The organism is Paenibacillus sp. OK076, from assembly GCF_900110055.1.
In the GTDB taxonomy this organism is placed as follows: domain Bacteria; phylum Bacillota; class Bacilli; order Paenibacillales; family Paenibacillaceae; genus Paenibacillus.
This window is the reverse complement of the sequence record NZ_FOCH01000001.1, coordinates 519,044-576,714: the sequence shown is the minus strand read 5'-3', so window position 1 is coordinate 576,714 and position 57,671 is coordinate 519,044. Positions and strand designations below refer to the sequence as shown.

Genomic DNA, 57,671 nt, shown 5'->3' with positions numbered 1-57,671 from the left:
TGCGACAATTGACCGAGCGTGGACAAGTCTATCAGGCCCGGATTACGGACAGCGATCTGGAAAGTATTTATTTTGCCATTAGGGAGGCACACCATCATGAATAACAGACAAGCCATACGTGCACTTGTTCTCAAAGATATTCGAGCCATCACAGCCAGCGTGCAGCTCTGGCTGCCTATGTTGATCGTTCCGCTGGTTATCGGGATCATTATGCCAGGGATACTCATTTGGACAGCTTCAAGGATGGAACTTTCTTCCTTCGGCAATATGAGCTTCCTGCTTGATACGCTGGATAACCTCACCCATGCCGGGCGGATTCCACAGCTTGCTTCGATGCCTACGGATAACCACCGTATTGTTTATTACCTCGCCTTGTACATGTTTGCGCCCCTGTTTCTCATCATTCCGGTGATGGCATCCAGCATTCTAACGGCCAACAGTTTTGCAGGCGAGAAGGAGCGCAAGACTCTGGAAGGTCTTCTGTTTACTCCGATGAGTATGGATACGTTGTTTAAAGGCAAGGTGTTAGCCGCCCTTATTCCTTCCCTGCTGTTATCCTGGATTACCTTCATGATCTACGGCATCATTGCCAATATCCTGATGTATCCCATGTTCGGGGCATGGATGTTTCCCAATCTGAACTGGATCATTCTCGTTCTGTGGGTTGTTCCGGCGTGCAGTCTTGTGGTCATTCTGTTGAATGTACTAATCTCGGCGAAGGTGCGTGGATTTCAGGAGGCCTATCAACTCGGAGGACTGGTCGTTCTTCCATTGCTTGCCCTGATCGCCGGTCAGGCGAGCGGCATGCTGCTTATCAGTCCTCTTATGTTACTTCTGGTCGGAGCGGTGCTTCTGCTCATCAGTTTTGCTTTGCTTCGTCTGGTCACCTTGTGGAACAGTCGCCAGCAGCTGGCTGAAAGTCAGATTTAAGATGGCATCCCGCTCATATTGCTTCTGGAATGCTTTTGAGCGGGATTGGCAGCAGCATACGCAGATGTATTTAAGAGAGCTATTTTAATGAAATTCAATTTCATATCTGTCCATTTTATCCGACTGAGATGTGTAACATATTTTCCATAGTTTACCGATATAACGTAAGGTGATAATGTGTTACTTACATACATAAACAGAAGGGTGACGATTGATTTATGAACAAATGGTCTACACGCATGCAACGCACGGTCTGCTCCTTGCTGCTGTTCACACTGATCGCGGCAGCCATGCTTGGAGGCGGAGCCAATGCTCATGCAGCTTCCCTCGGCCAAACTACGGTATATTATGAGTCCGATGGTGTATTGTACAAAGTATCCGGTGACGGAAGCGGAACCACAGAGGTATTGCTTGATTTTGAAGGAGAGGGTCTATCTGCGGCGGGAACCTATCTCTATTACACCCGTTCCGAGTCTTCCACAACGCTGCTTCGCGTTCCTAATGACGGTTCAAGTGATTCTGCTGAAACCTATGCGACAGATGTATTGAGCTACTTTACGGATAATGGGTTCATCTATTATATGGATTCCAAAGGAACGATCTATCGTGCAAATGGCAATAGCGAAGCTTCCGCTGCCACCAAAATTGCAGACAAAGCAGATACGGATTTCCCGCTGCTCGCCGTAACGAAAGGCCGTGTATACTATAATGGGCTCGTTAATGGAAACCCATGGATCGTTTCCAAGGCATCCAATGGCAGCGGAGCCGTGCAACGGATTGCTGCTGGCGCAGTAGAAAGTCGTTATTTTATGAACGAGGCCAAAAACGAACTGCAATTGATGGTAAACACTGACCCATACGAGCAGTACTACTCGACCAACGCCATTATCATGTACAAGGTAAACTACACTACAGGCAAAGGTACAGCTGTTAATCCCAAAGCAAAGCTGGATGTGAACGCTGTTTATGCCGGCGGCTGGGGCAACAATCTGTATGTGTATAACAAAGGCATCAAGCTGGACAGCAACAAGGATTATGATTATTCAACAGGCAAAGCCTTTGCATTGACCACTTCTGGCAAAACGCTTCAGATTCATAGTAAGAGCATCCGGGAGGTAAGTCCGCTAGGTACGGATAAGGTTGTCGTTGTGGATGCAGACAAAAAGGCATATGCCAAAACCATCGCTGGAAACAAGGTATCCAAGTCTGCCAACCTGAATTTGAACAGTGTCACTTTCGTAACTGCTCAGCTGACCAACGGAACACCAACTATTGCGTATCTATCCGGTACAAATGGTCTTTATTCCGTGAGCACAGCCCTCAAAGTAGCCAAGCTTGCTGGAGAGGAATGGGCAACGTTCCAGCTTCATGACGATGTTCCGGGCATGTTCTACATCAACGCTAATGATGTCTATCGTCTGTATCATGTGCAAGCCAATGGCTCAGGCAAAAAGGTGCTAAGCGACGTTTTCCTGGATGATATCCTTCTGGTCGTGCCAAACTAAGCCACACATGTGGGAATAGTTATTATAGAGTCTTATAGCTAACTCAACATTGTTGTTTCAAATAAAGAGGATAACCCTAAAGCCATCACGGCTCTGGGTATCCTCTTTTTTCATGTCCAAAACTATTTTTGAAAAACATCTTCCATATGAGAATGATAATTGTTATCATTAAGAAAATAAGACAAAAGGATGGTCCGTATGACTGAACAGCTTCCCTTCATTTCTGAAACCTCATCTCTACCGCTCCTCTCTTCCATGTGCCGTGTACGGCGCGGGGAGCATTTACGTGTGCAAGGCAAGACGGTGTCCCGGCCCATGCTCTGTCTTATTTTACAAGGAGACGGTGTCCTGGTCCTGAACGATACGGTCTATACCGCCGAAGCCCATCAACTGTATGTTCTGAAGCCAGGAACAACGATTGAGGCGGCTGCCCGCTCGGCTATTACGGAGTTTATAATACTTAGCATGGATACGGTATGTTTGCAGCAAGTGCGCGGCCAATGGAAAATGTCCTCCTCCTCTGGTTTCCCGCTGGATTGGGAGACAGGCAGACTGATGGTTCGTCACGACCAACAAGCCAGAGCACGATTTGAACAATTATATGAAGCCTATCGCGGCGTTCACCGTGATCACTTTATCAGTATACATAGCCAGCTGCACGAGCTTTTGCAGTATCTCTCGGAGAACCGGCTTGAAGAAAATTATGAGAAGGTCGATCCGGCGCTTGAACGCAGCATTATGTATATGAGACGGTTCATGAGTGAAGGTATCAGCATGGATCAACTGGCCAAAATTGCCGGATTGACGCCTAGCTCCTATTCTCGCAGTTTCAAAAAAACCAAAGGCATGTCACCTACCGATTATCTGAATTGCTTACGGATTGACGAGGCCAAAAAACGCCTCAAGCAGGAGTCATGTGTACTCAGAGACGTCGCCGTATCTGTTGGCTATGGCAATGAATACTATTTTAGCCGCAAATTCAAACAAACCTTGGGGATCGCACCCAGCCTATATATGAAAAAAGACCACATTCGCGTGGCTACCGCGTCCAGGATTGAACTTCATGAGAATCTCTCTTCGCTCGGATTACAACCCGTAGCTGCTATGGACGGATGCCATGATCGGGAGCTTGATGAAGTCGAGCAGCAGCAGCGGCTGGCTACGCAATTGGAGAAATTACGTCAGGCCAAGCCAGACCTGATTATCGGTGATTTTTATCATAAACCCTTCTACGATCAGCTCAAAAGTATTGCACCTACGGTTATCCTGGATCAGGCCGATGACTGGAAAGAAAATCACTTACGCTTGGCTGAACTGGTCGGACGGGAGCAGCAGGCCCTGCAAAATTTCAAACAGCTAGAGCTTCGCAACCTTGATGTTGGGCTGCGTTTGAAGCATCATTTCGGGCAAGAACGTATTATGCTTATGCAGGTTACGAATCAGTCTATCCGGCTCCAGGAAACTATCGAGCATCCATTGAATCGCCTTATCTACGGTGAACTCGGACTAAAACCTGCACAGATCATGTCTACAGATTTAATGACAGATGAGTACGCGGCAGATAGCATCCCCATGCTGGACACGGATCATCTGTTCATGAATCGCGTCACCAATTCGCCTGCCAGTGAGAAACTGCTTCGGCGTATGAAACAAACTACAGCCTGGAATCGCTCTCCGGCCGTGTTGAAAGGTAACGTACATGATATATCCGATTGGTCTGTACTATCCTGGACCCCAAGCGGACGCCATCAGATCATGGACGAACTGGAACAGATCGTTCAGCAGCTTGTCACCTTATCACGTGTAGGATTAATCGGACAATGGTAAAGCATGTGTTTTTCTTCATTATAAATGTACAAGTGAATCATTCATCAACCAAGACAAAGAGCCCTCTCCAATTCGGAAAGGGCCCTTTGCGTTGCTGTTATTAATGTTCCTTGATCTCTTCCTTCGGAACCAATTTGTATATTTCTTCATCTTCCATGGTATCAATCAAGCGATCCAGCCATTTGTAATAGGCCTCTGCTTGAAGCACCTTATGCTTGTCTTCCTTAAGAATGCGAAGAAGTTCAGCATCTGCTTGCTCATCCAGGTCAGCAATCAAACGATTCATTTCATCAACGGATTTGCGCAGTACCTGAAGGTTACTCTCCACGGCTTTTCTCCATTTAATCACAAAATAATCCGTAAACGTCTGATGCCAGTCATACTCCACTTCATATAGGTCTTTCCGGGAGCCTTTGCTCCATACTTTATTCACCATTTTTAGATCCAGCAGTGTACGTACGCCGGTACTCATGCTCGTTTTGCTCATTTCCATTTCCCGGCCCATATCGTCAAGGGTCATAGGTTTGTCTGCAAAAAAAAGCAATCCATATAAGTGTCCCGTGGACAGCGTAACGCCGTAGAGATCCATATTACGCCCAATGGCTTCAATGACGCGTTTACGGATTCTAAGAACGGTTGCCTGCTGTTCCTCTTGTAAATGGTCCAAGCTCATGCTTGCAACCTCCATTCTGAACATTCCCAGTCTCGGCAAAATAATTGCAACGGTTTAAGATCCGGCTTACATGGGAAAGTATCCGGCAGGACATCCTATATGCCAACAGGCTTTAGGTTACCCCATGTATTTCATGGGAGCTTTACCAAGTTGCAAACGCCTACGACTATTTTTTAACCAAAAAAAACAGCTTAGATTCAGCACATTTTCTATTGTAGGAAAAGCGATATCAAATGTAAAGGTGTCTTATTAGCCAGAATAAGGAGAATGACGGAGCATATGGACGGAAAACTTTGTACAGTTTTTACTGTACAAACATTATGTACTGTTTATTCGGTTGCTATACGGGTTAAGTATTGTTAGAATACAAAACGTTACCCAGAAAGACGGGAAGCGAAGCAACGATTACCGGATTTCGTGGCTGGGCGCACAAGTGTATGGGCTTGTGGATGCTGAAAGCCGTTCGAAGTGCACAACACATCAGAAGGGGTGAAAACATGACCATACTTGAAGTAAAGAATGTAAGTAAACTGTTTGGCCCCCAAACCGAGCAAGGTCTGCAATTACTGGAGCAAGGTTGGGGTAAAGAAAAGTTGGCCAAAGAAAAACAGATAACGGTTGGTGTCAACCGGGTCAACATGGAAATTCAGGAAGGTGAAATTTTCGTCATCATGGGACTGTCCGGAAGTGGTAAGTCTACACTTGTTCGAATGTTCAATCGTCTGATTGAACCGACATCGGGAGAGATTCTTGTCCATGGTAAAGATCTACGTAAGATGAACAAAGAACAATTGCGCGAAGTGCGTCGGAAAACGATCAGCATGGTATTCCAGAAGTTTGCGTTATTCCCGCACCGTACCGTTCTTGATAATGTGGAGTATGGACTCGAAGTTCAAAAGGTTGATAAAGATGAACGTCGGGAGAAAGCAAAAACGTCGCTTGAACTGGTTGGCCTTAAAGGCTGGGAAGACAAAATGCCAGATGAGCTGAGTGGCGGGATGCAGCAACGTGTAGGTTTGGCCCGTGCGCTGGCGAATGACCCGGAAGTACTGCTAATGGATGAGGCATTCAGTGCACTTGATCCATTGATTCGTCGTGATATGCAGGATGAGCTGATTGAGCTTCAGGATAAAATGAAAAAAACCATCATTTTCATTACCCATGACTTGGACGAAGCGCTGCGCATCGGCGATCGTATTGCCCTCATGAAAGACGGCGCAGTCGTGCAGATCGGTACTCCGGAAGAAATCATGATTCAACCGGCCAACTCATATGTGGCCCGCTTCGTCGAAGACGTGGACTTGTCCAAGGTCCTCACCGCATCTCATGTTATGCGACGTCCGGAAACGATTACGCTTGACCGTGGTCCTCGTGTTGCCCTCGAATTAATGCGCGAACGTGGTATTTCCAACCTGTTTGTCATTGACCGTTCGAAAAAGCTGCTTGGTGTTATTACAGCAGAAGATGCAACCCGCGCGATGCGCGAAAACAAAGTGTTGAACGACATTCTGATCACGGATGGGCCGACTGTGTCGCCCGAAACCCTGATTCATGAATTGTTCGAAATTGTAAGTTCAGCCCATGTGCCGCTCGCTGTTGTTGGCGAAACTGGCCGTCTGCAAGGTGTTATCGTCCGCGGTGCCCTGCTTGGAGCACTAAGCGGTGAAGTTGCAGTAAAGGAGGAACTTGCGAATGATTCCCAAAATACCACTAGCATCGTGGATTGAAGCGATTGTTGACTGGATGAGCTCCTCGCTCTCCGGATTATTTAAAGTCATTTCTGTTGTTATTCAGGAGGTTGTCGGATTTTTCTCCGGGCTGTTCATGCTCCCCCATCCGCTCCTCTTTATTGTAATCCTTGGTGTATTGGCATATCTTGTTGGCCGAATACCACTGACCCTGTTTACAGTTATCGGTTTCTTGCTTGTAGATAACCTCGGATATTGGTCCCAATCGATGGATACTTTGGGCCTCGTTATTACATCAGGATTAATCTCCATTCTGCTTGGTGTTCCCATCGGTATCTGGCTCGCATACAGCAAAACTGCAGCCCGGATTATTACACCATTGCTTGACTTTATGCAGACCATGCCTGCATTTGTCTACTTGCTGCCAGCAGTAACCTTCTTCAGCCTTGGTGTGGTTCCCGGTGTTATCGCGTCCGTTATATTCGCGATTCCACCAACGATTCGCCTGACTCACCTCGGAATTAAGCAGGTATCTGGCGAACTGGTCGAAGCAGCGGATGCTTTTGGTTCTACGTCCATGCAAAAGTTGTTCAAAGTGCAGCTTCCACTCGCATTGCCTACCGTAATGTCAGGGATTAACCAAACCATCATGCTGTCGCTGTCCATGGTTGTTATTGCTTCCATGATCGGTGCACAGGGTATTGGTGCGGAAGTCTATCGTGCGGTAACACAGCTGCAGATTGGTAAAGGTTTTGAAGCAGGTCTAGCTGTCGTGGTCCTTGCGATCGTACTTGACCGTTTCACTCAAAATCTGTTTATGCCAGGCCGCAAGAAAAGCTCACGCTTCTCAGCGAAACAAAAAGCCTGGATTACTGCTGCAGCAACATTCGTTGTGCTCGTAGCTGGTTTCTCACAATACTTTGTTGGCGGCAACAGTACTTCTGCCGGCGGTAACAACACTCCAGCGAATGCTGTAGGTGAAGAAGTTAATTATCAGATCATTGGTATTGATCCGGGTGCGGGCATTATGAAGTCCGCTGCCAAAGCCATCGAAGATTATCATCTGACGGACTGGACCCTGATTGAAGGATCTGGTGCAGCGATGACTGCCACGCTGGACAAAGCCATTAAAGCTGAACAACCGATCATTATTACAGGCTGGACTCCACACTGGATGTTCAACAAATATGATCTAAAATATCTGGATGATCCCGAAAAATCTTTCGGTGATGCAGAAGAAATTCACACCATCGCACGTAAAGGCTTAAAAGAGGATCACCCGGTTGCTTATGAATTCCTGTCCCGTTTCCAATGGACATCAGATGAAATGGGCGAAATGATGAGTGCCATCCAGAATGGTACATCACCAGAGGAAGCCGCAAAAGACTACGCTGAGAAACATGCAGACCAGATTGACGAATGGACCAAAGGTCTGACGCCAGTTAACGGTGATGCATTTAAACTTAGCTATGTAGCCTGGGATTCTGAGATTGCAAGTACCAACCTGTTGAAATATGTCATGGAAAGCAAACTTGGCTATAAAGTGAACGCCCTGCAAGTTGAAGCTGGACCTATGTGGACAGGTGTCGCTTCAGGCGACGTAGATGCCTCTCCAGCAGCTTGGCTGCCATTAACTCATGCTGACTACTGGGAACGTTACAAAGACCAGGTGGATGATCTGGGAGCCAATATGACGGGTGTACGCACAGGGCTCGTTGTTCCTGCCTACATGACAGACGTTAATTCGATAGCAGATCTGGAAACAGGTGCATCTTCCTCTACTCCATCGGCGAATGCCAATGTGGGAAATGAAGTGAATCATCAAATTATCGGTATCGATCCAGGTGCCGGAATTATGAAATCCACAGCCAGTGCCATTGAGAAATACGGTTTGTCTGACTGGAAACTGGTTGAAGGTTCAGGAGCCGCAATGACAGCTACACTGGATAAAGCCGTTAAGAATAAGGAACCGGTTATCGTTACCGGTTGGACACCGCATTGGATGTTCAACGCATATGACCTGAAATACCTGGACGATCCGGAAGGCGTCTACGGCGAAGCAGAACAAATTCATACCATTGCCCGTAAAGGGTTGAAGGAAGACAAACCTGTCGCTTATGAATTCCTGGATCGCTTCTCATGGACACCTGAGGATATGGGTGAAATCATGGTCGCCATTCAAAACGGAGAAGATCCCCAAAAAGCCGCAGCAGCTTTTGCCGAAAAACATAGCGACAAAGTGGCTGAATGGACCAAAGGTCTGACCCCGGTGAATGGAGATTCCATTAAACTGAGTTACGTAGCCTGGGACTCCGAGATTGCAAGTACCAACTTGCTGGAGTACATCCTGAAAGAGAAACTGGGTTACAAAGTAACCTCCCTTCAAGTGGAAATCGGTCCAATGTGGACCGGCATTGCCAATGGTGATGTAGATGCAACTCCAGCGGCATGGTTGCCGCTCACCTCTGCCGATTATTATAACAAGTACAAGGATCAGATCGATGATCTCGGTCCAAATATGGACGGTGCCAAAACAGGTCTGGTTGTACCAACCTATATGGACATCAATTCCATTGAAGATTTAAAAGATAATTAAACCAGATTGAGATGGATAAACCTGAATTTGGCAAAAAGACCACCGAAATTTTTTCGGTGGTCTTTTTGAATGTAACCTTTACTTGGGAGTGTCTCCAAACCTAATGAAAGCCTGAATGTACCTGAAGTGCCGTTAAAGTGGATTTTCTCCCTTTCAATGAAAAGGGCCGCTCCGGATCGAATCCGGGGTCAGCTTCTCACTGGCGGTTGGAGCAGAGCAAGTGCAAGCGCTAACGAATCGGAGACGTCTTATTCAAGGATATGACGCGATTCCAGAAATCTAAAGCGCCTGAGACACGCTATATCAGAATAAAACAGTTGTTCGCAGTGTTTTTGTAAGGAATTTCAGTGAATAACGTGTCTGATGTTCCTTACTTTGTAAAAAGAAGAGCTGAAGGCAAAATAAGGCGTTCTGAGTTCTTTAGAAAATTGTCTCGAAAATCTCAAGCATAAAGCTAAACGTACTAACCGTTATCTTCTACATTAAAGGCTGTGAAACTGAATTATGTACTCACAATCTGCAAATTTCTTTTCTTTTTCCCGCTCATCCAATCAGCAGCAATAATACGCCAATCGTAATCAGCACAATACCAAAAAGCCCATACACCACTCTTGCACCCTGACGTCCAATCGTTTTCACAAAGAGACCTGCTCTGAAACTCTTCATAAACCAATCCCAATTGTTGATTCCACCCAACAAACTGAAAATCCCTGCGGCAATAGCCAATAGTGCGATTAAAATCGGTTGATCTTGCATGTCAACCCTCCTTCAAGATAATCCTGTCTACTATACCTTCCTCTGGTAAAAATGAACAGTCATTAATTAGTAAAAAAACAGCTTGCAGATGTAGGTCTGCAAGCTGTTTTTCTTAGAAGTAAAAGAGTTTAGCGTTTTAGGTTAAAACTGGTTTTGGCTCCCTTTTCATAGGAAAATTGACTAGTCTTGATTACTTCTCCTGAAACTCACTCGCTGACATCAACAGGGTTACAACTTCAGCACGAGTTGCTTCAACAAGCGGGTTAAACATGTTCTTGCCTGTTCCTTTCACCAGCCCTGCATCATATGCAGCTGCGATATAAGGCATGGCCCATGCAGGTATTTTATTTGCATCTGCAAAGGTTAATGTGGCATTCGATTCAACTGGAAGTCCGAGTGCTCTTACGAGCATAACCGTCATCTCTACACGGGATACTTTGCCAGATGCACGGAACGTCTCATCCGTATAGCCACTAATGATCCCTTGTTCTACAGCTTGAGCAATAAAGGATTGTGCCCATGCTGGAATTTTGGAGGCATCCTTAAACGTCAACGCCTTGCTGCTGGCTGGAAGTTCAAATGCTCTTGCCAGCATTACAATGAATTCAGCGCGTGTCGCCGGTGCATTTGGACGGAAGTTACCGTCCTGATATCCATTCACAATTCCCCGGGAAATGGCCTGCTCAATGGCAGCTGCTGCCCAGTGATTGCCGATATCTTTCAAAATCACACCCGGATCGGTTGGTGTAGTACCTCCTCCATTCCCATTCCCCGGAACGGAAGGTGTTGTAGGCGTGGTCGGAGTTGTTGGATTGGTTGGTGTTACAGGTGTGGTTGGTGTCGTTGTACCTCCACCACTATTACCACTGCCCGGATTACTTCCATTATTTCCACCGCCATTACCAGGGTTGCTTCCATTCCCATCACCCGGAAGTGAAGCTCCCTTCAGATCGGTACTACGTCCTTCCGTTGTCTGATTTACCGTACCTACCCGGTCCAGATGTTCATGGAAGACTTCATAATCGACCAGATTCAGTTCATAGTAGCGGTTATCATCTTTGGCTGTTCTCATGGCGCGGTAAAAGTCTCCACCGTTAGCCATAAACGAGTTCGTCGCTACGATGTAGTATCCGTTTGGATCGATATCCGTGTACGTACCATTAGCATTCTTAATCTGTACTTTGAGTACGCGTTGACCGACTTGGGTCACCGTATTAGATATGGCATCAATTTTCTCTCCCGGCTTCGTGGAATCGTAGTAGAAACGCATGCCTGAAACTTGCGGGAAGCGCCCTTCTCCTGTTTCCACGCCGCTCACACCATTTTCCAGCGCAGCCGTAATTTCCTTGCCTGTCATTTTTAGCGCAGACAGGTTGTTGCCGAATGGCATTACGGTCAACAAATCACCCAATGTAATATTTCCTTTTTGGAATGACGCCCGAATGCCACCACCGTTTTGGATTGCAACGTATCCTTTAACGTCGTTCTCCTTCACGATGGATTTCACTTTCTCCAGCATGCCGTCTGTCATTAGGTTCCCGAGGTTGCTTTCCTGCTTGCGCACAGTGCCGCGTTCTCCATCAAGGAATACATTCGTTTTACCGATTACTTCTTTTTTGAACTCAGCCAGAGGTTTCGCATAGCTTTCTAATTTCTTGGCTGCTTCCTTATCATCTGCGTAAACATAATTACCGGTGGCATCCTTCGCATCCAGGTTCAGCAATTTGCCGTTCCATGTTTTCAGTACGCCTGCTTCGTTGAACGTGACATCCAGTTGACCCAGGGAAACGTCATATTCTCCTGTCTGTACGACCAGCGTAGGATCAGTGTGCGTGTCTACAACCACCGGTTTGTTCAAAATGGTGTGCGAATGACCACCTACTACGATGTCGATGCCTTCTACCGCTTCTGCCAGTTTCAGGTCTTCCGAGTAACCCAGATGCGTCAGCGCGATAATTTTGTTGATACCTTCATCTTGCAGCATGTTCACTGTCGCCTGAGCACTTGCTTTGTAATCCTTAAACTTCAGATCATCTCCCGGTGATGACAGGGATACGGTATCCGGTGTCGTCAAGCCAAAGATTCCGACTTTCTCGCCGTTTACTTCCGTGATAATAGCCGGATAGATTTGGGAATTCTCGCCTGGATTTCCGATAGTACTGTTGTACAAGCTACCCAAACTCGCATCCTTGGTATAGTCAATATTGGCACTCACAAATGGGAATTCTGCTTGTTCAATAAATTTCTTGAGTACGCTTGGGCCTTTATCAAACTCATGGTTTCCAAAGGTCATGGCATCGTATCCGATCATGTTCATGAACTCCAGATCGGCCAGACCGTTAAAGAGGTTAAAGTACAATGTACCCGAGAATACGTCCCCTGCATCCAGCACCAGGGTGTTATCATTACGCGTTTCCTTAATCGCTGTTACGCGGCGCGGGATGTTATCCAAATGCGCGTGCGTATCATTGGTGTGCAATACACGGAGGTTGAAGTCTCCCTCTTCTGCCGTGCTTCCAATGCTCAGCTGCGCGAGCAGCGGATCATGGTCACTGACCCGACCATGGGAATCTTCGAAATCAGCATTCACATGAACTGCTTCGATCGCCGCAGTTTTGGACAGATTTTTGCTCACCAGAATGTGATCCAGTGTCTGAGAGTTTCCGTCATAGATGTAGGAATAACGCTTGTTCTCTGGCAGCTTGTTTACCAGATTGTCCAGTTCATTACCTTCAACAATATTCAATGTTTTGGAGAACTGGAAGTCATTGAAGTCGCCAAGAACAGCGACATTCACCTTAGGGTCTTTGTCGATCAATTCGGATACAAATTCATTGACAATTGTCGCTTGCTGCGCACGCTGCACTTCGCTGCTGCGGGTTACAGGCTGAACATTTCCAAATGGGGCTAAATCACCACCCTTGGAATTGAAATGGTTAGCGATAACAATCACACGTTCACCATTAAATTCAAACTCTGCCGCAAGTGGTTTTCTTGATGTTTTAAAAGCAACATTATCCGGTTGAATTCGCCCTGGATTCAGAGACAGATTTCCACTTGCATCAAGGGACAATGCAGTTTTTGCATCACCCTTGGTACCTGCTTTTAAGGATACCCGATCCGGATTGTACAGGAACCCTACACGAATGTTGCCTCCGGTTGCTCCCCCATCCATATTATTTAGCGGTGCAATATCGGTATACTGATAGCTTGGTCCATTATTGCTTTTAATTGCATCCAGAAGTGTTTTGAAGCTTTCACTCGCGTCTGTGTTTCCGCTATCTGTTGCGCCGTCGTTATCCTGAACTTCCATAATCCCGATGATATCAGGACTTTTCAGATTGTTCACAATAATTTTGCCGATTTTATTACCACGTGTCGCATCTTTTTTGCTGAAGTTCTCCACGTTAAACGTAGCAATGGTCAACTTGTCGTGGTTCGGTTCAATCGACGTCGTAGCCTGTTGCAAACCATTGGATACAATGGCAGGCAGGCTGTCTTCCAAATTTACTTTATAATTACTACCCGAATAAGAAAGCACTCCATTAATCGGACCTGTAAATTTATCACCCGTGGTCACAGCTTGAGAAGGTTTTTTATTAATGAACAAGCGTTGAGGATTTAGAGAACTTTCAAACTCTCCTGCTCCGTCTCCACGTAAGATTAACCCTCCTGCCGGAGTCTTCAATGGTTTATTAGGTTCATTGTCTACTGTCACTGCTAATCCAGGACTGCTGGAGTAAGGTCCAAGAATGGTTGCATCATTTAACTGAACACGCATGCCTTCAAGACTTTCATAGAAATCAATGGCATCCACATCGGGGTTGAATTCGCTCAATCCATCCGAATCAATGACATTCGGTATTACGCGGCCACCTTTTCCAATGATTACGGGTTGTGGCAATTCAACATTGGGTTGTTCCAACGTAATCTCAGAAGCTACAATTTCAGTGGTTGGCAGGTCTGTTGCACTTGCTGCATACTCTTTCACCTTGCCGGCAACCTTTACCTGGTCCTTGACCTTCATTCCATGATCTTTCTTATAGATTAAAATCCCCTCAGAAGTTGCTGGATCTCCATCTTCCTGACCAGGAATGGATTGCATATAGAATGAATCTGCGTTAACTAGAGATGTAACAATCCCATCTACATTCTGTACATTCAATCCATCATAAATGGAATAATGGCCTGCCCCCTGAATTTCGTGAATACGTACACCATCCACCCGATCCACCGCAGTATACTCAAAAGAAAAAATGGTGCTTACTCTGCTATCCGCAGTGGCAACAGCTTTAATGATTTGATCTTGATTAATCGTAATAGGCTGTGTGTATTCCGTTGAATTCACAGTTGGTTCGGAACCGTCCAGTGTATAGAAAATTTGGGCACCAACATATGAAGAAGTCAACGTAACTTCCGTTCCTTTTACAATGCCACCGGAAGGTGTGCTCGCTGTTACGGAGAGCAGATCTTCCAGAATATCCGACGCCGTTCGAGGAATCAACTCCAGACCATAAGTGGAATGGTAAGTCAAGACTCCTGTCACTTTATGATACGATTTGCCAACAGAGAGAGCAGATGGGCTGTTTTTGGCATAAATCAGCATTTCCCCGCCATGATCATCTGTCGCCGTATACGTGGAAGAGCTGCTTTTTGTCACCTGAATGTTGTTTACTTCGACAAGCATCCCTTCATACTGCCCTCCAGAACCCTTAGTCCCCCCCGCACCTGGAGCAAAATGGGATGAGTTGAGCGATACAGGTGAAGGTAGATCCTGTGACTTTTCAAAAGTCCGAACATAGCCACCCTGAAATCCGGATTTGCTTGCTTCAACTTGGACTAGGCCGTTGTAGATCGTAATTGGACCGTAGGCTTCTATCCGGTCTCCAACTTCCACACCAGAAGCATTGCCGCGCACAACGATCCCGGCATCGTTATCCTGAATATACAGATTGAATACACTTCCGGATAATTCGCTGTAAGTTACAATGCCTTGAACGGTAACGATCGTATTTTCAGTCGCTTTTCTTGCATCAGAGATGGAAATAGGGCTGTTGTCGACGATGGTGTAGTCAAATCTGGTAACATCGCTATTGTCGATCCCCTCTTTGACTGCGTAGGTTTCAATATGAGTTGCATCATTTACCGTGATGGGCACGGTGTAGGGAAGATAATCAGTGTCCGTATTCTGCTTGTAGTATACCGTTGCCCCGACTGTGGTTGTTTCCAAGGCCACCTTGGTCCCGGTTGGAACAGCGCCGGAAGCAGGATTGGCTGTGACGTTTGCCACTTTAGTTACAGGAGTCTCATCGATTAGTTGGAAGGTTGTTGAAGTGGAGTCAATGTATTTGAGGCCAGGAAGAGAAAGATAGGAAGATAACGTTCCATTGGTTATCCTGACTTTTTTGCCAAAAAGCTCGGGATTTTTATTTAATCCAAATATGTCCCGCACTGAGGGATCACTGGGAATTTGAACAGATATAATCTTGCTTAAATCCGTTTCCCCTGGAGTATCGGCAAGTCCGAAATTACTACCTCCGCTAAACGGAGCTTCGGTTTGAAGTTGGTTTTTAGAATTATTGTTAAAATACCCGATAACGTATCCTTCTACTGTCCCCGGTAATCCATCATTGCTGCGAGCTATCGCCTGAGCAACCGTTAACGGCTCGTCCGCCGCGGATGCCTTACTGCTGAACAATCCAGCCGGAATAGCACCCGTGATGAGCAGAACCATGGCCAGGAACAACCTGAGCCACCTCTTCATTTGCAGAACATGCATCTTTTACCTACCTCCATGTTTAAATTTATAATCATTTGTTCATGAAGCTTGTACATTAGTTCAAATATAAGATAACTGAACTTCTACTACGTGTAAACAATATTCTTTTAAAATGATATAAAACAGAACACAAACATCACAAAATTGATAATGAAAATTAAAAACAAGTAAAAAAGTACTACTTTACAGCTTTTATATGTCAGATTCATTGCTTACATAGTGGAATTTTGTGTATTTTAGCCTACGTTGAGTAACTTAAACTAACACGAAAGAGATAAGAATCTCTGCATTCGACATATATTGCTAGATATCCCTATAGCCCATGCGCCTTAAAGCGATTTGATTCAAGATCTTTTCACAGCAAAACGATGCGACAGTCAGGGTTGACCATCGCATTCGTCTCACTCATTTTGACATCCTAAGTTAAGCCATACATTTCAATTTTGCTAACCCCAGCGTGGAGTTTGTCCTACTGAAAGCAATAAGTTACTTCTTCACCGTGCTGTTATATTGCCCAATCTTGTCTGTAATTTGCTTCGCTGCTGCATCCAATACGTCTTGCGGTGTACCTTGTCCATTCAGAACGGTCTCGATCGCTCCTTCGACAATTTGACGGGCTTCGGGGAATACACCCATTACTGCCCCGGATGTTGCTGTCGAATTAGCGGAAGCGTGCAATTGGTCGACTGCTGTCTGGAATTGCGGGTACTTCGCCATATTATCCTTTAATACTTGCTCATCGTAGGCTGCTGTCGTAATAGGGAAGTATCCTGTCGCAACACTCCAGTTGGCTTGTACCTCAGGTGTAGCCAGGTACTTGATGAATTCCCAAGCGGCTTGCTGTTGAGCTTCGGATTTGTTATTCATGATATACAAGCTTGCGCCACCAACAACAACGCCGCCTTCTTTGGCATCTGCCGGACGTGGCAGGAAGCCTGTTCCCAGCTCAAATTTCCCACCAGCACCCTCCACAATTTTGCGCAATCCAGCGGTGGAATCCAGCGTCATACCGATTTGCTGTGCGGTAAACGCAGCGGTCGTATCGTCCGTGCTACGTCCCAGATTGGATACGGTTTTCTCGTCCATCATCTTTTTCCACCATGTCAAAGTCTTCACGCCAGCTTCGGAGTTCAGCATGGATTCGGTCGCTGCACCATTTCTTCCGTTACCATTGTTTACATAATCTGCATTCTGGTTCGCGAAGAACTGTTCCATAAACCAGCCATAGATGGCCATGGATGCGCCTGGTTTGCCGTCTTTCGCCAGTGCTTTGGCTGCTTGCTCAAACTCTTCATATGTCTTAGGCGGGTTCTCCGGGTCCAAACCAGCAGCTTTGAACATATCTTTGTTGTAATACAGAATTGGGTTCGATGTGTTGAACGGCATCGCGTTCAATTTGCCATCGATGGTGTAATAACGGATGATATTCGGCTCCAGTTGGGACAGGTCGAACTTGTCTTTATCGATAAATTGCTGTACCGGCGTAATCATGCCCGAATCGATCATGAACTTGCTGCCGATCTCGTACACCTGGATAATATCCGGACCACTGTCCGAACCCATGGAAGCTTTGAGTTTGTTCAGGCTCTCATCATATTTCCCTTGATAGATTGCCTTCACCTGAATGTCCGGGTGACTTGCGTTGAAATCGGAAGCGAGTTGATTAATGGCTTTCTCCCCTGCACCCGACATCGAATGCCACCATGTCAGTTGTACCGGTTCAGCAGCTGCAGCATCTGCCTGCGCTCCACCCGTTGTGCTTGTTGTTTCGGTTTTTCCGCCACAAGCGGACAAAACCAGCATAAGTGCAGCCAACATCAATGCAAATGTTCCTCTTTTTTTCAAACGAAACCCGATCATAATCGCTCTCCTTTTTTTGAGGCTCACGTCACAATAAGTCCTTTAACTTCTGCAAGGTGGCCGTTACGGTTACGAATCGTTCTTTTGATCGCTGTTATCACCGGATTTTTTTCATCTCCCTCAAAGGGGAAAATCCGGTGATAAAGGCGAACGCTTCGCTTCTACAGAATCGATTTCGTCCCCTCCACTACTTTTGCAGGCTTCAAAGAACATATTTCAAGAGTGAGGCCTTGTTTATTCGCTCCTGGGTATCCAAACCACAAATCCGTTAAATCCATAAAACTTTTAACTGAATCAACCCTTCAGGGCGCCTGCGGCCATACCGCGTACAAGCTGTTTTAAGCCAAAGACCAGAAGCAGCAGCGACGGTAAAATAACAAGCGCTGTGCCGGCAAACACCAGATTCCATGCCGTGGATTCCTGGAACTCCAGCATCGAGATTCCGATCTGTACTGTCCTCATCTCCGGAGTATTTGTGACGAGCAGCGGCCACAGATAAGAGTTGTACATGCTAAGGAACGAATAGATTGCCAATGTTCCAAGTGCCGGGCGGGACAATGGCAGGACATGGGACACAAAATACCGAATGTGCCCACAGCCATCCATCTTCGCCGCTTCAAACAGTTCCTTGGGCAGCTGCATGAAGAATTGTCTGAGCAGGAATGTACCGAAAGCTGTTGCCAGGAACGGAATGGTCAGCCCCTGATACGTATCGAGCCATCCCCAACTGCGTACTGTCAGATAGTTCGGAATCATGGTAACTTCCCAAGGAATCATCATCGTCGCCACAAACATGCTAAAGATGACGTTCTTGCCCTTAAACTCCATTTTCGCGAATGCATAGGCCGCCATACTCGCTGTAACAAGCTGACCAAGCATCGTCAGTCCTGCCACCAGAAACGTATTGCCGATAAACGTACCAATCGGAACGATATCGAATACTTCCGTGAAATTGGACAGGTCTATCGATTGCGGGATGATATGTGGCGGATACGCACTGGCATCCTCTGGCGTCATGACCGCCATGAAAAAGGTGTACAGCACCGGATACAGTACAAGTGCCGCACAGATTGTAAGCAATACATACAGCAATGTTTTGGTCCATGGTGTCCTCATTGGTAATGCACTTTCCTTCCCATCCATTTGAACTGAATCAGGGTCAGCAGCATAATGACCGCGAACAGGATAAGCGCCTGCGCACTCCCCGTCCCAAAGCGGAAATTAACAAAGGCTTCCTGATAGATGGAATATACGAATACATTGGTACTGTCCATCGGGCCACCCCGGGTTAGAATATTGATCTGACCAAACGATTGGAACGCACCAATGATCGATACAACAGTGACGAAAAACAGGGTTGGCGACAACAGTGGCATCGAGATTTTGCGAAAAGTAAGCAAAGGACCTGCGCCATCAATCTTCGCGCTCTCATAAATTTCATCCGGGATGCCCTGTAATCCGCTGGATAGAATAATGTAATTGAATCCGAGATTCATCCAAATCGTCATAATGGAGATCGATATTAACGCCCAATCCGGGCTGGTCAGCCAGGGAATTGGATCGATTCCAACTTTGCCTAATACATAATTCAGCATGCCCAAGGTTGGATGGAACAGGAACTTCCAGATGACCGCCGATGAACCGACAGACAATACCACGGGCAGAGAGAATACAAACTGGAATATACGCATTCCCTTGAAACGGTTGTGTGTTAATGCCGCTAGAATCAGAGCTGCCAGCATGCCAGTTGGCACTGTAAACAGAACAAATAGCAACGTCACTTTCATGCCTTGCAGGAACAGTCCGGACTGGAATACCGCCTTGAAATTGTCCAGTCCCACATAAGCTGCAATCTGTCCGGTAGGGTCAGTGGAATGCAGACTCAGGTACACCGACTTGAACATCGGATAAAACAGAAACACTGCAAATAAAAGCAGCGATGGTGCCAGGAAACCATAGGCCAGCATATTCTCCCGCATCCGCTGCACACGCAGCGAAGCTGTCCGGCGCTGACTCGAATTAGATACGCGCCGTCTGGCAGCAAGCAAGCCGATCCGGTTGTCAAGCTCACTCATCGGATTTTCTTCCCCCTTGATCTACGCATTCGGTGTGTGAACTTCATCACCCACATTACCTAGTGTAAAAGCCAACTGTCACAGCAGCATCGGTTCTGAATCAACGGAGCGTTAATCGTGGACAAGCAACTTTACCAAACAAGAGATGTTAGATAGACTTCAAAACAAGATCAGCAAACAGCAAAAAAACCGCAAGAACTCCCCTGATTTGGGAATGCTCGTGCGGCTTAATGTGTTAAGAGAAGATGAACACCGATTCGATATCAACTCCATAAATTTAACAGAAAACTGGATATTTAACATTAACGCAAAATGTTCAGTTGAAATTTTATAAGAAAATGGTTGGCATGTAAGCACATTACATACTCTTCTCATGCCCATTGCCTATTGTAATAGAAGAATCCTTTTATCGATTGAGATGGTACGGTACAGTGGTAACAATCACGTCTTTGTAATTGATCAGATAAGCACGGATCATGAAGCTGGTCTGATTATGCAGTACATTTTGCCACCAATGCTTAGTGATGAACTGCGGAATTAGTATCGTGATATGGTCTGTCTCGGCCGTCTTCCATTCCACGGTATCAATGAACTTCTTGAGCGGTCCCATAATGCTGCGGTATCTCGATTTAATGACAACCAGGCGAACGCCAGGGTTCCACTCTTCCCACTTCTGTTCCATCTTTCGGATGGCTTCATCATCGAACCCGATATACAAGGCAACCACATGATCTGACATCGTCTGGGCGTAAGAGATTGTATTCATGACCACCCTTGTAATGCCAGCCACCGGAATGACGATCGTATTGCCCTTTCTCACCGGTTTCTCCAGCTTGATATCAATCCGCAATTCATCCGCGATGTTGCAGTAATGACGGTGAATGCGCATGAACACGTAAACGACGAGTGGCAGGAAAATAAAGATAACCCAGGTTTGCGTGAACTTGGTGAATATAAAAATCAATGTAATCGACAGCGTGGTCAGCATGCCAATCGTATTGACGAGCAGCTTCACACCCCAGCCGGTTGGTTTGACTTTGATCCAGCGAATCATCATACCCAGCTGTGACAGGGTGAATGGAATGAACACACCCACGGCGTAGAGCGGAATCAGACTTTCCGTATTTCCTTTGAATCCGACTACCAGCAAGGCTGACATCACACTGAGAAAAATAATACCGTTCGAGAAGCCAAGGCGGTCTCCTCTAACCATAAACATATGCGGCATATATTTATCCTTTGCCATCATGAAGGACAGCAGCGGGAACGCAGAATACGCCGTATTCGCCGCCAGGAACAAAATCAAGGCCGTCACACCCTGAATAATAAAATACATCGCACCCCTGCCAAACGTAGCCTCGGCAATCTGGGAAATAACTGTAGCTTTCGGATCAGGCTTAACCCCGTAACCATAAGCAAGCAACGTGATCCCGATAAACATGGCTCCCAGAATACAACCCATAAGCATCAAGGTTCCCGCTGCATTTTTCTCGGCAGGCTGCTTGAAGTTCGGAATAGCGTTACTCACCGCCTCAACTCCGGTCAAGGCCGAACAACCCGAGCTGAATGCCTTCAGCAGCAAGAACAGACTCACATGTGACATACTCGTTCCGAATTCAGGGGCGGCAGCTTCCATGCCACCAGCGAGAAATTTGATCCCCCCGGAGATAATCAGAATCGCAATCGAAAAGATAAACAGATATATGGGGATCGCCAGTACGGAAGCAGATTCCGTCACCCCTCGCAAATTCATAATGGTCAGAAATACAATCATGATCAGTGCAATGACTATGCTGTAATCATGAAGCATGGGAAAGGCAGATGTAATCGCATCAGTCCCTGCGGACGAACTTACCGCCACAGTCAGAATATAATCGACCAGCAAAGATCCTCCGGCAATCAAGCTCGGAGCCGTACCAAGATTATCCTTGGCTACGATATACGCGCCGCCTCCCGTAGGATAAGCAAATATCGTCTGGCGGTAGGAAAAAATTAAAATGACGAGTAATCCCAACACGGCGATGGAGATGGGAACAGAATACCACAAGGCGGCGAATCCGGCCGCAACGAGCACCAGTAAAATCTGCTCCGTACCGTAGGCAACGGACGATAGTGCATCGGAGGACAGGATGGCGAGTGCCTTCCATTTCCCCAATTTTTCTGCATCCAATTCAGCCGATTTCATAGGCTTGCCTATTAAGATTCTCTTCATTTTGCCAAGCATGATCATAACTTCCTTCCGTCTTTCATCTGTGAAGCATTGTTATTATGCAAAATCGCTGAGCCATTGACAATACGTCATTTCACCCGAATTTCGTCAGCGTGTGATAATGCATCCTACGATTCAATAATCGATAACAAAGCCGCGCTTTATTAGCTTTTTGAACTTTTTTGAACCAAAATGGCGTTTGTTCCCGAAAAAAAAGGAAATGGCCTTCGGTTTAATAAACCAAAGACCATTCATATTAGACTGTGTTGGAGCTCTTTCTTTTATACGATCTCATTACGTCAAACCTACATACTCAAAATGCCAGGACGTGGAGTCACACCAAAAGCCTGGGCCAATGTAGCTAACTGATGGTCCGTAATTCTCTGTCTGATCTCATGACCTGCAACCAGCATATACACCTGGGCCGCCTTCTCAATGGTCTCGATGAGACCAAATGCTTCATCAATCGTTGTACCCGTTCCAAAAATCCCGTGCTGCGGCCAGATGACCGTGTGGTAATCCTTCATTTTCTCAGCCGTTTCCCGTCCGATTTCATTCGATCCAGGCACCATCCACGGAATAATACCAACACCGTCAGGAAATACAACCACGCATTCCGTACACATCTGCCACAGCGTCTTTGTAAATTTCATCTCATCCAACTCATGTATAAATGTCATCGCCAGAACGTTGGTCGCATGGTTGTGCATCACAACCCGGTGATTGGGGTCGACTTTCAGACGTTCAATATGACTCATAAAATGCGTAGGCCATTCACTCGTCGGGTTCGCTCCCGACTTTAGCCCCCACAGCACTTCCAGCTCCTGTCCATCATTCGATACACGCAGCACCCCCAGATTGCTCTCTGGATCAGCCAATACATTTTTGAAATATTTGCCCGAAGCTGTCACGATAAAATATTTACCTGCCAGCTCATGCATCGAAAATGCAGGTTTGATCTTGCGAATAACATGGTTGATATCAATATATTGGGCGACTTCCTCTTCCTCCAGCAGATAGCTGACATTGCCACCGTTTCGTTCATCCCAGCCGTTCTTCCACATATGTTGAGTAATTTCCGCCATCTCACGAACAAATGGGATATGGAATCCCGCCGTTTGCGTTGTTTCATTGGTAAGGGTCACGTTCATCATCATTCTCTCCTCATGATAAAAAATAGACTTCCCGTCACGTACATAGTAAGTTCCTTTTTTCACATTCATTATACCTTTGTTTATCTTTGTAAGTCAATATTACACAGATAAATACCCCCTATTTATTTTTGTTTACGTTTGTTTTATGTACAATTATAAAATTAAGCAAAAAAAATACCTCACCGGCGTCCGGCGAGGTCAGTCACACATCTATCTAACACGAGAAGGGGTTTACAAGAATTATCTTACCTCTGCTACCTTAATAGAAGCTGAAAATGAAATAAAAAAACGATGAAAACCCATTTACCAAAAAATTACGGTCAACACCGCTACACATCCATTTAAGCTATATATTTAAAGACCTTGAGTTACCCTGAATGTGCAACGTATTTATTCCTTTTTTAGCAAATAGGATGGGTGCATCAGCCCTGTCGGTTCATAACGCTCATCGCGTACATATTGGAATCCCAGCTTGGATAGCATGTGACGTGACACTTCATTATCTGGATGATGCCCAGCAAACAACGCTTTAACCTTCAGTTCTCCAAATGCATAGTCAATTACCGCCCGTGCTGCCTCCATGGCATAGCCCTTACCCCAGTAATCCCTGGTAAGATGAAATCCCAGTTCATATATCTCTTCTTCCGGAGAATAGGGGCGCAAACCGCAGCAACCAACAAATACTTCCGAATCTTTCTCAAAGAGGGGCCAATATTGCACTCCCACCTCTTCTTGCCTTTTTATTTCCTGCGTCAACCGCGCTTCCACTTCATCCTCACTCAGAAACCCCTTGCTGCTGATCCACTTCGTTACCTCAGGATCTCCCCATAGAGCTGACGCCAGAGCACGGTCTTCTTCATTCCATGTCGAGAATACAAGTCGCTCGGTTTCAATAAACGTTATTCTGTTCATGTCCAATAACCTCCTGTTTCACAACATCAGTCTTCTATACCACTTCTACAATGAATTACTCGAATAGCCGCATTAGTAAACAAAAATATAATTTCACACGTTATATCATTCAAGATTAATAACTATAATTTCTGAGCCAGTTTCTCAAACTGATTAATATGAGGCTTAATCTCTTTTTCTACACTTTTGATAAAAGAACTAAATTGCTTCTGACTGAATTCATCTCCAACACCGACATCTTTGTATACTTTTCCTTTTTGATATGTAAATGAAAAGAAATAACCGACCTTCAATCCATCTAATATATTCCCGGCATCTCCCAGAATTTTAAGACTCATATTAGAATCCTTGTAAACAAAAGAATAAGGAGGGTCTGCCACAGTAATATGTCGAACCTCATACCCTGTAATCCACTGATCTTTCGTAAATGTTCCAGTTTGAATTCTTGCTTCCTGCATTTCATCGGTCAGCGAAGTTTCTTTAATAAGCAACTCACCCTTCCCTTCTTTTTTATCATTCTTCCAGAACCCATCATATTTAAGCTCAGTAATGCTGTCCTCTCCACGTGTAACTACTTTATAAGTACCTTGTCCCGAACGTTTGCCTGATACCCAGTTCCCCTTATAAGTCTTGCTCTTACCCCAGGTCATCGTTCCATAGCCATGAGGCTTGCCATTCTTGGTTTCACCATAATAAGTTACTCCATTCCCAAACTCCAAGGACCTCATTGAAGAGGCTGCGTCTAAAATGTGTAAAGGCATGAACAACGATAAACACAAGGTGAATCCCAAAACGTAAAACAACATCTTTTTCAAAATTTACAATCTCCCTTTCGTTTTGATATAAGAATACATTATTCCTATAACAACTACTTAAATTTATAATCCCCTAGTATAATATCATTTCAACCCCAGATGCATCCATAAAAAAAAAGAAACCCTCTGCCGACAACATGTCCGACAGAGGTTCACAAAGCACGCTACATTCATTAGAAATCAGATGTTGCGATTTGAATTGTGCCTGTTGAAGCACCTGACGGAGTAGTCAACAAAGCAGCTACGAGCAGCAAATCAACAGACAGCGTAAGGCTGTTGCCTGCAGGGATCAAATACGTGATCACTGGAGCGTTAACACGAGTCACAACCAGGTCTACCGGGAAAGGACCAAAATTGTTCACTGTGATGCTGGCATTCGTGCCTCCAGCAAGGTTTTCATAATATGATTTACCCACACTAGCCTCTAAGGCATAAAATTGTTGCGGTAAAAGGATGGCCATGGAAATCACCTCCTTTTGCTTTGATACGGTATTCTATGTTTGGAATCTATTAATGTAACGGTAAAATGACCGTGTGATAACGTCCATTTTGATAGAGATGCTAGAATATTAGACACAAAAAAAAAGCCCCGCCAGATCATCCGGCGGAGCCAATAATAACCATATTCATACTTTAAGGTTCTAAGCGTACAGCATGAAAAAGTTCAACTCATGCCCCTGCTGTTTGAGGTAATTATACAACTGTGAACGGTGATGGAACACATGCGTTAGCGTTTCAATCTGCCACTGAGCCTGCAAATGACCATGCTCCATATAGAAAGCTTTGGTTGAACGATTCAACAGATCTTCTTCGCTGAGTGATACAATATAAGCCTTGTAGGCTTCCAAATTGCCCCAAAGTGCTGCCTCCAACTTTTCAATATCCTCGATCCCTGACAGGCTATTCTCTACCACACCAACCTCAGCTTCGCTCTTCTCCTGCATAATGGCGAGGTCCGATGCCGTGATCTGAATAAAATGATGAACCAGTTCCACCAGTGAACGCATATTGTCCTGCGGGCGGTAAGCCCAATCCTCTGGACGGATCAGACGAATCAGGCTCGCCCCCGTACGTACTCCCGTCTCCAATTCATTGAGCAGATGATCCCGCATTTGCAACGTTCCATTCATATATGATATCTCCTTTACTATTATTCTCACGATTTCAGTATAACGGAAGAGGCAACCGAGTTATTGTACAAATCGGACAACCTTTTGTCGATGTTCTTTGGCAGCGGTCAGCGGAGTTTCTCCATAAAACTTGCGGAATTGACGAATCAAGTGAGCTTGGTCAAAGAAACCATGATTCAGGGCCAGTGCTGCCCCATCCAGCGTATGCCCCTGATGAATACTGCCCAGGACACGGTGAAAACGAACCACCTCACTGAATCGCTTCGGACTGATTCCGACCCATTCTGCGAACTTCCGATGCAGCTGGCGTTCGCTGACAACTTCTCGCATGGCCAGCTCGCTGACGCTCATACGTCCTCCATCGATAAAGATGCGATGCAGCGCGTTTTTCATCAGATCATTCTCATATGTACTGGTTTGCACGGATAGTGGACTCAGATAGGCATTCATTACCCGCACCCGTTCTTCAAAGGTTCTTGTTCCAGCCATCCGCTCCTGAAGCTCATTCAACCTGACTGGCCAACATTCCTCAAGCGGAATTCGCATGTCCGTAAATCCTTCCAATGGCAGACCATGAAACACGTACGCCCCTCCCGGAAAAAAACGTACGCCAAATGTGTAATCAGCAGAAGGACTTACATCGGATGCCTCGGGCACAGAGAACGGATGCGAATAATTGCCACAGTACGCATAGGAATGAACCGAACGGACCGCGTCGTATGTAATCAGCATATCCGTGCAACCATCAGGCAATACCCGAGCGGGCACTGAGATCGTTTCCTGATCTCGCTCTCCCTCATGCGGAATAAAACCTGATTCCCAATAACAGGCTACATGAGCCATCAGGGAAACAGAAGGTATTCGCTCAAAATAATAGGTATTTCTATCTGTCCCATTCATCTGAATGGGTCTGAACAGCGGATGCAGGCTGGGGTCCACGAACCATCCCTCCGTTACTAGCATTTATGTATATATCTATCATACCATTAACCGATGAAATGAAGAAAAAAAGTGCCCCGCCGGACGATCCGACGGAGCTAGTCACACATCTATTTAACACGAGAAGGGGCTTACAAGACTTATCTTACCCCTGCTACCTTAATGGAATCTGAAATGAAGATGAAAAGAACATCAATTTTTATGGGCAACGCCGGAGACATTTATTGCTCCCATGAAGGATTAAGCGCTCTAGCCATGGCACGAATATAATCCTGACTAGCCCGCTTCATTTTACTGTAAACTTGATCCTTGTCCCATCCGCATATTTTTCCAACTGATTGCCCACCCAGGAGCCAGCTCCCCTGTTATCACTTGGACTTATGTATCTAATATCAGCGCCCGCGCCACCTTCTTCACACATCGCCATCGGCCACTCATCCCGGTCATAACCCGCCTTGGTCGGATAGCCTTTCAGCGACTCTCTGCGATTGGCATCCGCCCCATCCCGATCAATGGTACAAACTGCCGAATGTCCTGCTGCAATGGCATCACGAATATGTGCTCCTGTCTCCGGGTAACGATCCATCGGGAAGGTCAACGTGTACGTGGTAGCAGCACCCTGGACTGTTGAAGAGGGCTGTACATATACACTCCCAGATAAAGCCATAACAAGAATAAGGACAAGCGTACACCACTTCTTAACCATCCAAACACCTCCAAATAATGTTAAATACCCTCTCAGTTTACAGACGCATTGTGAGAGAGTATCGCACCATTTGTAAAATAAATGGAAGAAATGATGTTACATGTTGACCTATTGACAAGCGATTTGCCTTGTTGGAATTTTAAAATGATGGACTTTAGGTCAAACGCCCAGTCGTTTGGGTAGGCAATCGCATAGAATGCCGTATAAATGATTTGGGAGGTTTTTTCTTGAATAATTATCACATGATGCATCCAATGGCCAACTCACATTATGTACCCCACATGCCACATAACATTGTCGTTCATCCAGTGGATCATTGCGTAGTCGAAAGTCTGATGTCCCTGGTTGGAAAAGTAGTTATCCTGGAAACGACTCGCGGTAGACTGGATGGATGTGTGGTTGCTGTTAAACATGACCATGTTGTACTGGAGGAAAGAAACAGAAAATTCTTCGTGCGTATTGCCGAAATCGTCTGGATTATGCCTGACTAAATATCGATTGAGGGCTAACGAATCGAACGCCTCTTAAAATGTAGGATTAGACCACACTTAAGAGATGACTCCTTTACTGCACGTGCTGCAGAGGAGTCATCTTTTTAGTCTGCTCGTTCCACTGTTCATCTTTTTTAAAAAAACGCGTACAGGTTTAAAGTTTCTCAAAGGAACATTATAATGAGAGTACGAAATAACGATGCACTACGAGGTGAGAATTTGCAATATCTGTTTATAATACTATTCATCCTAGGTTTTATGGCTTTCTTCGTATTTATTGTTTTGATGGTCTTATTCATACGAAAACATAATCGGATATCGATAAGGCATGTGATGTTAACGGCGGCATGTTTTGCAATTGCTTCGATCGGAATGTATGGCATGTTGGCTTTACCTTCAAATTCTCCGCAATCATCTGGGACAAATCACACGGAGAAACACGAATCTGGCCCAGCTACAACAGAGGAACATCATGCACCTCTAACTCAAACGAATGCCTCTGGCTTCCATATGACAATGGAGGAATTCAAAAACAAATTTAATGGCGCCGTGGGCAAATACCGATTGAATGGTTTGAGTATTACCAGCTTGAATATGAAAGACTCTTCAGAGCAGGATACTGGCGCTTTCGAATATTTATTTAATGATAAATTAAGATTGGTTGGTACATTAAATTCAGATCAAAAAGTACAAGAAGTCAGGTTGTACGAGACTGGTGATATCAGCGAACCAACGGGTGGAATCTTTTTGACGGCTATCGCTACACTTATTCTGACAACCAATAACGAGTACACGTATAATGATGCGCAAGACGTGATTCAGGATATCGGCATATTGGATCGTGATGTAAGTCAGAGTAATTTTGATGGAACGACGGTTCGAAATGGATATGAATATCGCTTCAGCGTACAGGATCATGATCACTCTACTTTTGAAATAACTGTTGCGAAATAAGACCCCATTGTGTAAAGAGGCCGCTCCATGAAGGAACGGCCTAACGTGTGATATGTACTGTTTGGATAGTTCAGCTTTTGTAATTGTGAGCTCCTCTTTTTAGGAATATACCCAAAAATGTGACTTATGGTATTCGCTAATCATCCCTAGCATCTGCTCTAGCATGATGTGTCTTACCTTTGAATCACATGATTAACGATACTCTGAGCATCGTATTTAACCCATCCCAATAGTGCTGAACCTCGTGATGTTTGCCAAGGCAGCCCTACAAAATATAGTCCAGCAACCGGTGATACGCCTCTCTCGTGTAAAATTCCACCTTGGGAATCAAAAGCAGTAGTGATATCAATCCAACCATCATTTCGTTTAAACCCCGTCGCCCAGATAATATTATCTATTCGTGTCTCACTACCATCCTCATACAGGATGAGGTTATCTATTGCATTTATAGCACGTGGACACTTGTTAACTTGCCCTTTAATGATCAACTCTTTTAACTCATAGCCATAGACGTACTCTGGCTGATTTCGCAACCATTTTCCAACCATACGATCTGCACTTGCACGTAATACTCCGAGCTTTTCAAAATACCAGAATATACTTCGTTTCATAACATGCAAAGGCCTAAAGGTTATATTTCGAGCTATAGATATGTATACGGTTTATTTATCATCTGATGCTAACTCCACGGCGATTTGGGCACCTGAATTCCCACCGCCTACGACTACTGTTGTTCCAGGAAGCAATTGAGAGCGGTTTTTATACTCTGATGAATGAAGCTGAATTACATTCTCGGATAATGACTTCGCAAAATGAGGAACATTTTTGGTCTGGAAAGGCCCCGTGGCAACGATAATATTGCGCGCTTCAATTATTCCATCATTGGTTTCAGCATAGTACACCTCATCTTGCTTCGAGAGACGGGAGATTACACAGTTTAACTTTATAGGAAGATGCATTTGCTCGGCGTAACTTTCAAAATAATCTGCAATTTCATCTTTGCTTGGCAGGCCATTTTCATTTCCACTAAGCGGCATTCCCGGTAATCCGTCATACATTCGTGGGGTAAAAAGATGCAAGGAATCGTACCGTTTACGCCAAGATTCCCCGACATATGAGGCAGCGTCAACGATTAAGAAGGTTAACCCCGACTGCTGAAGATAGTAACCTGCTGCCAAGCCTGCTTGCCCAGCTCCGATAACCAATACATCATACATATGTATCATCTCCAATATCACTTATGCATTATTATATGAGCACTTATTCATATGTTCATTTTACTTAACAACTGTCTGTTTAGCAATAGAAGAGAACATATCACTACTTTTTTCAAAAAAATAAACATAAAAAAAGACTCCCTCACGGGAGCCTTTAATCAGTTTATCCTAGTTTGCCTGACGTATTTATGATGCTATTCCTGATATGTTCGTTATTTATTACCTCGTGTATCGATCGATGTCATCGATCGCAGATTGATGCTCTCTTCTATGATGATCTTCATGCTGACGAACGTCGTTTTTTAACTTGGCTAAGAATCCCCACCCCATAAATACAAGTAAAAGTACGGTAATCAACGCATAAGCGAAGCTATATAGATTCATGTAAAAATTGATGAAAATTGCACCAAGCATCAAGCCCAGAATCCATAATGTCCACTTTGTACTCTTTCTCAAATGATTTCCTCCCTCAGTTAAAACATAAATTCAAATCACCCTATCTAATTAATGAAAAAAAAGGCTCCCTTTCGGGAGCCTTTCATCTTCGGCATTAAAAGGTTTTTACACCTTTTATTACATCATGCCGCCCATTCCACCCATACCGCCCATGTCAGGAACGCCAGCAGCGCCTGCAGGTTCTGGTTTGTCAGCGATAACCGCTTCAGTAGTCAGGAACATTGCTGCTACGGAAGCAGCGTTTTGCAATGCATAACGTGTTACTTTCGCAGGGTCAACGATACCCGCTTCGATCATGTTAACCCACTCGCCAGTCGCAGCGTTGAAGCCTACGCCAGTTTGTTCTTTTTTCAGACGTTCCACAATTACGGAACCTTCTTCGCCAGCGTTAGCTGCGATTGTGCGAATTGGAGCTTCCAGAGCGCGCAGGACGATGTTTACGCCCGTTTGCTCGTCGCCGGACAGGCTTACACCTGCAACCGCGTTATATACGTTCATGAGCGCTGTACCACCACCGGATACGATACCTTCTTCAACCGCAGCGCGAGTTGCGTTCAGGGCATCTTCGATGCGCAGTTTGCGTTCTTTCAATTCTGTTTCAGTAGCCGCACCGACTTTGATTACTGCTACACCGCCGGACAATTTAGCCAGACGCTCTTGCAGTTTCTCTTTGTCGAACTCGGAAGTTGTTTCTTCCAGTTGTGTACGGATTTGGCTTACACGTGCATCGATATCGGATTTGTTACCAGCACCGTCAACGATGATTGTGTTTTCTTTCGTTACACGGATTTGACGAGCTGTACCCAGTTGTTCCACAACAGCGGATTTCAGGTCCAGACCCAGTTCTTCCGTGATCAATTGGCCACCAGTGAGGGCAGCGATATCTTGCAGCATTGCTTTACGACGGTCACCAAAGCCAGGAGCTTTAACAGCTACAGCGTTGAATGTTCCACGCAATTTGTTCACAACCAGCATCGCCAGTGCTTCGCCTTCGATATCTTCAGCGATCAAAACAAGCGGTTTGCCTTGTTGAACGATTTTTTCAAGCAATGGCAGGATTTCTTGCGTGTTGGAGATTTTTTTGTCTGTGATCAGGATGTACGGGTTGTCCAGAACAGCTTCCATTTTGTCCGTATCCGTGATCATGTATGGAGAGATGTAACCGCGGTCGAATTGCATACCTTCAACCACTTCCAGCTCGGTAGCGAATCCACGGGATTCTTCAACCGTGATAACGCCGTCTTTACCCACTTTTTCCATAGCTTCAGCGATCAGTTCGCCTACTTCTTCGTCAGCTGCAGAAATTGCTGCAACTTGTGCGATGGATTGTTTGGTTTCAACTGGTTTGGAGATGGATTGCAGTTCAGCTACAGCAGCTTTAACCGCTTTGTCGATCCCTTTACGGATACCGATTGGGCTGGCGCCTGCAGTTACGTTTTTCAAACCTTCTGTGATCAGCGCTTGAGCCAATACAGTTGCAGTTGTTGTACCGTCACCGGCAACATCATTGGTTTTGGTTGCTACTTCTTTAACCAGTTGTGCACCCATGTTCTCGAATGCATCTTCCAGTTCGATTTCTTTAGCAATCGTTACACCGTCATTCGTGATGAGCGGGCTTCCGAATTTTTTCTCCAGAACCACGTTACGGCCTTTAGGACCGAGTGTTACTTTAACTGCATTAGCCAATGCGTCCACACCACGAAGCATGGAACGACGAGCGTCTTCACTGAATTTAATGTCTTTAGCCATGGTAAGAAAACCTCCCTAGTATATTGTGTAAAATGGTGTTGCTATATGGTTCGGTTAACCGATTAAATTTGAATTAGTCGAGAATCGCGTGAATATCGCTTTCTTTCATAATCAAATATTCTTTACCTTCGAACTTGATTTCTGTACCGGCATATTTGGAGAAAATAACGCGATCTCCTTCTTTCACTTCCAGAGCTACACGTACTCCGTCTTTCAATACTCCAGCGCCAACAGCAATAATTTTACCCTCTTGCGGTTTTTCTTTAGCGGAGTCCGGCAGTACGATCCCGAAAGAAGTTGTTTGCTCTTGCTCCAGTGGTTCTACCAATACGCGTTCACCTAAAGGTCTGATCATGAAAAATAGCCTCCTTTTGAAATTATATAACGTTACATTGTAGGTTGTAGCCATATGTATTAGCACTCGACAGTGTTCAGTGCTAACAACCAACTTTATGATACTTCAACTTGAAGCATGATTTCAAGTCCTTTTCATGAATTCTTGCGAGATTTTACGTTGTATTTACATCAACCCAGCCAAAAAACTCCCGATTGGCCTGTGTAAATGCCATAATACCTTTTTAACTTATTCCACAGAATCCGTAAGTCCTCCTGCATCGTTCTCAGGCAGCCCTTTTCCATTGTATCCATTGTTGAACATAATATGCCTGCTTGTCCCGTACATCAGAATATATAACCGTAAAAGTTTGTCGCCCTTCATATCCCGGGTAAGAACTGACCGCCTTATCCCGGGGATGGGCACCATACAAGATTAACACAGTTACAAAAATCGTATGAAATCTCTCTTGTTATACTGCGCTCTGCTTATCATCCTCGTCACGAACATATCGTGACTCGATCGCTGCATCAGCTGCAAGCTGTTTGCGATACACAAAGCCAGACAGAAACACACTGATCTCATATAACAGGAGCAAGGGAATCATCACAAGAAAATCGGAAATAAAGTCAGGTGGTGTGACCACAACCGCAATGAAAATCAGGACAAAATACGCGACTCTGCGCATTTTGCGAAGCCTGATCGGATTCAATATCCGCAGTCCTGTCAGGAACATAATGATTAACGGAAGTTCGAACAACAGGGATACCGGCAGTACAATGCCAAACAAAAAACTGAAATACTGCTTCATTCCGTAGGTCTCGACAAGCCCCATTTTTTCCGTAATTGATGAAGTAAAAGAAAGTGCCATCGGGAAAACAACGTAGTATGAGAAAGCTAACCCGATCAGAAATAACAGAAATACATAAGGTACGTACTTCAGCGTGGCTTTTCGCTCACGCGGCCGCAGACCTGGACTGACAAACTTCCAGAGCTGAAACACCGTAAACGGCAGCGTAATGACCAGCGAGAATAGTCCGGCAATCTTCATGTAGATGCCAATCCCATCCCAGAACGAGAAGGCATGCAGTACAAACCCCTGAGCAGTCTCTGCCTTCGTCAGATATTGATACACCGGGTCCGCTACCAGAAAGCCTGCCACCAGCCCCAAAATAAAAATACTCAACACATAAATCAACCGCTTGCGCAGCTCACTCAAATGTTCTGTAAGCGTCATTTCTTCCTTCTGCTGCGTCATGCCTGCCCCCCATTGTTGCCAGCTTAAAATACAAAACCCTTCCGGCAGGAAGGGATTTCTCTTTCATTGCCGTCAAAGTTATTCCGGCAGGCGTTTGTCCTCAGGCTTGTCTGCAGATGCAGTCTCAGATGCCAGCGGCTTCGCCTTTTCCTGTTCCTTGCGACTGGATGAATCATCATCCGAAATAATCTCACGTGCGCCTTCTTTGAATTCACGGAAAGTGCGTCCGACTGCCCGTCCTAATTCCGGAAGCTTGTTGGGCCCAAACAACAGCAACGCGATAACGGCCAGCAAAATAAAACCTGTTGGTCCAATTGAACTAAACATGGATATTATTCCTCCTCGTTTCAAGCTTCAAAGATGCACACGCTTGGCCATAGGCTCATAGATGTCTTTGCTTCATTTTGAATTATGTCAATCATACCATAGATGTAACCACTTACATAACCCACATTATTCACAAGAGAGACCTCGACATCCAATCATTTTTCCCTGCTTGATTTCCACCCGCTACTATAAGTTTCACACTTATTGCTTGAACTGCCCCGTAACCATCAGCAGCGCTTCCGGAAGCTGATCCATAATGGCCGCCAAATGCTCATGCACACCCTTCGGTGTACCTGGCAGGTTGACAATCAATGTACGTCCGCGAATACCACATACGCCGCGGAACAGCATGGCAGAACGATTCTTGCCCATGACACTGTATCTCATGGCTTCAGCCATGCCTGGAACTTCCCGTTCAATGACCCGCCGGGTCGCTTCTGGAGTAATATCACGAATCGCAAGCTCCGTACCTCCAGTGGTCAATACCAAATCAGCGTGAAAATAATCTGTCATCTCAATCAAAGCCGCAATAATCTCATCGGGTTCATCCGGAACGATGCGGTACTCCACGATTTCCCCACCCAGTTCTTCTTCCACAAGTTCCCGGATCACTTGGGCACTCGTATCCTCACGTTCCCCGCGGGCCCCTTTGTCGCTGGCTGTCAGGATTGCTGTTCTCCACACCATAAAGATCACCCTTCTCCTCTATGAAAATAAATGTCCCTTATCGGCTGAAATCGCCGTTTTTGCCACCACTTTTGAAATTCAGCATGGTTGGACCGATAATCATATCTTTTTGCATGGCTTTACACATGTCATAGATCGTCAGTGCCGCAGCCGACGCCGCCGTGAGCGCCTCCATCTCGACACCTGTCTTTCCTTCGGTTTTGACCGTAACTTCAATCTGCAATTCATCGACACCGTTGTCATGAAAACGGATATCCACACCCGTTAATGCCAATGGATGGCACATCGGAATCCAGTCCGACGTTTTCTTGGCGCCCTGTATGCCCGCAATTTGAGCCACAGCCAGAACGTCACCTTTGCCGATGCGGCCCTCCCGAATGGCTTCAAGCGTAGCCGGATTCATCGTCACTTTGGATACCGCCACAGCTGTACGCACGGTACTTTCCTTACCCGAAATATCAACCATCCGGGCTCGTCCCTGTTCATTAAAATGAGTCAGTTTGCTGCCGGAAGCCTGGTTGTTATTCGTTTCTGAATTCAATCACATCACAACCCTTTATTCGATATGTAATATACCTTCGGTTGTTATCAACAGATCAATCCGCAGATCAAGCGGGTCCATCGGAATTTCATCTTGAAGCTGGCCTGGCAATACCAATGCAGCCATCCGTGGTCTTTTGTCCGTCATCGCACATTTCGCTGCAAGCGTCTCGGCAAAACGGTCATAATAACCGCCGCCATAACCGATGCGCCCTCCTTGAAGGTCATATCCCAGCCCCGGTACGATGACAAGATCGATATCCGGCCAGCAATCAGGTTGCAGCACTTCACAGGAATCCTTGGGTTCAGGTATTCCCCATATTCCCGGCTGAATATCCTGTTCACCCATGACACGCCGCAACTCCATGCGAGCCGGATTCGCCAGCACTTTCGGTGCGAGCATTCGATCTCCATGCTTCCAGCCCTCTTCAAATAAAAAGGCCGTAGATGCTTCGCTTCCATAAGACAAATAGCTAAAAATCACAAGCCGCTTGTTCCCCAGCTTCCATTTGTCCCGTCTAAGGCGCTCCAGCTCCCGCTTCGTCACATGATTAATCTCAGTTATCACCTGCTGACGCATGCTTTCATCCATCAGATCCCGGCTCTGTCTCAGCTTGGAACGAAGGCGGCTTTTCTGTTCCGTATGATCCTGCATGTCCTTGAATAACCTCCTGTTGATCGGGAAGGTAAACTAGCTCTCCATTAAAACCATTTATATGTTATGCACCAGTTGTCATCATGTTGGAATCGTTAAAATGATTCATTTTCTGCAAAATCCTCATGTATTAACATGCCTTCTTTCAGTTTATCATTGATTGACCAAAAAGACTACACGCCCCAGGCACTCCTAATCGGTGCATTTGCTCTGTATTTCATGTAAACTGGGATATAGTTGTCATATCAAGAACTGGACCTATGGAGGAACTTAATTTTATGCTGCTGCAAGTATCCGGAATTATCAAACGTTTTGGTGTCGATCCAATCCTGGACGGCGTGAACTTACAAATATTAGAACGCGAGCGCATCGGCCTCGTTGGGGTTAACGGTGCAGGGAAATCCACTTTGCTCAAAATCGTGGCTGGGGAAATGTCCTATGATGGCGGACAGATTTTCAAATCCAAGGAAACAACGCTTGGTTACCTCGCCCAGAACAGCGGACTGCAATCCGATCGCTCCATATGGGAAGAAATGATGAACGTATTCGCCCATCTGACCCAGGCTGAAGCGGATTTGCGTCAGATGGAGCAGGATATTGCTGACCCCTCGCAGATGGAAGATGAAAAAAAGTATGCCGATCTGCTTGAACGTTATGCTAAACGCTCGGACTGGTTCAAGGATCATGGCGGTTATGAGATGGAGACCCGCATTCGCAGTGTACTGCACGGAATGGGCTTTGGTGAATTTTCACCTGATACCCAGATTGCCACACTGAGCGGTGGGCAAAAGACACGGCTTGCGCTTGCTCGCATTTTGCTTCAGGCCCCTGACCTGCTCATGCTGGACGAGCCTACCAACTATCTCGACATTGCCACCCTCACGTGGCTGGAAGATTACCTCAGAGGTTATTCCGGCGCGCTGCTGGTAGTATCCCATGACCGGTATTTCCTTGACCGGCTTGTAACAACCATTGTGGAGATCGAACGACACCGCTCCAAAAAATATACCGGCAATTACAGTAGGTACATGGAACTGAAAGCTGCGGAGTACGAAAGCCAGATGAAGCAATACGAGAAACAACAGGATGAAATCTCCAAAATGGAGGACTTTGTTCAGAAGAATATCGTGCGTGCTTCAACGACCAAACGGGCACAGAGCCGCCGCAAAGCACTTGATAAGATGGAACGGCTCGACAAACCGATGGGAGATCTGAAGAAAGCTCATTTCTCTTTTGAGACGGCTGTCATGTCCGGTAAAGAAGTGCTCCGTGTGGATCAGCTTTCCGTGGCCTACGATGAGGCTTCGCCGTTGTTCCGCAATGTATCTTTTGATCTAAGACGCGGGGAAACGGTTGCTTTAATCGGTCCAAACGGTATAGGTAAATCCACCTTGCTCAAATGCCTCACTGGAAGTTTGCGTCCTGTAAGCGGTGAGATCCAATGGGGTACCAAGGTGCAGATTGGCTATTACGATCAGGAGCAGACGGGGCTTAATCCTTCCAATACGGTATTGGAAGAGCTGTGGAGTGCCTATCCAGGCATGGAGGAAGCACGGATTCGTACGGTGCTGGGCAACTTCCTGTTCAGTGGAGATGATGTACTCAAAAAGATCTCATCGCTCAGCGGTGGAGAAAAAGCTCGTGTCTCCCTCTCCAAGCTCATGCTCAAGGAAGCCAATATGCTCATTCTGGATGAGCCTACGAACCATCTTGACCTGTTCGCCAAAGAAGTACTTGAAGCAGCACTGATGGACTATGAAGGCACGTTGCTGTTCATCTCGCATGACCGGTATTTCCTCAATAAAATGGCTGAGCGCATTGTTGAACTGCATCCGGGTGGAACAGAACATTACCTGGGCAATTATGATGACTATGTGGAGAAGAAACAGGAACTTGAAGATATCGCTCGCGAAGCGGCTGAAGCACGCCTTGCCTCTTCCAAAAACTCGGCTAAGTCTGATCCAGCCCTATCCGCAACCGAAAAATCCGGAGCCGCCTCATTCGAAGCGGACAAGCAGGCCAAGCGCGAAGAACGTAACCGCCAGCGCAAGCAGGAAGCTCTGGAACAACAGATTTCGAAGCTGGAAACGGAGATTACGGAGCTTGAGGCTCAGATGGCCCTGCCTGAAATATATCAGGATTACATGAAGCTGCAAGAACTTCAGGAGAAGGCAGAGGATCACAAGCTTCAACTTGCCAAGGCTTATGAAGAGTGGGAAGAATTAGCTTTGGAATAAGAAACCAAATAGAATGGACTTGATATCAAAAGCTGATTCCTAAATGGAATCAGCTTTTTTTGTTGAACATAAAGCAGGACGGATTGGAGTAGAATGATTCCCCATTTGTCAAATCTACTCGAATCAAGTAAAATATTTTTGCATTGTACAGCTTCTCATTTATCCACAGAAAAGCAAGATAGCAAGCAATTGAATTTATTTAATTATACGGCGGTAGAATAGCTTTTTGCACACAAAAACCATATTTATCCACCAAGTTATCCACGTTATCCACAACTTTGTGGATATAACCCGGCCATTCTATCCCCCAAAACCCATTATTATCGAAAACATTACTGGTTTGACTTTGAGATAGTTACCCACAATTTATACTGAATATGTGGATAACTATAATCACATCTTGACAAACACATTCGTGCTTTCAATTTTTTTCTCCTATAAAGGACAAAAGCAGACCTTTGTATTTAAGGCCTGCCTCTGTTCTTCTTTTAATCAGAAAGTGATGTGATTTGCCGGAATACTTTTACGCATGCACGGATTCATCCATTTCGAAAGTCTCCGCCTTTAGTCCGGCCGCATTACAAGCTGCAACATACGCCAGACCCGCAGCCATGACAATATCATTGTGCGTGGCGGTTCCTCTGAATTCACGTCCTGCACGCTCCACGGTAACCGCAGCTTCTGCACTCGCAGCCTCTCCTCCGCTCAGTGCGTGCATTTCCATATCGACAAACGTAATGTCGTCCGAGATACTTTGACCAATCGCACGAATCGTTGCATCTACCGGACCACCGCCAACGGCAGAATAGGATTGCTCCCCTGCGCTCGTGCGAATACGAACTGCTGCCATTCGATCCGTCATGCTGCCCGCCGTAACCTGCAATTCAACCAGTTCATAATCCTGTGCAGGAATATTCATGGTCTGGCTCACCATCTGCAATAACTGGTCATCACTGACCACCTTCTGTTGATCGGCGGTTTCTTTAAATATCTCATACAGTTGTTCCATTTGCTGCTCATCCGGTTCAAAGCCATATTTGCGAACCCGATCCTTCAAAGCGTGACGCCCGGAATGTTTGCCCAGAATAATCATGCTGCGTGGAATGCCCAGCGCTTCCGGGTCCATAATCTCATACGTACTCCGATTCTTGAGCAGACCATCCTGGTGAATACCAGACTCATGCTGGAAGGCATTGCGCCCTACTACCGGTTTGTTGTAGGCAATCGGGAAATGCATCGCACGGCTAATTTGACGAGAAGTCTCATACAACTGGTTCAGTTTGATATTTGTGGTTGCGCCGATTACATCTCCCCGTGTCTCCAGAGCCATAATCAGCTCCTCCAGGGCACAGTTGCCCGTCCGTTCTCCCACACCGTTGATGGTTACTTCAATCTGGGAAGCACCGTTGGCGATCGCAGCCAGACTGTTGGCAACCGCAAGTCCCAGATCGTTATGACAGTGTGCGCTGTAACGTACCTTGTCTCCGCCTCTTGCACCCTCACGTACCTGACGGAACATCTCTCCATATTCATGCGGCAATGCATACCCGACCGTATCTGGCAAATTGATAATACTTGCTCCTGCTTCAATAGCTACTTCAACCATCTCAATCAGATCATCCATCTTTGTACGAGCCGCATCCATGGCGGTGAACTCCACAATATCCGTGAACTGACGTGCATAGGAGACCATCTCCCGGGCAGTAGCCACGACTTCACTACGCGGTCGGCGCAGTTGATGCTCAATATGGATGTCCGAAGAGGAGATAAACAGATGAATTCGGCGGCGCGCTGCGTCAGCCGTTGCTCGAACAGCTGCATCAATATCCCCTTTGACCGCACGTGCGAATCCGCAAATCTCCACGTTTTGCAATTGTCTGGAAATCGCCTGAACCGCCGCGAACTCACCTGGACTTGAGATCGGGAATCCAGGCTCGATGACGTCGATGCCCAGAGAAGCCAGTTGATGTGCCAGTTCAATTTTTTGTTCAGGCTGCAGACTCGCTCCCGGTGCTTGCTCTCCATCGCGCAGTGTTGTATCAAAAATCTCAATCATGCGTTTGTTATTGTTCGTTGTCATATTCATCAACCTCCATCAAATTTGAATGTATATTGGATTTTGGGGATGTGAACCAGGCGTTCACTTCCCGTTTTCTATGTTTATTCATTTTGCATTCCATGCCGATGTGCACGTCGACTTGCACGCCGGACATATTTCTTTGTCTGAACCATGATTGATTCCCATTGCCCACCCTGCTGCCGGCAGCAAACACAAATAACCCGCCATCTCATCTAAGAGACGGCGGGTTATTATCCCCTCCGCGGTACCACTCTTGCTTGATGGTCCAGGCTTGCGCCAGGCACCATCCACCTCGTCGTCTCCAGCTTAGCTCGGTTGCAGCTGCTTACACGCAACAATAACAGCCGATCCAGCTGGAGAAACACCCTATAACGGAGGTTAGCCGTTGCTGTGTACCACAATGTCCTTTGGTTACAAGAACAAGGGATGAGACATCGTCTCACTGCTTCCACAGCTCCGTTCCCGGGCGAGATTCAAACGATTCCAGCCACTGCGTCGCACCACCCCGCAGCTCTCTGTGCGCTTCATCGTTTTACTGCTCCCGTTCATTACATTTATGATATGTGACCATGCATTCATCACCATTTTGAAAATCAAAAAAGCCTGCCATCTCCTGCAATAATGCAAGAGACGACAGGCTGTTCACCTTCGCGGTACCACTCTTGTTGACTTTCATTTCCTTCGAGCTGATCCTGTATGCGTCCATACCGTTATCATTGCCCAAAGTGACAAAAGCCCCCTCAGTTATTGTTGATCTTCGACCGATATGTTATCCGGCTTCATCAACAACGGCCCATTCACGGAGGCAACCCGTAACCATGTACTTTGGGCCATCATCGGCCTTCGGCTTCTCCCGGGGAGTTACCGTGTTCCATCGTTCCGCTTCCAGGTGAGTTTCAGGTTTCCTTCGACTGCGTTGCACCACCCCGCAGCTCTCTATGACCGGGAATTACCCTACTGTTCCTGTTCATTGCGTTTCAGTTCAGGAATCTGAATTCCTGTTTTAATTGTAATTAATATACAGTCTTCACTTGAGACTGTCAAGTCTTCAAATACATGAATTATTCTACAGCGATTGAACAGACCATGCCTCAAGTGAAAGTCCCGGATCAGCCTTGGCATCGAATTCCGAGATTTCTCCCCGCTGCCATTTCAAATACGCCGCAGCTCCAATCATGGCGGCATTGTCGGTACAATACTCCATTGGCGGGATCAGCAATTCGAGCCCTTCCTTCGCACAACGCTCCTGCAAAGCTGAACGCAATCCGCGGTTTGCAGCAACGCCACCGCATAACAGCAATTGACGCGATCCATATTCACGGACAGCCCTTACCGCTTTTTCTACCAGCACTTCGACGACAGCTTCCTGAAAGCCTCTTGCCACAGCGGATGGTTCAAGCGTTTCTCCACGCATTTTGGCTTGGTTCAAAACATTCAGTACAGCAGACTTCAGGCCGCTAAGGCTGAAATCATACGAATCGGCTTCCAGCCAGACGCGTGGCAAAGGTACCACCTGCTCTGCTTCAGCAGCCATCCGGTCCACATGCGGTCCTCCCGGATAAGGACAACCCAGTGCACGCGCCACTTTGTCATAAGCCTCGCCTACAGCATCGTCACGCGTACGTCCGATCAGTTTGAACTTGCCTTCGGATTCCATATGCACAAGCTCGGTATGACCACCTGAAACCACCAGTGCCATCGCTGGATATTGCAGCTCATGGGTAAGTCTGTTGGCATAGATATGTCCCGCAATATGATGTGTGCCAATGAGCGGTTTGCCAAGGGCCATGGCCATGGTTTTCGCAGCTACGATGCCGACCAGCAATGCACCAACCAGTCCAGGCCCTTGCGTCACAGCAATCGCACTTAGATCACGCGGACGGATGCCGGATTGCTCAATAGCCTGTTCCAACATCAGTGTAATGACTTCCACGTGTTTACGCGAAGCCACTTCAGGCACAACCCCGCCAAATGCCTTATGTGTCTCGATCTGACTGGAGATCAGATTGGACAACACTTCCCGTCCATCCTTGACTACCGCTACGGATGTTTCATCACAGCTTGTCTCCACGGCCAATATATAAGATGGTGCTGAACTTACCTTTTCATTGAAATCCTTCATGAATCCGTTACGCTTCCTTCCTCTTCGCCGCTCCGGCTCGCAGGCGGCAAATTCGCCCACATAATCATCGCATCTTCCCCATTGTCGGAGTAATACCCTTTGCGAAGACCAGCCGATTCAAACCCTTTTTTCTGATACAAGCTCTGGGCAATCCGATTCGAAACCCTGACTTCCAGCGTCATGCGCTCCATCCCGAGATAAGCCGCTGTTCTCATCAGTTCGTCCAGTAGTTTCTCGCCGAGCTTGCGTCCACGATAAGCTTCACGGACAGCGATATTGGTAATGTGGGCTTCATCCATGATCGTCCACATGCCGGCATAGCCGATCGCTGTACCTTCCAATTCCATAACCATATATTTAGCAAAATGATTGTGTGTCAATTCATTCTGAAATGCTTCTTCCGTCCAGGGCAGGGTGAAGGCCTCATGTTCAATAATCATGACATCGGGAATATCCTCCAGCGTCATGAACCTGAACTGAAGCGCTGCTTCCTGCTCGTCACTCTCCACGTTGTCCATCTGCTTCCCCTCCCTTTTAGCCTTTGCGCAGCAGGTTGGCTTCCGCTTCAGCCAGCTGGGTATAGTTCGGCACGAGCGCATGCACGTCATCTCGCTGACCTGCAAGCAGCGCCTCGGCGCCTAAGCGCCCAACCCAACGGCCCTCCAGCTCATAGGGTACGAGCTGGAGCGCCGTTCCTGCGGGGCAGCGAAGCTCAGCCGCTGCTGCCGCATGCGGGCCCGTCTCGCCGACAATCCAGACGGCAGCGGGCCGCTCTTCCGGCGCCGCTTCCGCCATGCGGGCGGCGAGGGCTTCCAGCCATCCGTCCACCAGACGGATGGCATCGGGCGCCAGCCGCCGGGGCGCAGCGCTCCCGGCGGAGGCGAACAGCGCGGTATAGGCTTGACCGCGCCGCGCATCCACAAGCGGAACGATCCAGTGGACAGGGGCGGCACCTGTGCCGCCCTGATCCGCGGATGGCGTTCCGCCAGCCCCTGCTGCGGCATCCCCTGCCGCAGCTTCGGCCTTGGCGGCGAGGCCGCTGTGCCAGCCGCCCCAGGCCAGGGCCTGAAGGCTGGACACCCCGACAACGGGGATGTCCCACGCCCAGGCCAGCGTCTTCGCCGCGGTCACCGCAATGCGGATGCCCGTGTACGATCCCGGGCCAATGCCGACGGCAACGCCGTCCAGCTGTCCTGGCTGCGTGCCGCTGGCTTCCAGCAGCTGCTCCATCACAGGCACGACGTGTACCGAATGGTTGCGTTCTGCCCGTTCATTGCGTTCTTCCAGAAGGGCGTGGCCTTCCATCACTGAGGCTGCCATCACCGCAGTCGAGGTATCCAACGCCAAAAACCGCTGGCGCGGCTGTTTTTGTAAATCTTCCATCATCATTTGACTCCATTCTGTCTGAACTGTCGGCACATGGCAGCATACGTCTCGCCATACCCATCCAGCGTAATCGTTCGATCCTCCGGACCGGTCGTCTCGATCTGCACATGCAAGTGTTCCTGCGGCAGCAATTCGGGAATGATGCTGGACCATTCCACCAGACTGACTCCGGCACCATAGAAATACTCATCCAGTCCAAGCTCGTCCGCTTCTTCCAGCGATATGCGGTACACATCCATGTGATATAAGGGCAGACGCCCTTCATATTCCTTGATCAGTGTAAACGTGGGGCTGTTAACCACATCACGTACACCCAAATGCCATGCAAACTTTTGTGAAAATGCCGTTTTGCCCGCGCCCAGATCACCGTCCAGTGCAATCACCATGCCGGCGGTTGCCTGTTCAGCGAGTGCGGACGCGAGTACTTCTGTATCTGCAATGCCATGGGAGTGATACACCCACTGCTCATGCGTCTGATTCAATATACGCCCCACCTTTGGCGGTCAAGCCGCCTGAGTTCACTTTGAACTTTATTATATCGGTCCCATTCTCCCCCCGCAACATCGAAGGATCAGAAGCAGAACGGAAGACAGGCCACCATTCACACGAACGACAAATAAACCGGCACCTGACGGCACCGGCCTTTCCTGACATCCTTTACCAAACGTCTCTTTTACTCTTCCAAACGATCTACACGTACCGTCTGGGTATTCCCCGGTCTGCTGCCCACTTGCACCGTTGCCATACCATTCGCTTCATCCACATTTTCGATCCAGACCGGATCTCCTTCTAATGTAACTGCAATCGTATCTTTGGAATCATAAATGGCTTTCGCACGTTTAACATCCATCATTATTATTCATACTCCCCTTCCGGATCTTCATGTGATTCCCGTACCATGCTATCTGTCGTACTGTCACCGATATAACCGTTATCTTCCGTAACTTGTCCACCGCCCAAACCCTCATTCACCATCCGGTCAATGTCAAGCATGAACGACTCCCGGTCAAGCGGCAGTTCTTCTGAGGTAATAGCCTCCCAGTTAACCGCTGTTGCAGGCGTATGAAAATCTTCAGACCCTTCCGACTCGGCACGAGGATACGGAGAGAACGTATGGGCGTGAGCTTCAGCTTCGTCTCGTTTGTTCTTCATAGGGGTACCTCCTGACGTGATAGTTGATAACTAACATCATCCTCTTTCAAACCCAGCGTTTTAGATCGCAGATCTTAAAGGATGTTTCTGTTATCATCCCCCACTCTTTCTGAAGCATACCGTTCCGGTGAAATAGGGTTATCCCGCCCACGAAATGCCCATACTATTCATAAAATGTTCTCGGAAAGGAGCCGTTCATGCATACAGTCTGGAAAGGTGCCATCAGCTTTGGTCTGGTTCATGTTCCTGTCAAAATGTTTTCGGCTACCGAAGACAAAGACATCTCCATGCGTTATATTCACAAAGTCTGCGGCAGTCCACTTGCTTATGTACGTAAATGCCCTTCCTGCGAAGTTGAGGTTCAATGGGAAGAAATCACCAAAGGATATGAATATGAGAAAGGCAAATTCGTTTTGTTCGAAAAGGACGAGCTTGAAGCGTTAAATGATTCCAGCAGCAAAACCATTACCATTCTGGATTTTGTGGATTTAACGGAAATTGATCCGATTTATTTTCAAAAAACGTATTATCTATCCCCCGATCAGGCGGGAGGAAACGCCTACCAGCTATTAATGACAGCCATGCGGGATACAGGAAAGATCGGCATCGCCAAGATATCGATTCGTTCCAAAAGCAGTTTGGCTGCCATCCGTGTGCTGGACGATTGCCTCTCCATGGAAACCATTTTCTATCCGGATGAGATCCGTCCCGTCTCTCAGGTTCCCAACCTGCCCGAGGTTCTGAACGTAAACGAGAAGGAATTGACGATGGCCAAACTGCTGATCGATCAATTATCTACTCCTTTTGAACCCGGAAAATATACAGATGACTATCGCGCCAAACTGCTGGATCTGATCAATCACAAAGTGGCCGGTGAAGAAATCAAAATTGCTCCGGCCAAGCCGGAAGCCAATGTCATGGATCTCATGGCAGCGCTGCAAGCAAGTATTGAAGCTGTGAAGCCCATTCCATCCGATCCCGGAACCACCACAGCCAAACCTAAGAAACGAGCTCCCAAGAAAACGTCGGTCCAAGCAGCGGCTGGAGGAGAAACAGAGGCTCCTGCTCCTTCGAAAAGAAAGAAGGCTGCTCCTAAGCCCAAGGCTTAAACAGCAAACAGCACAGGATTCACTTGTCACTAACATTAACATTGGAAATCCGGCTATGGAGCCGGATTTTTGTTTTGCATTCCATGTTTGCAGCAGTCCTCACACAAGAATGATCCCACTACGATGGAAAATACAATTGACGAAAGTTGATTTATATTTTATATTAACTTATGAAAAGTAACTTATTTATAAATGTACAGTTGAGTCTCCTATCTACATGAGCTATGACATTACAATAGTCTGTTTCATTACCAATGCGAGAACCGTAAAAACAACTACACTTGTTTACAGGAGGAAATCCTTATGACTTCTACTTATCAAATTCCTGCTACAACCCATCTGGGTGAAGTAAGTCTGCGAATCAGCAATTTGGATCGATCCATTCAATTTTATACCGAGGTGGTCGGACTGAAACTGCTTGAACGCAGCGAAAAAGTCGCTACCATGACAGCCGATGGAAAGCATTCGCTTTTGCGCCTTGAGCAGTTAGCCAATGCAGTGACGATGCCTGTTCGCTCCACAGCAGGTCTGTATCACTTCGCCATCCTGCTGCCTGACCGCAAATCGCTGGGTCTTGCCCTCCGCAATCTGGCTGAGTCGGGCATTGAAATTGGTCAGGGTGATCATCTGGTCAGTGAAGCATTCTACATTTCCGACCCGGATCAGAACGGTATCGAGATCTATGCAGACCGTGCACGGGACACTTGGAAGCGGGATGCAGATAATAACTACATTATGTCAAGTGATCCTGTTGATGTAGACAGCCTGTTCGCTCTGGCCGCGAACGAGCCTTGGCAGGGATTGCCTGCCGGAACCGTTATTGGTCATGTTCATTTCCACGTACGTGGTCTGGAAGAATCGCGCCGCTTCTATACAGGCGTGCTTGGTTTCGACATCGTTGGTAACTTCGCCAACATGTCTGCCCTGTTTGTGTCCGCAGGCGGTTATCACCATCACATCGGACTGAACATTTGGGCTGGTACAGGCGCACCTGTGACTCCGGCCAATGCGACAGGCATTGACTACTTCACTATCATTTATGACGGAAAAGAATCATTGGAACAAGCTGTTGAACAACTACGTCAATCAAACGCATCGATCGAACAGCAAGGTAAGGACTGGTTTACTGTAGACCCGCAGAATATTCGCATTCGCTTGACCACAACGAACTAACACGGGAAATCCGTGACAATAATATTGTGTATGAAGCTGCGTACTCTGATTAGCCCGGACACCAATTCCCTCGCTCCATATAGGGAATTCAGTTGCCCGGGCTTTTTTGCCTACCTTTTATTATGTTGATATATGCCTTTATCCATTTCCTAATAAAATTGGTGCAATTGGCGCATCCTAACCAAATATCTAGATCGACATGCGAAGGAGAACCCATATGATTGAGAAGGGGCGTTTAACCGTAAGACAACTGGGCTCACTGATGTTCTTATGCACGATTGGTGAGCAGATTATCGTCTTCCCCTCGATGATCACCTCATATGCACATCAGGATGCATGGTTGTCCGCAATATTGGGCGTTGCTGGAGGAGCCGGGGTTTTGTCCATTATGCTTGTTGTTTACAAACTGCAGCCCCGAATGAATCTGATTCAACATGCATTGCATACTCTTGGACCCTGGATCGGGGCCTTCATCAGCTCTTTTTATTTATTCTATTTTCTGATAAGTACCTCTGCGTTCATAAGGGAAATTGGGGATTTCATGACGACCCAGATCTTGCCTGAATCCCCGCTCTTCATTGTGAATTTGCTCTTTGTTTGTACTCTTGTCTGGGGACTCTTATCTGGTCTGGAGCCCATAGGCAGGAGCGCCGAGGTATTTCTTCCCCTGATCGTGCTGTTTCTGCTCATTCTGACCGTCTGTCTGTTCCCACAATCACATCTGGACAACATCAAGCCTGTTCTTGGAGAAGGCTTACTGAATCCCTTTAAAGGATTTGTCGCTGTGCTTACCTATCCTTATTGTGAATTGTGCATCTTTCTTATGCTCTTTCCTTATGCCAAAAAGGAAGCTCATTGGGAAAAGGATATCCTTCTGGCAGCCATCATAGGGGGATTAATGCTTACCCTAACGCTAACGATCTGCCTGTTGGTCATGGGGCCATTTATGACGCAGCACCATTGGTTCGCAGCATTTAATCTGTCGCTGAAGATCAATATAGGCAACTTTTTGCAGCGAATCGAAGCCTTTATGGCTTCCGTCTGGATTATTGCCGTGTTTTTCAAGAGCATTCTGTTCTTCTATAGCTTTGTACTCGGAATGACTCATCTCTTTAAATTGTCCAGCTATCGACCACTTATCTTGCCGGGCGCCCTGTTGATTCTGGCTATGTCCATTATTCTGGCTCCCAACGAGAACTTCTATCTCAAAGTTGTTATTCCGTATTGGATTGATTGGGACCTGACCTGTGGCATCGGAATTCCTCTGCTGCTCATTATGGTACATAAACTAAAGGTAAAGCTTCGGAAGGGCTAACCCCTGTTCCACTCAACTTAGATGATCAACCTCCAGACAGATTTGAAAGAGGAAAGGAGTTTTTGGCACATGTTCAATCCCCTGGTTCCTTTTGAACCTGTATCCCGAGATGTAATCCCTACCGGGCAAAACTGGATTGCCCAAATCAAATGGGATGGGGTCCGCATGCTTGCTTACGAGGACGGAAAGGGAATTCAGTTAATTAATCGCAGATTACACAACCGAACTGTACAATATCCTGAGCTGGTCCAGCCACGCAATCTGTGCTCCGTCCCTTCTTATATTTTGGATGGAGAGATTATTGCCCTTGACCCGGATACGGGAAAACCGTCCTTCTATCACGTGCTGCGGCGAGATCGCATGAGCAGACCGGATGGCATTGCCCAGGCTGTATACCAGATTCCAGTGACTTATATGGTATTTGATATTCTTTTCTGCGATGGGGCATGGGTCACAAATCAACCACTTGCAGATCGTCAGCGTCTGCTGCATCAAGTTCTGAATCCTGCTCCCCATGTTCAGGAGGTGACCAATACGTCAGATTCCGATGCCCTGCTCACTGTGATGAGACAGCACCAGATGGAGGGAATTGTATGCAAAGACCTTTCCAGCACCTATGCAATCAACGGTAAGGATCAACGCTGGCAGAAGGTCAAGATTTTCCACGACCTATATGCGATGATTGGCGGAGTCACCTACCGCAGCGGCATCGTGAATGCAATCGCAGTCGGTGTATACGATGGGCCTAACTTTGTCTATATTGGTCATGTCGGCACTGGTAAATTGAACTCGGACTCCTGGCGTAAACTAACCGAAGAAGTACAACCTCTCATCCGAAAGGTTAGACCCTTTCATAACATACCCGAGAGAAGCGCGGAGACGACATGGGTCGAACCAAGCATCGGCGTCAAAGTGCAATTCATGGAACTGACCCACCATTTCACCCTACGTCACCCAAGCATCCAGGCTTTTGCTTCGGTAAAGCGAGATGAGTGTCAAATCAGCCAGATCAGTCATCTTATTTCAGAACCATAAACCACCTTCCATCCGCCTGAAATAGTAAGAGGGCTTCCCTTAAAATCATACTTGTCACCAAAGGAGGTGTTCTTCATGGCCCATACAATAAAGGGCACCATAACCATTAATGGAATGGAGCTTACAGTGACCAATCCGGACAAGCTGTTATGGCCCGAAGCAGGTGTGACCAAGGCAATCTATTTGCAAAAGTTGGCGGCACTGGCTCCCTATCTGCTTACGTACACCCGAAATCGGCTGCTCACCACGATACGTTATCCACATGGTGCAGGCGGCCAGTTTTTCTATCAAAAAAATGCCCCGGAGCCCGTTCCGGAATTTGTACGAACCGAGATACATGACGGGATACGATATGTGGTGATGGAAAACCTTCCTGATCTGTTATGGCTTGGCAATCTGGCCGCTCTGGAATTTCATCCTTCCTTACACGCCGTAGACAACCATCTGCCTTGCGAGTGGATGATTGATCTCGATCCTTCGCAGGAAGAAGAACCTCGCATCATGCAGGCTGCACTGATCGTGGGGGAAACGCTGACTTCGCTTGGTCTGAGATCGGTACCGAAAACCTCCGGTGCCACAGGTGTACAGATTATTGTTCCGATCCGCCAAGGTGTAACCTTCGATGAGTTAAGGGACATCGGTTATTTTGTAGGCAAATACGTTACTCAAAAACATCCGGATCTATTTACACTGGAACGACTTAAAAAAGACCGGGGCGATCGTATTTATTTTGATTACCTCCAGCATTACGGCGGCAAAACGCTCGCAGCTCCTTACACTCCCCGCGCCAAACCAGGTGGTACTGTGTCTACTCCGCTCACATGGGATGAAGTTCGGAACAACGTTTCGGTCAAGGATTACCACTTGATGAACATCGTGGAACGCCTGACGCAGACCGGGGATCTGATCGCAGCTGTCGAACCCCAACCCGTTGAACTGGTCATCCAGCATTTAAAACAAAAATAGCCGGTCACCCTCAAACCAAGGGTACCGGCTATCTTTTCGTTTAGGCGCGATGAGATTCGCTAATGTATACCTTTTTTCTTGAAACGTCCGCCCTTCACATCGTGAATGTTACCAATCGCTACAAAGGCATGTGGGTCCCAATCTTCAACAATGGACTTCAGTTTAGCTTCTTCCAAACGGGTAATCACCACAAAGATAATTTTCTTCTCATCTCCACTGAAGCCGCCCTCTCCATCCAGGAAAGTGACGCCGCGACCAAGACGGTCTGTCAAGGCAGAACCAATATCACGGTATTTCTCACTGATAATCCATACCGATTTGGATTGATCCAATCCTTCATTCACAATATCAATCATCTTCATTGCAATATAATAAGCAATCATGGAATACAGGGCGTTTGGCCAGCCAAACACAAAACCTGCACCTGCAAAAATAAATACGTTAATGAACAGTACGATCTGACCTACAGACAATGGTGATTTCTCACTTAACAGAATAGCTACAATCTCCGTACCATCGAGTGAACCACCAGAACGAATGACGAGACCAACACCAACCCCCAAGATCAATCCGCCAAATACAGCTCCAAGCAGCGGTTCACCTGGCGTCAGTGCAGGAACGTGGTGTAACAATGATGTTCCAATCGACATTACGACGATCCCGAGCAGTGTAGATAACGCAAACGTTTTACCAATTTGTTTATATCCCAGAATCAGGAAAGGCAAGTTAAGCAAGGTCAGGAAAATTCCGAGTGGCAGATGTGTAATCTCTGACACCATAATCGAGATCCCTGTTATTCCCCCATCAATAACGCCATTCGGCACGAGAAATACTTCGAGTGACACAGCCATCAGTGCAGCACCGACCAGAATCATCACAATGCGCTGCAGAAGCTTCAGTGAAAACACCGAGCTCTTCACATTGCGGTCCGGCTTGGATGTTAGTTCTTTAACCGATACATTGGACATGGTATCCCCCCCGTTTTGATCAATATGTGAATCCATTTCATAAATCATTTAAGTACCCAGAGGAACCCTGCATACAGAGGAACAACACCGTTCCAACGCTATATGCACCCCGTTATAAAAGCACCTAAAGGCTATATGAAATGTATTCAAGTATGTCTTAATTCCGGTTGACACTTCCAAAAGAGAGCAAAAGGGAGCCTGTTTTCCCGCAGACTCCCCTCCTTCGCCAAGACATAATTTATATAAACATTATATCATAAAAGATCAAATTTGAGCAAAATAGTTAGCAAAAAGAAGATAAATTCACAAAAAGTGAATTTATCTTGAGAAATTCGCCCTATAACGGCTAAAGCAGCGGAGAAAGCATGCGAGAAAGCATTTCTGCCCCTTTTTGCCACCGTGAACGCTGCTGAAACGCCTTCACTTCAATCTGGCTGCATTCATCCAGATCACGCTCAAAATCCTCGGTCAGCCGGTCCATGGATGATGTCTCAAACAACACGGCGGTCAACTCAAAATTGCAGAAAAAGCTGCGCATATCCATATTGGCTGTACCTACCGTCGCAAGTAAATCATCCACAATCAGGACCTTGGCGTGTACAAAACCTTTGCGATATTGATAAAACTTCACTCCTGCACGTAACAATTCTTCCACATAGGACATAGACGCCAAATGCACCAGCCGGGAATCTGATTGATACGGAATGATGATTTTCACATCGACCCCACTGACGGCAGCCGTCTTAATAGCTTCGTATAATGCAGGATCTGGAATGAAATAGGGTGTTGTGATGTATATGCGTTCGGATGCCACCGAAATCGCTCCAAAGCACATTTCCTGAATAGCATCCCAGTCCTGATCCGGCCCGCTGGCCAGAATCTGAATCCGTTCTTCCCCACTGCATATATGTGGCGGGAATAGCTCTGTCAGTTGAGGCTCAGTAATCTGCTCGCCGGAAGCGAGCTTCCAGTCGTTCAAAAACGTATTTTGCAGGAAATATACGGCATCACCTTCGATCTGTACATGAGTATCGCGCCAGAAGCCAACCTCCGGATATTGTCCGAGATAATCATCACCTATATTAATCCCACCCACAAACCCAATCCTTCCATCCACCACAACAATTTTACGGTGATTCCGGTAGTTCACCCTCCGGTCAATCGTTGCAATGAGCGGCGGCAGAAAATAATGAAACTCCACACCTGCGTCCTGAAACTTGCGGATAAAGCTCCAGCTCATCTTGTGACTGCCGAGTCCATCGCAGATCAAACGTACTTTGACGCCTTCTTTTGCCTTGCGAATCATCACATCCTGAAACTTTGTACTGATGACATCATCCCGAAAAATATAAAATTCAACATGCAGATGGTGCTCTGCCTGTTCCATGGCCCTCAACATGGCTTCATATGTCTCTTCACCATTCGTCAGTATTTGACTCCGATTGCAGCCTGTAATTGGGCTCTCAGACAGGTGTGACAGCAAATTGAACAAACGGTGCTGATGGAGGTATCGGCTGCCCGACATCTGATCGGCATGCTCGATAATGTGAGCCTGCTCCCAGATCGTTTCCCGTATTTCCCGAAAGATTCGTGAACCGCCTTTACGGACCTTCTTACGTTTGCTGTAGTCCTGGGCGACAAAATAATACACAACAAAGCCGATCAAGGGTACACAGAATAAAATAAAAAGCCATGCCACAGCTTTCGCCGGATTGCGGAATTCCAGCAACAGAATGGTGGCTGCCTGAAAAGTAAATACGAGCAATATAATAACCAGCCAAAACATTCGGCTTCCTCCTCATGGCAAGGGGTAACCTTGCCGTTCTCTCTCACTGTACAAGCTTTGACGATAAAGCCTTTAGCTAATCATTAGATACCCAATGTATGCACTGTTCGTAACGTTTGCTTAGATAAAATTTTACATACACATCTGATCTGCAATGGCGCTCAGCCAGTTCATTCCATGCTTTGGCGTTGTATATTCTGACTGTGTTCCCCTCTACATATGATTCATTCCAGTCTGCCGATCAGCACTCCATCGCCATTTCGCACACTCTGTCTTCCAGACTCTTCCTCTTTTCTTGATCGGAAGGTGGTCTTCTTACGTAAAATTAGATATAATATTCGTTAAAAACTTATTACTTAAAGGAGAAGACTAGTTAATGGACAGTGAGAGGTATGCGTTAAATTTAGTATTGGTTGCTTTTTTGATAGGACTTTCGGCATTTTTTGTAGCGGTGGAATTTGCACTCGTAAGAATTCGCCCGAGCCGGATTGACCAAATGATTGCAGAAGGAAACAAGCGTGCCTTGGCTGTTAAACAAGCCGTTGCCAACTTGGATGGATATTTGTCCGCCTGTCAGTTGGGTATCACGATTACATCTCTGGGACTGGGCTGGCTGGGAGAACCCACGGTAGAGAAAATTCTCCACCCTGTGTTCGAAAGCATGAACATGCCGGAGGCAGTTTCTTCATTCTTATCGTTTGTTATTGCGTTTGTCGCCATCACGTATTTGCATGTGGTAGTTGGTGAACTTGCACCTAAAACGATTGCAATCCGTAAAGCCGAAGCCGTTGCTCTACTGACGTCTACACCTATCATCTGGTTTAACCGAATTATGTATCCTTTTATCTGGCTGTTAAACAGCTCAGCGAATCAACTGGTCAAGTTATTCGGAATCAAACCTGCATCGGAGCATGAAGATGCACACTCCGAAGAAGAATTACAGATTATCATCAATGAAAGCTTTGAGAGCGGCAAAATCAACCAAGCTGAGTTCGGATATGTAAGCCGGATTTTTGCTTTTGATGAGATGCTTGCCAAAGAAATCATGGTACCCCGGACTGATATGGTCTGCCTTTATGTCAATAGATCGAACGAGGAAAACTTGGATATTATCCGGCAAGAACAATACACCCGTTTTCCAGTGGTAAATGAGAGCAAAGACGATATTATCGGTATCATTAATACCAAACAATTTTTCTTGGAGTTATATGGAAACGAAGAACCTGTCGATCTGTCTTCCCTGATTCAGCCAGTATCGGCTGTTCACGAAACGACACCGGTCAAGGATCTGCTCAAGAAAATGCAGAAGGATGGCGTGCATATTGCCGTTCTGGTTGATGAGTATGGAGGTACTTCCGGGATTGTAACGATTGAGGATGTGCTTGAACAGATTGTCGGTGAAATCCGGGATGAGTTCGACGCAGATGAAGTGGAGGATATTCAGGTCATCAATGAAAATTATGTCATTATGGATGGCAAGGTTTCGTTGTCCAAAGTAAACGACATGTTCACGTCAAACCTGGATGCAGATGAGTGGGATACCATTGGGGGATGGCTTTATAGCCATCGTCCAGAGATGAATGAACAGGAAGAATATGAGTTCGAGAATCTGACCTTCGTTTTGCTGGAAAAAGACAAGAATCGCTTCTACAAAGTCGCTGTTGTTCCCAAGGAACCACTGACCATGTCTGATTACACCGATGAAGACGATAAAGAGTCCAATTGGGTTAAATAAAGCAACTACTTCAATATATAATAAGAAGAGCACTTGCCTACATTGGTAAGTGCTCTTCTTATTATTTCTGGCTCAATGTATCACTTCCCCATGGTATCACTCAACCAAGAATGGAACTTACCGTCCCGTTTTTTAGTTTGATTTTAATACCCACTTCGCAATATCATCGATAATGGCTTTGGAGACATTAGATGGCTCAGCGTACTCTTGACCAATCGAAAGTCCATCATAGCTGGATAAAAGATGATTTACCTTTGGATAGCTATTGTACGTTACATTGGAATGACCTTGCAGAGCCGATTTCCAGGTTTGGAATTGATTCATAGACACTTGCACATCATTTTCGCCTTGGATAATAAGCATAGGGGTGTTTTGTGTTTTAGCCAGTTCTGCAGGTACATAATCTCTCTGCTCAAACCACCAATAAGCAGGTTGAAGTGGAAACGCCTCAGGAAGATGATCTACAGAATATTGAGGATCTTTAACGATCGCAGCAACATTTTTATAAAAATCAGCTTGTCCTTGAATGATCTCCGTGTCTAAACCTAGCCGCTTCATCCGATCTACCAATTCGTCCTGCTGCTCGGTAAGCACATCCACAAAGCTACTACTTGGTGCAGCAAGTAGAATACTTCCTGCAATATCATGTTGTTTATCCTCAGCAATGATTAACGGCATTGCAAACCCGCCTTGACTATGTCCAGCTACAAAAATCGCTGTAGAATCAATATGTGTATTCTTTTTAAGTAATTCTAATGCATCGTTTACCTGATCTACGCTTTCTTGTTTTAATGTGAATTTAGGCTGTGAAGCCACCTTATAGGTATGCTCATACGTGACCTTATTGTATCTTAATACAGCAACGCCTTGTGAAGCTAAACCTACCGCAAGATCGCGAAACGGCTTTGCACCACCAATGGCAGCATCTTGATTGCTAGCCCCGGATCCGTGTACCAGAATGACAACTGGGAAAGGTCCCTCTCCCTTGGGCAAAGTTAATGTCCCTGGTAAAGCTAAATCACCTTGACCAACCGTAATATCCTGTTCTGTATAGGCAGATGGGTCGTCGTAGCTTGGTTTTTGATACACATCTGGAGTAGCGGCCGCAATGTGCAAGTCATCCACAAGTCCGTTATGATTCATTCTGACCGTAATATTTATACTAGTCAGCTCTGTCTTAAAAGTATAGGTAACATTGCGATGCACAGTGTTATTTTCTATGTGTTTAGCTATGGCTTTACTTGAAATTTTTCCATTTTGACCTTCTAATGCTGCCCATAGCTGACTCAACAACGTGGGTGACAACACTCCGCTAACAGAGGTATGAACATACTTCGCTGCTTCCTTGCCATTGCCCTCACTAATAAGTGAAATGAATATATCCTCAGGTGCTCCCTTCAGCGTCTCGGTAAGAAATCCCGCATCCATCAAGGTAACTCCTTTCGTTAGCTGAACAGGATTGTCTAAGGGGACGACTTGCCCATTCACCATCGCCTGTTTCTCTCCTACCTTAGCTACAATAGTAAGCTCACTTTTTCGTATTGTGATTTGTCCTGTTTTTTGTTGCCAAAATACCTCTGCCCCATTCTTTACTGCTATCTCACGAATAGGAACCAGATTTTCATTACCAGCGGGTTGTTCAGCAGCTGCTGAGATGGATGTTATCGGCAGAATGAGACCTACTAAAGTAAGAGAACATAATAGCTTTTTCCAATGGTTCATTGTAATAACTCCTCCTAATCATTTTATCTATTATATGTATAGATATATGAGCATTTATTGGCTCAGGACTATACTTATAACAACAATAGCAATGATAAGTAACAACAGGACCCAAGATAATGGTCGAGCGAAGTTAATCGTCCAGCCTATGCCATAACGTTTTTCTACGGTAAAAGAAGGATCATTGGCATTGAAGTAAATAAAACCAAGCTTCCAATGATCATCGTCATTCACAGGCTGCTCCTTGGATCGTTCACAATCCTCTTGATGATTCCGAATTTCCCCACCGCCTTGTCTGCCTGTGAGAGATAGCACTATCGCGCCTAACACGATCAGCACAGGAGTGATGAAGCTAATAGCTGTCAACAAGTCCAGATTAGGGACAAACATATTTATCTGAATGAAGGCAAATAAAATGGTAAGAAGTAAACCTGTTACAAGCGTAAAAAGGGACCATTTACGGCGGAAGTGAATATTTTTAGCAGCAAATTGGGCTGGATCAGAAGTCGTAAGCTGTTGTTTGCTTGTTTTAATACTCCAGTTCACCAACATCATAAGTGCAATGATTCCTAGCTGTACAAGATTTATAGCCAGTACCGAGAGGTAGGTTTTAGGCACACTGGAAGTGACATTGCCCTGAAGATCATATTTTATTGGAATAAC

At 46.3% G+C, this 57,671-nt stretch carries 50 protein-coding genes and 2 other annotated features (2 of these 52 running past the window's edge); of the genes, 15 read left to right on the top strand and 35 right to left on the bottom strand.

Features of this window, described 5'->3' with window-relative positions; all coding sequences use genetic code 11:
- The 4 genes from BMY78_RS02440 to BMY78_RS02425 all read left to right on the top strand — a co-directional run.
- On the top strand, positions 1-104 hold the 3' portion of the coding sequence (locus tag BMY78_RS02440; protein WP_090894356.1) for an ABC transporter ATP-binding protein. 802 nt of this gene lie to the left of the window's left edge; the window shows 104 of its 906 coding nt (coding positions 803-906); its start codon lies beyond the left edge, outside the window; it ends in the stop codon at positions 102-104.
- Positions 97-930: an ABC transporter permease subunit gene (locus BMY78_RS02435; protein WP_090894354.1), complete on the top strand. Its 834-nt coding sequence runs from the start codon at positions 97-99 to the stop codon at positions 928-930. Before BMY78_RS02440 ends, BMY78_RS02435 begins: the two co-directional genes overlap by 8 nt.
- Positions 931-1,148: 218 nt before the next feature.
- Positions 1,149-2,435, top strand: a complete 1,287-nt coding sequence (locus BMY78_RS02430; protein ID WP_090894352.1) for a DUF5050 domain-containing protein — start codon at positions 1,149-1,151, stop codon at positions 2,433-2,435.
- Between the two features lie 198 nt (positions 2,436-2,633).
- Positions 2,634-4,262, top strand: coding sequence for a helix-turn-helix domain-containing protein (locus BMY78_RS02425; protein ID WP_177185632.1), 1,629 nt, complete (start codon positions 2,634-2,636; stop codon positions 4,260-4,262).
- A 100-nt stretch (positions 4,263-4,362) separates the two neighbouring features.
- Here the strand turns inward: BMY78_RS02425 and BMY78_RS02420 are convergent, their stop codons facing one another.
- On the bottom strand, positions 4,363-4,935 hold the full coding sequence (locus BMY78_RS02420) for a GbsR/MarR family transcriptional regulator (RefSeq protein WP_090894347.1): 573 nt from the start codon (positions 4,933-4,935) through the stop codon (positions 4,363-4,365).
- A 497-nt stretch (positions 4,936-5,432) separates the two neighbouring features.
- On the opposite strand from BMY78_RS02420, the gene BMY78_RS02415 reads away from it, so the two are divergent.
- Both BMY78_RS02415 and BMY78_RS02410 read left to right on the top strand, forming a co-directional pair.
- Positions 5,433-6,662: a quaternary amine ABC transporter ATP-binding protein gene (locus BMY78_RS02415; protein ID WP_090894345.1), complete on the top strand. Its 1,230-nt coding sequence runs from the start codon at positions 5,433-5,435 to the stop codon at positions 6,660-6,662.
- Positions 6,628-9,219 carry a glycine betaine ABC transporter substrate-binding protein gene (locus BMY78_RS02410; protein WP_090894342.1) on the top strand — a complete coding sequence of 864 codons (2,592 nt, stop codon included), beginning with the start codon at positions 6,628-6,630 and terminating at the stop codon, positions 9,217-9,219. Before BMY78_RS02415 ends, BMY78_RS02410 begins: the two co-directional genes overlap by 35 nt.
- 543 nt (positions 9,220-9,762) lie before the next feature.
- On the opposite strand, the gene BMY78_RS02405 is transcribed toward BMY78_RS02410, so the two are convergent.
- From BMY78_RS02405 to BMY78_RS02345, 13 genes are all read right to left on the bottom strand, one after another.
- Positions 9,763-9,975: an immunity 17 family protein gene (locus BMY78_RS02405; RefSeq protein WP_090894339.1), complete on the bottom strand. Its 213-nt coding sequence runs from the start codon at positions 9,973-9,975 to the stop codon at positions 9,763-9,765.
- Positions 9,976-10,165: 190 nt separating this feature from the next.
- On the bottom strand, positions 10,166-15,754 hold the full coding sequence (locus tag BMY78_RS02400; protein ID WP_090894337.1) for an S-layer homology domain-containing protein: 5,589 nt from the start codon (positions 15,752-15,754) through the stop codon (positions 10,166-10,168).
- 486 nt (positions 15,755-16,240) lie between these two features.
- A complete protein-coding gene (locus BMY78_RS02395) occupies positions 16,241-17,614 on the bottom strand; it encodes an ABC transporter substrate-binding protein (protein WP_090894336.1) in 1,374 nt (457 codons plus the stop codon).
- A gap of 294 nt (positions 17,615-17,908) precedes the next feature.
- Positions 17,909-18,730, bottom strand: a complete 822-nt coding sequence (locus tag BMY78_RS02390; RefSeq protein ID WP_090894334.1) for a carbohydrate ABC transporter permease — start codon at positions 18,728-18,730, stop codon at positions 17,909-17,911.
- Positions 18,727-19,689, bottom strand: coding sequence for a carbohydrate ABC transporter permease (locus BMY78_RS02385; protein WP_090894332.1), 963 nt, complete (start codon positions 19,687-19,689; stop codon positions 18,727-18,729). Before BMY78_RS02385 ends, BMY78_RS02390 begins: the two co-directional genes overlap by 4 nt.
- 406 nt (positions 19,690-20,095) lie before the next feature.
- The gene (locus tag BMY78_RS02380) at positions 20,096-21,913 is read right to left on the bottom strand and encodes an APC family permease (protein WP_090894330.1); all 1,818 of its coding nucleotides are present in this window, start codon (positions 21,911-21,913) and stop codon (positions 20,096-20,098) included.
- A gap of 290 nt (positions 21,914-22,203) precedes the next feature.
- The gene (gene rhaD, locus BMY78_RS02375; protein ID WP_090894328.1) at positions 22,204-23,049 is read right to left on the bottom strand and encodes a rhamnulose-1-phosphate aldolase; all 846 of its coding nucleotides are present in this window, start codon (positions 23,047-23,049) and stop codon (positions 22,204-22,206) included.
- A gap of 393 nt (positions 23,050-23,442) precedes the next feature.
- The gene (locus BMY78_RS02370) at positions 23,443-23,964 is read right to left on the bottom strand and encodes a GNAT family N-acetyltransferase (RefSeq protein ID WP_090894326.1); all 522 of its coding nucleotides are present in this window, start codon (positions 23,962-23,964) and stop codon (positions 23,443-23,445) included.
- Between the two features lie 122 nt (positions 23,965-24,086).
- Positions 24,087-24,770 carry an MORN repeat-containing protein gene (locus tag BMY78_RS02365; RefSeq protein WP_256222189.1) on the bottom strand — a complete coding sequence of 228 codons (684 nt, stop codon included), beginning with the start codon at positions 24,768-24,770 and terminating at the stop codon, positions 24,087-24,089.
- Between the two features lie 182 nt (positions 24,771-24,952).
- A complete protein-coding gene (locus BMY78_RS02360) occupies positions 24,953-25,240 on the bottom strand; it encodes a hypothetical protein (protein ID WP_090894322.1) in 288 nt (95 codons plus the stop codon).
- A 180-nt stretch (positions 25,241-25,420) separates the two neighbouring features.
- Positions 25,421-25,909: a DinB family protein gene (locus BMY78_RS02355; protein WP_090894319.1), complete on the bottom strand. Its 489-nt coding sequence runs from the start codon at positions 25,907-25,909 to the stop codon at positions 25,421-25,423.
- Positions 25,910-25,969: 60 nt separating this feature from the next.
- Positions 25,970-26,848 carry a helix-turn-helix domain-containing protein gene (locus tag BMY78_RS02350; RefSeq protein ID WP_143067000.1) on the bottom strand — a complete coding sequence of 293 codons (879 nt, stop codon included), beginning with the start codon at positions 26,846-26,848 and terminating at the stop codon, positions 25,970-25,972.
- Between the two features lie 286 nt (positions 26,849-27,134).
- Complete coding sequence (locus BMY78_RS02345) at positions 27,135-27,554, bottom strand: NucA/NucB deoxyribonuclease domain-containing protein (protein ID WP_090894316.1); 420 nt, start codon at positions 27,552-27,554, stop codon at positions 27,135-27,137.
- A 227-nt stretch (positions 27,555-27,781) separates the two neighbouring features.
- Here BMY78_RS02345 and BMY78_RS02340 point away from each other — a divergent pair, with 227 nt between their 5' ends.
- A complete protein-coding gene (locus tag BMY78_RS02340; protein ID WP_371129113.1) occupies positions 27,782-28,045 on the top strand; it encodes a DUF2642 domain-containing protein in 264 nt (87 codons plus the stop codon).
- 219 nt (positions 28,046-28,264) lie between these two features.
- On the top strand, positions 28,265-28,999 hold the full coding sequence (locus BMY78_RS02335; RefSeq protein ID WP_143066999.1) for a hypothetical protein: 735 nt from the start codon (positions 28,265-28,267) through the stop codon (positions 28,997-28,999).
- Positions 29,000-29,172: 173 nt separating this feature from the next.
- Here the strand turns inward: BMY78_RS02335 and BMY78_RS33140 are convergent, their stop codons facing one another.
- From BMY78_RS33140 to BMY78_RS02290, 10 genes are all read right to left on the bottom strand, one after another.
- Positions 29,173-29,610, bottom strand: a complete 438-nt coding sequence (locus tag BMY78_RS33140; protein WP_256221921.1) for an NAD(P)/FAD-dependent oxidoreductase — start codon at positions 29,608-29,610, stop codon at positions 29,173-29,175.
- Between the two features lie 51 nt (positions 29,611-29,661).
- Positions 29,662-30,216, bottom strand: coding sequence for a flavin-containing monooxygenase (locus BMY78_RS33135; protein ID WP_256221920.1), 555 nt, complete (start codon positions 30,214-30,216; stop codon positions 29,662-29,664).
- Positions 30,217-30,435: 219 nt separating this feature from the next.
- A complete protein-coding gene (locus BMY78_RS02325) occupies positions 30,436-30,672 on the bottom strand; it encodes a hypothetical protein (protein WP_090894311.1) in 237 nt (78 codons plus the stop codon).
- Positions 30,673-30,789: 117 nt separating this feature from the next.
- A complete protein-coding gene (groL, locus tag BMY78_RS02320; RefSeq protein WP_090894309.1) occupies positions 30,790-32,421 on the bottom strand; it encodes a chaperonin GroEL in 1,632 nt (543 codons plus the stop codon).
- A 73-nt stretch (positions 32,422-32,494) separates the two neighbouring features.
- Positions 32,495-32,776: a co-chaperone GroES gene (gene groES, locus BMY78_RS02315; RefSeq protein ID WP_024630746.1), complete on the bottom strand. Its 282-nt coding sequence runs from the start codon at positions 32,774-32,776 to the stop codon at positions 32,495-32,497.
- 451 nt (positions 32,777-33,227) lie between these two features.
- Positions 33,228-34,013 carry a twin-arginine translocase subunit TatC gene (gene tatC / locus BMY78_RS02310; RefSeq protein ID WP_090894308.1) on the bottom strand — a complete coding sequence of 262 codons (786 nt, stop codon included), beginning with the start codon at positions 34,011-34,013 and terminating at the stop codon, positions 33,228-33,230.
- A 78-nt stretch (positions 34,014-34,091) separates the two neighbouring features.
- A complete protein-coding gene (locus tag BMY78_RS02305; protein ID WP_064640077.1) occupies positions 34,092-34,340 on the bottom strand; it encodes a twin-arginine translocase TatA/TatE family subunit in 249 nt (82 codons plus the stop codon).
- 201 nt (positions 34,341-34,541) lie between these two features.
- A complete protein-coding gene (locus BMY78_RS02300; RefSeq protein ID WP_024630749.1) occupies positions 34,542-35,027 on the bottom strand; it encodes a MogA/MoaB family molybdenum cofactor biosynthesis protein in 486 nt (161 codons plus the stop codon).
- Between the two features lie 37 nt (positions 35,028-35,064).
- A complete protein-coding gene (gene moaC, locus BMY78_RS02295; protein WP_090894306.1) occupies positions 35,065-35,568 on the bottom strand; it encodes a cyclic pyranopterin monophosphate synthase MoaC in 504 nt (167 codons plus the stop codon).
- Between the two features lie 15 nt (positions 35,569-35,583).
- Positions 35,584-36,222 carry a 5-formyltetrahydrofolate cyclo-ligase gene (locus BMY78_RS02290; RefSeq protein WP_090894304.1) on the bottom strand — a complete coding sequence of 213 codons (639 nt, stop codon included), beginning with the start codon at positions 36,220-36,222 and terminating at the stop codon, positions 35,584-35,586.
- A gap of 278 nt (positions 36,223-36,500) precedes the next feature.
- Between BMY78_RS02290 and abc-f the strand changes: the two genes are divergently transcribed.
- Entirely contained in the window at positions 36,501-38,459 is a 1,959-nt protein-coding gene (gene abc-f / locus BMY78_RS02285) for a ribosomal protection-like ABC-F family protein (protein WP_090894302.1), read from the top strand.
- A gap of 523 nt (positions 38,460-38,982) precedes the next feature.
- On the opposite strand, the gene BMY78_RS02280 is transcribed toward abc-f, so the two are convergent.
- The 7 genes from BMY78_RS02280 to BMY78_RS02240 form a co-directional block, all read right to left on the bottom strand.
- A complete protein-coding gene (locus tag BMY78_RS02280; protein ID WP_090894300.1) occupies positions 38,983-40,539 on the bottom strand; it encodes a 2-isopropylmalate synthase in 1,557 nt (518 codons plus the stop codon).
- Between the two features lie 212 nt (positions 40,540-40,751).
- Positions 40,752-41,097 (bottom strand) — a binding site (T-box leader).
- Positions 41,098-41,162: 65 nt separating this feature from the next.
- Positions 41,163-41,519, bottom strand: a binding site (T-box leader).
- Between the two features lie 86 nt (positions 41,520-41,605).
- On the bottom strand, positions 41,606-42,661 hold the full coding sequence (tsaD, locus tag BMY78_RS02265) for a tRNA (adenosine(37)-N6)-threonylcarbamoyltransferase complex transferase subunit TsaD (protein WP_090894294.1): 1,056 nt from the start codon (positions 42,659-42,661) through the stop codon (positions 41,606-41,608).
- Complete coding sequence (gene rimI, locus BMY78_RS02260; RefSeq protein WP_090894292.1) at positions 42,658-43,179, bottom strand: ribosomal protein S18-alanine N-acetyltransferase; 522 nt, start codon at positions 43,177-43,179, stop codon at positions 42,658-42,660. The genes tsaD and rimI overlap by 4 nt, the downstream gene beginning before the upstream one ends.
- 16 nt (positions 43,180-43,195) lie before the next feature.
- Entirely contained in the window at positions 43,196-44,044 is an 849-nt protein-coding gene (gene tsaB, locus BMY78_RS02255; protein ID WP_090901919.1) for a tRNA (adenosine(37)-N6)-threonylcarbamoyltransferase complex dimerization subunit type 1 TsaB, read from the bottom strand.
- Between the two features lie 2 nt (positions 44,045-44,046).
- Positions 44,047-44,529, bottom strand: a complete 483-nt coding sequence (gene tsaE / locus BMY78_RS02250) for a tRNA (adenosine(37)-N6)-threonylcarbamoyltransferase complex ATPase subunit type 1 TsaE (RefSeq protein WP_053783473.1) — start codon at positions 44,527-44,529, stop codon at positions 44,047-44,049.
- A 191-nt stretch (positions 44,530-44,720) separates the two neighbouring features.
- Complete coding sequence (locus tag BMY78_RS02245) at positions 44,721-44,897, bottom strand: H-type small acid-soluble spore protein (RefSeq protein ID WP_053783520.1); 177 nt, start codon at positions 44,895-44,897, stop codon at positions 44,721-44,723.
- Positions 44,898-44,902: 5 nt separating this feature from the next.
- On the bottom strand, positions 44,903-45,199 hold the full coding sequence (locus BMY78_RS02240) for a hypothetical protein (protein WP_090894289.1): 297 nt from the start codon (positions 45,197-45,199) through the stop codon (positions 44,903-44,905).
- Positions 45,200-45,396: 197 nt separating this feature from the next.
- On the opposite strand from BMY78_RS02240, the gene BMY78_RS02235 reads away from it, so the two are divergent.
- The 5 genes from BMY78_RS02235 to ligD all read left to right on the top strand — a co-directional run bounded on the left by BMY78_RS02235 (position 45,397) and on the right by ligD (position 50,797).
- On the top strand, positions 45,397-46,308 hold the full coding sequence (locus BMY78_RS02235) for a non-homologous end joining protein Ku (RefSeq protein WP_090894287.1): 912 nt from the start codon (positions 45,397-45,399) through the stop codon (positions 46,306-46,308).
- Between the two features lie 303 nt (positions 46,309-46,611).
- A complete protein-coding gene (locus BMY78_RS02230) occupies positions 46,612-47,481 on the top strand; it encodes a VOC family protein (RefSeq protein WP_090894285.1) in 870 nt (289 codons plus the stop codon).
- A gap of 217 nt (positions 47,482-47,698) precedes the next feature.
- Positions 47,699-48,796 carry a GerAB/ArcD/ProY family transporter gene (locus BMY78_RS02225; RefSeq protein WP_177185631.1) on the top strand — a complete coding sequence of 366 codons (1,098 nt, stop codon included), beginning with the start codon at positions 47,699-47,701 and terminating at the stop codon, positions 48,794-48,796.
- Positions 48,797-48,865: 69 nt separating this feature from the next.
- Entirely contained in the window at positions 48,866-49,831 is a 966-nt protein-coding gene (locus BMY78_RS02220) for an ATP-dependent DNA ligase (protein WP_090894281.1), read from the top strand.
- Between the two features lie 75 nt (positions 49,832-49,906).
- Positions 49,907-50,797: a non-homologous end-joining DNA ligase gene (ligD, locus tag BMY78_RS02215; protein WP_090894278.1), complete on the top strand. Its 891-nt coding sequence runs from the start codon at positions 49,907-49,909 to the stop codon at positions 50,795-50,797.
- A gap of 59 nt (positions 50,798-50,856) precedes the next feature.
- On the opposite strand, the gene BMY78_RS02210 is transcribed toward ligD, so the two are convergent.
- Both BMY78_RS02210 and cls read right to left on the bottom strand, forming a co-directional pair.
- Positions 50,857-51,765 (bottom strand): YitT family protein, encoded by a 909-nt coding sequence (locus tag BMY78_RS02210; protein WP_090894276.1) that lies wholly within the window; start codon positions 51,763-51,765, stop codon positions 50,857-50,859.
- Between the two features lie 346 nt (positions 51,766-52,111).
- Positions 52,112-53,551, bottom strand: a complete 1,440-nt coding sequence (gene cls / locus BMY78_RS02205; protein ID WP_090894273.1) for a cardiolipin synthase — start codon at positions 53,549-53,551, stop codon at positions 52,112-52,114.
- A 376-nt stretch (positions 53,552-53,927) separates the two neighbouring features.
- Between cls and BMY78_RS02200 the strand changes: the two genes are divergently transcribed.
- Complete coding sequence (locus BMY78_RS02200; protein WP_090894270.1) at positions 53,928-55,286, top strand: hemolysin family protein; 1,359 nt, start codon at positions 53,928-53,930, stop codon at positions 55,284-55,286.
- A gap of 132 nt (positions 55,287-55,418) precedes the next feature.
- Here BMY78_RS02200 and BMY78_RS02195 read toward each other — a convergent pair whose 3' ends face one another.
- Both BMY78_RS02195 and BMY78_RS02190 read right to left on the bottom strand, forming a co-directional pair.
- Complete coding sequence (locus BMY78_RS02195) at positions 55,419-57,008, bottom strand: alpha/beta hydrolase family protein (protein ID WP_090894267.1); 1,590 nt, start codon at positions 57,006-57,008, stop codon at positions 55,419-55,421.
- A 54-nt stretch (positions 57,009-57,062) separates the two neighbouring features.
- Positions 57,063-57,671, bottom strand: the 3' portion of a protein-coding gene (locus BMY78_RS02190) for a DUF1648 domain-containing protein (RefSeq protein ID WP_090894264.1). Its footprint extends 492 nt past the window's final position; the window shows 609 of its 1,101 coding nt (coding positions 493-1,101); its start codon lies beyond the right edge, outside the window; it ends in the stop codon at positions 57,063-57,065.

Bases quoted from the DNA above. Each gene is read 5' to 3' on its own strand.
- BMY78_RS02200 (WP_090894270.1), top strand. From the start codon at position 53,928: ATGGACAGTGAGAGGTATGCGTTAAATTTAGTATTGGTTGCTTTTTTG.
- BMY78_RS02410 (WP_090894342.1), top strand. From the start codon at position 6,628: ATGATTCCCAAAATACCACTAGCATCGTGGATTGAAGCGATTGTTGAC.
- BMY78_RS02420 (WP_090894347.1), bottom strand. From the start codon at position 4,935: ATGAGCTTGGACCATTTACAAGAGGAACAGCAGGCAACCGTTCTTAGA.
- BMY78_RS02245 (WP_053783520.1), bottom strand. From the start codon at position 44,897: ATGGATGTTAAACGTGCGAAAGCCATTTATGATTCCAAAGATACGATT.
- BMY78_RS02225 (WP_177185631.1), top strand. From the start codon at position 47,699: ATGATTGAGAAGGGGCGTTTAACCGTAAGACAACTGGGCTCACTGATG.
- rhaD (WP_090894328.1), bottom strand. From the start codon at position 23,049: ATGAACGTGACCCTTACCAATGAAACAACGCAAACGGCGGGATTCCAT.
- BMY78_RS02210 (WP_090894276.1), bottom strand. From the start codon at position 51,765: ATGTCCAATGTATCGGTTAAAGAACTAACATCCAAGCCGGACCGCAAT.
- BMY78_RS02365 (WP_256222189.1), bottom strand. From the start codon at position 24,770: ATGTTGTTTTACGTTTTGGGATTCACCTTGTGTTTATCGTTGTTCATG.
- BMY78_RS02430 (WP_090894352.1), top strand. From the start codon at position 1,149: ATGAACAAATGGTCTACACGCATGCAACGCACGGTCTGCTCCTTGCTG.
- tsaB (WP_090901919.1), bottom strand. From the start codon at position 44,044: ATGGAAGATTTACAAAAACAGCCGCGCCAGCGGTTTTTGGCGTTGGAT.
- BMY78_RS02345 (WP_090894316.1), bottom strand. From the start codon at position 27,554: ATGGTTAAGAAGTGGTGTACGCTTGTCCTTATTCTTGTTATGGCTTTA.
- ligD (WP_090894278.1), top strand. From the start codon at position 49,907: ATGGCCCATACAATAAAGGGCACCATAACCATTAATGGAATGGAGCTT.
- BMY78_RS02405 (WP_090894339.1), bottom strand. From the start codon at position 9,975: ATGCAAGATCAACCGATTTTAATCGCACTATTGGCTATTGCCGCAGGG.
- BMY78_RS02400 (WP_090894337.1), bottom strand. From the start codon at position 15,754: ATGCATGTTCTGCAAATGAAGAGGTGGCTCAGGTTGTTCCTGGCCATG.
- BMY78_RS02385 (WP_090894332.1), bottom strand. From the start codon at position 19,689: ATGAGTGAGCTTGACAACCGGATCGGCTTGCTTGCTGCCAGACGGCGC.
- BMY78_RS02290 (WP_090894304.1), bottom strand. From the start codon at position 36,222: ATGCAGGATCATACGGAACAGAAAAGCCGCCTTCGTTCCAAGCTGAGA.
- cls (WP_090894273.1), bottom strand. From the start codon at position 53,551: ATGTTTTGGCTGGTTATTATATTGCTCGTATTTACTTTTCAGGCAGCC.
- BMY78_RS33135 (WP_256221920.1), bottom strand. From the start codon at position 30,216: ATGTATGATGTATTGGTTATCGGAGCTGGGCAAGCAGGCTTGGCAGCA.
- tsaD (WP_090894294.1), bottom strand. From the start codon at position 42,661: ATGAAGGATTTCAATGAAAAGGTAAGTTCAGCACCATCTTATATATTG.
- BMY78_RS02425 (WP_177185632.1), top strand. From the start codon at position 2,634: ATGACTGAACAGCTTCCCTTCATTTCTGAAACCTCATCTCTACCGCTC.
- BMY78_RS02195 (WP_090894267.1), bottom strand. From the start codon at position 57,008: ATGAACCATTGGAAAAAGCTATTATGTTCTCTTACTTTAGTAGGTCTC.
- BMY78_RS02300 (WP_024630749.1), bottom strand. From the start codon at position 35,027: ATGGTGTGGAGAACAGCAATCCTGACAGCCAGCGACAAAGGGGCCCGC.
- BMY78_RS02230 (WP_090894285.1), top strand. From the start codon at position 46,612: ATGACTTCTACTTATCAAATTCCTGCTACAACCCATCTGGGTGAAGTA.
- tatC (WP_090894308.1), bottom strand. From the start codon at position 34,013: ATGACGCAGCAGAAGGAAGAAATGACGCTTACAGAACATTTGAGTGAG.
- BMY78_RS02435 (WP_090894354.1), top strand. From the start codon at position 97: ATGAATAACAGACAAGCCATACGTGCACTTGTTCTCAAAGATATTCGA.
- BMY78_RS02280 (WP_090894300.1), bottom strand. From the start codon at position 40,539: ATGACAACGAACAATAACAAACGCATGATTGAGATTTTTGATACAACA.
- abc-f (WP_090894302.1), top strand. From the start codon at position 36,501: ATGCTGCTGCAAGTATCCGGAATTATCAAACGTTTTGGTGTCGATCCA.
- BMY78_RS02395 (WP_090894336.1), bottom strand. From the start codon at position 17,614: ATGATCGGGTTTCGTTTGAAAAAAAGAGGAACATTTGCATTGATGTTG.
- groL (WP_090894309.1), bottom strand. From the start codon at position 32,421: ATGGCTAAAGACATTAAATTCAGTGAAGACGCTCGTCGTTCCATGCTT.
- BMY78_RS02360 (WP_090894322.1), bottom strand. From the start codon at position 25,240: ATGGCCATCCTTTTACCGCAACAATTTTATGCCTTAGAGGCTAGTGTG.
- rimI (WP_090894292.1), bottom strand. From the start codon at position 43,179: ATGGACAACGTGGAGAGTGACGAGCAGGAAGCAGCGCTTCAGTTCAGG.
- BMY78_RS02240 (WP_090894289.1), bottom strand. From the start codon at position 45,199: ATGAAGAACAAACGAGACGAAGCTGAAGCTCACGCCCATACGTTCTCT.
- BMY78_RS02355 (WP_090894319.1), bottom strand. From the start codon at position 25,909: ATGAATGGAACGTTGCAAATGCGGGATCATCTGCTCAATGAATTGGAG.
- BMY78_RS02370 (WP_090894326.1), bottom strand. From the start codon at position 23,964: ATGAACAGAATAACGTTTATTGAAACCGAGCGACTTGTATTCTCGACA.
- BMY78_RS02305 (WP_064640077.1), bottom strand. From the start codon at position 34,340: ATGTTTAGTTCAATTGGACCAACAGGTTTTATTTTGCTGGCCGTTATC.
- BMY78_RS02235 (WP_090894287.1), top strand. From the start codon at position 45,397: ATGCATACAGTCTGGAAAGGTGCCATCAGCTTTGGTCTGGTTCATGTT.
- BMY78_RS33140 (WP_256221921.1), bottom strand. From the start codon at position 29,610: ATGAAACGAAGTATATTCTGGTATTTTGAAAAGCTCGGAGTATTACGT.
- BMY78_RS02220 (WP_090894281.1), top strand. From the start codon at position 48,866: ATGTTCAATCCCCTGGTTCCTTTTGAACCTGTATCCCGAGATGTAATC.
- BMY78_RS02390 (WP_090894334.1), bottom strand. From the start codon at position 18,730: ATGAGGACACCATGGACCAAAACATTGCTGTATGTATTGCTTACAATC.
- BMY78_RS02380 (WP_090894330.1), bottom strand. From the start codon at position 21,913: ATGCTTGGCAAAATGAAGAGAATCTTAATAGGCAAGCCTATGAAATCG.
- BMY78_RS02415 (WP_090894345.1), top strand. From the start codon at position 5,433: ATGACCATACTTGAAGTAAAGAATGTAAGTAAACTGTTTGGCCCCCAA.
- groES (WP_024630746.1), bottom strand. From the start codon at position 32,776: ATGATCAGACCTTTAGGTGAACGCGTATTGGTAGAACCACTGGAGCAA.